The sequence below is a fragment of the Rhizobium acaciae genome (assembly GCF_025941625.1).
Classification (GTDB): domain Bacteria; phylum Pseudomonadota; class Alphaproteobacteria; order Rhizobiales; family Rhizobiaceae; genus Rhizobium; species Rhizobium acaciae.
Genome location: NZ_JAPCZO010000032.1, coordinates 1 through 57671 on the forward strand (window position 1 = coordinate 1; position 57671 = coordinate 57671).

The 57671-nt window shown below is 61.2% G+C and carries 53 protein-coding genes (1 of these 53 running past the window's edge); 28 read left to right on the forward strand and 25 right to left on the reverse strand.

Going from position 1 to position 57671, the window contains the following annotated elements; genetic code table 11:
- The first annotated feature begins 274 nt into the window (after window positions 1-274).
- The 4 genes from OLZ32_RS34190 (at window position 275) to OLZ32_RS34205 (ending at window position 5683) form a co-directional block, all read left to right on the forward strand.
- The gene (locus OLZ32_RS34190) at window positions 275-1222 is read left to right on the forward strand and encodes an ornithine cyclodeaminase family protein (RefSeq protein WP_264424757.1); all 948 of its coding nucleotides are present in this window, start codon (window positions 275-277) and stop codon (window positions 1220-1222) included.
- The gene (gene hrpB, locus OLZ32_RS34195; protein ID WP_264424758.1) at window positions 1219-3684 is read left to right on the forward strand and encodes an ATP-dependent helicase HrpB; all 2466 of its coding nucleotides are present in this window, start codon (window positions 1219-1221) and stop codon (window positions 3682-3684) included. The genes OLZ32_RS34190 and hrpB overlap by 4 nt, the downstream gene beginning before the upstream one ends.
- A 23-nt stretch (window positions 3685-3707) precedes the next feature.
- Entirely contained in the window at window positions 3708-5036 is a 1329-nt protein-coding gene (locus OLZ32_RS34200; protein ID WP_003544200.1) for an ActS/PrrB/RegB family redox-sensitive histidine kinase, read from the forward strand.
- 68 nt (window positions 5037-5104) lie between these two features.
- On the forward strand, window positions 5105-5683 hold the full coding sequence (locus OLZ32_RS34205) for an ActR/PrrA/RegA family redox response regulator transcription factor (RefSeq protein ID WP_011649881.1): 579 nt from the start codon (window positions 5105-5107) through the stop codon (window positions 5681-5683).
- Between the two features lie 23 nt (window positions 5684-5706).
- On the opposite strand, the gene OLZ32_RS34210 is transcribed toward OLZ32_RS34205, so the two are convergent.
- Window positions 5707-6201 carry an MmcB family DNA repair protein gene (locus OLZ32_RS34210; RefSeq protein WP_012759589.1) on the reverse strand — a complete coding sequence of 165 codons (495 nt, stop codon included), beginning with the start codon at window positions 6199-6201 and terminating at the stop codon, window positions 5707-5709.
- Window positions 6202-6380: 179 nt separating this feature from the next.
- On the opposite strand from OLZ32_RS34210, the gene OLZ32_RS34215 reads away from it, so the two are divergent.
- The gene (locus OLZ32_RS34215) at window positions 6381-7064 is read left to right on the forward strand and encodes a L,D-transpeptidase (RefSeq protein ID WP_264424759.1); all 684 of its coding nucleotides are present in this window, start codon (window positions 6381-6383) and stop codon (window positions 7062-7064) included.
- 70 nt (window positions 7065-7134) lie between these two features.
- Here the strand turns inward: OLZ32_RS34215 and OLZ32_RS34220 are convergent, their stop codons facing one another.
- From OLZ32_RS34220 to hslV, 6 genes are all read right to left on the reverse strand, one after another.
- Entirely contained in the window at window positions 7135-9306 is a 2172-nt protein-coding gene (locus tag OLZ32_RS34220; protein WP_264424760.1) for a malate synthase G, read from the reverse strand.
- A gap of 86 nt (window positions 9307-9392) precedes the next feature.
- Window positions 9393-10805 (reverse strand): cytochrome P450, encoded by a 1413-nt coding sequence (locus OLZ32_RS34225; protein ID WP_003544184.1) that lies wholly within the window; start codon window positions 10803-10805, stop codon window positions 9393-9395.
- A 48-nt stretch (window positions 10806-10853) separates the two neighbouring features.
- Complete coding sequence (locus OLZ32_RS34230) at window positions 10854-11801, reverse strand: DUF1402 family protein (RefSeq protein ID WP_003544182.1); 948 nt, start codon at window positions 11799-11801, stop codon at window positions 10854-10856.
- A 291-nt stretch (window positions 11802-12092) separates the two neighbouring features.
- Complete coding sequence (gene hslU / locus OLZ32_RS34235) at window positions 12093-13400, reverse strand: ATP-dependent protease ATPase subunit HslU (protein ID WP_011649875.1); 1308 nt, start codon at window positions 13398-13400, stop codon at window positions 12093-12095.
- Complete coding sequence (locus OLZ32_RS34240; RefSeq protein ID WP_003544178.1) at window positions 13397-13909, reverse strand: GNAT family N-acetyltransferase; 513 nt, start codon at window positions 13907-13909, stop codon at window positions 13397-13399. Before OLZ32_RS34240 ends, hslU begins: the two co-directional genes overlap by 4 nt.
- Entirely contained in the window at window positions 13896-14423 is a 528-nt protein-coding gene (gene hslV / locus OLZ32_RS34245) for an ATP-dependent protease subunit HslV (protein WP_003544177.1), read from the reverse strand. The genes OLZ32_RS34240 and hslV overlap by 14 nt, the downstream gene beginning before the upstream one ends.
- Window positions 14424-14579: 156 nt before the next feature.
- Between hslV and hisB the strand changes: the two genes are divergently transcribed.
- The 9 genes from hisB to coaA all read left to right on the forward strand — a co-directional run bounded on the left by hisB (window position 14580) and on the right by coaA (window position 20087).
- A complete protein-coding gene (gene hisB, locus OLZ32_RS34250) occupies window positions 14580-15188 on the forward strand; it encodes an imidazoleglycerol-phosphate dehydratase HisB (protein WP_003544176.1) in 609 nt (202 codons plus the stop codon).
- 22 nt (window positions 15189-15210) lie between these two features.
- Window positions 15211-15696: a DUF2628 domain-containing protein gene (locus OLZ32_RS34255; RefSeq protein ID WP_264424761.1), complete on the forward strand. Its 486-nt coding sequence runs from the start codon at window positions 15211-15213 to the stop codon at window positions 15694-15696.
- A gap of 2 nt (window positions 15697-15698) precedes the next feature.
- Window positions 15699-16349: an imidazole glycerol phosphate synthase subunit HisH gene (gene hisH / locus OLZ32_RS34260; protein ID WP_003544174.1), complete on the forward strand. Its 651-nt coding sequence runs from the start codon at window positions 15699-15701 to the stop codon at window positions 16347-16349.
- Between the two features lie 126 nt (window positions 16350-16475).
- The gene (locus OLZ32_RS34265) at window positions 16476-16658 is read left to right on the forward strand and encodes a hypothetical protein (protein WP_264424762.1); all 183 of its coding nucleotides are present in this window, start codon (window positions 16476-16478) and stop codon (window positions 16656-16658) included.
- Window positions 16655-17212 carry a hypothetical protein gene (locus tag OLZ32_RS34270; RefSeq protein ID WP_003544171.1) on the forward strand — a complete coding sequence of 186 codons (558 nt, stop codon included), beginning with the start codon at window positions 16655-16657 and terminating at the stop codon, window positions 17210-17212. Before OLZ32_RS34265 ends, OLZ32_RS34270 begins: the two co-directional genes overlap by 4 nt.
- Window positions 17213-17218: 6 nt before the next feature.
- On the forward strand, window positions 17219-17965 hold the full coding sequence (gene hisA, locus OLZ32_RS34275) for a 1-(5-phosphoribosyl)-5-[(5-phosphoribosylamino)methylideneamino]imidazole-4-carboxamide isomerase (RefSeq protein WP_003544169.1): 747 nt from the start codon (window positions 17219-17221) through the stop codon (window positions 17963-17965).
- Window positions 17966-18754, forward strand: a complete 789-nt coding sequence (gene hisF, locus OLZ32_RS34280; protein WP_003544168.1) for an imidazole glycerol phosphate synthase subunit HisF — start codon at window positions 17966-17968, stop codon at window positions 18752-18754.
- Between the two features lie 17 nt (window positions 18755-18771).
- The gene (locus tag OLZ32_RS34285) at window positions 18772-19095 is read left to right on the forward strand and encodes a phosphoribosyl-ATP diphosphatase (protein ID WP_264424763.1); all 324 of its coding nucleotides are present in this window, start codon (window positions 18772-18774) and stop codon (window positions 19093-19095) included.
- Window positions 19092-20087 (forward strand): type I pantothenate kinase, encoded by a 996-nt coding sequence (gene coaA / locus OLZ32_RS34290; protein WP_003544165.1) that lies wholly within the window; start codon window positions 19092-19094, stop codon window positions 20085-20087. The genes OLZ32_RS34285 and coaA overlap by 4 nt, the downstream gene beginning before the upstream one ends.
- 115 nt (window positions 20088-20202) lie before the next feature.
- Here coaA and OLZ32_RS34295 read toward each other — a convergent pair whose 3' ends face one another.
- The 3 genes from OLZ32_RS34295 to OLZ32_RS34305 all read right to left on the reverse strand — a co-directional run bounded on the left by OLZ32_RS34295 (window position 20203) and on the right by OLZ32_RS34305 (window position 23074).
- Complete coding sequence (locus OLZ32_RS34295; protein ID WP_003544164.1) at window positions 20203-20814, reverse strand: alpha-ketoglutarate-dependent dioxygenase AlkB; 612 nt, start codon at window positions 20812-20814, stop codon at window positions 20203-20205.
- Between the two features lies 1 nt (window position 20815).
- Window positions 20816-21259: an alternative ribosome rescue aminoacyl-tRNA hydrolase ArfB gene (gene arfB / locus OLZ32_RS34300; protein ID WP_003544163.1), complete on the reverse strand. Its 444-nt coding sequence runs from the start codon at window positions 21257-21259 to the stop codon at window positions 20816-20818.
- Between the two features lie 204 nt (window positions 21260-21463).
- Window positions 21464-23074 carry a phosphoenolpyruvate carboxykinase gene (locus OLZ32_RS34305; protein WP_003544161.1) on the reverse strand — a complete coding sequence of 537 codons (1611 nt, stop codon included), beginning with the start codon at window positions 23072-23074 and terminating at the stop codon, window positions 21464-21466.
- 337 nt (window positions 23075-23411) lie between these two features.
- On the opposite strand from OLZ32_RS34305, the gene OLZ32_RS34310 reads away from it, so the two are divergent.
- The 12 genes from OLZ32_RS34310 (at window position 23412) to trxA (ending at window position 41146) form a co-directional block, all read left to right on the forward strand.
- Window positions 23412-24146, forward strand: coding sequence for a response regulator transcription factor (locus tag OLZ32_RS34310; protein ID WP_003544146.1), 735 nt, complete (start codon window positions 23412-23414; stop codon window positions 24144-24146).
- Between the two features lie 185 nt (window positions 24147-24331).
- Complete coding sequence (locus tag OLZ32_RS34315) at window positions 24332-26122, forward strand: sensor histidine kinase (protein ID WP_017989882.1); 1791 nt, start codon at window positions 24332-24334, stop codon at window positions 26120-26122.
- The gene (locus OLZ32_RS34320) at window positions 26119-26571 is read left to right on the forward strand and encodes an HPr kinase/phosphorylase (RefSeq protein WP_017989881.1); all 453 of its coding nucleotides are present in this window, start codon (window positions 26119-26121) and stop codon (window positions 26569-26571) included. The genes OLZ32_RS34315 and OLZ32_RS34320 overlap by 4 nt, the downstream gene beginning before the upstream one ends.
- A gap of 148 nt (window positions 26572-26719) precedes the next feature.
- A complete protein-coding gene (locus OLZ32_RS34325) occupies window positions 26720-27121 on the forward strand; it encodes a PTS sugar transporter subunit IIA (RefSeq protein WP_003544139.1) in 402 nt (133 codons plus the stop codon).
- Window positions 27122-27130: 9 nt separating this feature from the next.
- Entirely contained in the window at window positions 27131-27406 is a 276-nt protein-coding gene (locus tag OLZ32_RS34330) for an HPr family phosphocarrier protein (RefSeq protein WP_017989880.1), read from the forward strand.
- 156 nt (window positions 27407-27562) lie between these two features.
- The gene (gene ahcY / locus OLZ32_RS34335) at window positions 27563-28963 is read left to right on the forward strand and encodes an adenosylhomocysteinase (protein ID WP_003544127.1); all 1401 of its coding nucleotides are present in this window, start codon (window positions 27563-27565) and stop codon (window positions 28961-28963) included.
- Window positions 28964-29166: 203 nt separating this feature from the next.
- The gene (locus tag OLZ32_RS34340; protein WP_017989879.1) at window positions 29167-31752 is read left to right on the forward strand and encodes a sensor histidine kinase; all 2586 of its coding nucleotides are present in this window, start codon (window positions 29167-29169) and stop codon (window positions 31750-31752) included.
- On the forward strand, window positions 31749-33266 hold the full coding sequence (gene tsaE, locus OLZ32_RS34345; protein WP_264424765.1) for a tRNA (adenosine(37)-N6)-threonylcarbamoyltransferase complex ATPase subunit type 1 TsaE: 1518 nt from the start codon (window positions 31749-31751) through the stop codon (window positions 33264-33266). Before OLZ32_RS34340 ends, tsaE begins: the two co-directional genes overlap by 4 nt.
- Window positions 33267-33279: 13 nt before the next feature.
- Window positions 33280-34011 (forward strand): nucleotidyltransferase family protein, encoded by a 732-nt coding sequence (locus OLZ32_RS34350; RefSeq protein WP_003544121.1) that lies wholly within the window; start codon window positions 33280-33282, stop codon window positions 34009-34011.
- Between the two features lie 3 nt (window positions 34012-34014).
- Window positions 34015-37206, forward strand: coding sequence for a double-strand break repair protein AddB (gene addB, locus OLZ32_RS34355; RefSeq protein ID WP_264424766.1), 3192 nt, complete (start codon window positions 34015-34017; stop codon window positions 37204-37206).
- Window positions 37199-40750 (forward strand): double-strand break repair helicase AddA, encoded by a 3552-nt coding sequence (gene addA / locus OLZ32_RS34360; RefSeq protein ID WP_264424767.1) that lies wholly within the window; start codon window positions 37199-37201, stop codon window positions 40748-40750. Before addB ends, addA begins: the two co-directional genes overlap by 8 nt.
- Window positions 40751-40825: 75 nt before the next feature.
- Window positions 40826-41146 (forward strand): thioredoxin, encoded by a 321-nt coding sequence (gene trxA / locus OLZ32_RS34365; RefSeq protein WP_003544118.1) that lies wholly within the window; start codon window positions 40826-40828, stop codon window positions 41144-41146.
- Window positions 41147-41217: 71 nt separating this feature from the next.
- On the opposite strand, the gene OLZ32_RS34370 is transcribed toward trxA, so the two are convergent.
- The 10 genes from OLZ32_RS34370 to OLZ32_RS34415 form a co-directional block, all read right to left on the reverse strand.
- On the reverse strand, window positions 41218-42570 hold the full coding sequence (locus tag OLZ32_RS34370; protein WP_011649853.1) for a bifunctional folylpolyglutamate synthase/dihydrofolate synthase: 1353 nt from the start codon (window positions 42568-42570) through the stop codon (window positions 41218-41220).
- 27 nt (window positions 42571-42597) lie between these two features.
- Window positions 42598-43503, reverse strand: coding sequence for an acetyl-CoA carboxylase, carboxyltransferase subunit beta (gene accD / locus OLZ32_RS34375; protein ID WP_003544116.1), 906 nt, complete (start codon window positions 43501-43503; stop codon window positions 42598-42600).
- Window positions 43504-43542: 39 nt separating this feature from the next.
- Window positions 43543-44382: a tryptophan synthase subunit alpha gene (gene trpA / locus OLZ32_RS34380; protein WP_003544115.1), complete on the reverse strand. Its 840-nt coding sequence runs from the start codon at window positions 44380-44382 to the stop codon at window positions 43543-43545.
- Window positions 44383-44385: 3 nt separating this feature from the next.
- Window positions 44386-45606 carry a tryptophan synthase subunit beta gene (gene trpB, locus OLZ32_RS34385; RefSeq protein ID WP_003544114.1) on the reverse strand — a complete coding sequence of 407 codons (1221 nt, stop codon included), beginning with the start codon at window positions 45604-45606 and terminating at the stop codon, window positions 44386-44388.
- Window positions 45607-45608: 2 nt separating this feature from the next.
- The gene (locus OLZ32_RS34390; protein WP_003544113.1) at window positions 45609-46277 is read right to left on the reverse strand and encodes a phosphoribosylanthranilate isomerase; all 669 of its coding nucleotides are present in this window, start codon (window positions 46275-46277) and stop codon (window positions 45609-45611) included.
- A 166-nt stretch (window positions 46278-46443) separates the two neighbouring features.
- A complete protein-coding gene (locus tag OLZ32_RS34395; RefSeq protein WP_264424769.1) occupies window positions 46444-47202 on the reverse strand; it encodes a M48 family metallopeptidase in 759 nt (252 codons plus the stop codon).
- Between the two features lie 107 nt (window positions 47203-47309).
- Window positions 47310-47744, reverse strand: a complete 435-nt coding sequence (locus OLZ32_RS34400) for a DUF2852 domain-containing protein (RefSeq protein WP_003544108.1) — start codon at window positions 47742-47744, stop codon at window positions 47310-47312.
- A 145-nt stretch (window positions 47745-47889) separates the two neighbouring features.
- Window positions 47890-49167: a polyhydroxyalkanoate depolymerase gene (locus OLZ32_RS34405; RefSeq protein ID WP_003544107.1), complete on the reverse strand. Its 1278-nt coding sequence runs from the start codon at window positions 49165-49167 to the stop codon at window positions 47890-47892.
- A gap of 205 nt (window positions 49168-49372) precedes the next feature.
- Window positions 49373-50215: a fumarylacetoacetate hydrolase family protein gene (locus OLZ32_RS34410; RefSeq protein WP_003544106.1), complete on the reverse strand. Its 843-nt coding sequence runs from the start codon at window positions 50213-50215 to the stop codon at window positions 49373-49375.
- A gap of 144 nt (window positions 50216-50359) precedes the next feature.
- Window positions 50360-51319, reverse strand: a complete 960-nt coding sequence (locus OLZ32_RS34415) for a glutathione S-transferase family protein (protein ID WP_264424770.1) — start codon at window positions 51317-51319, stop codon at window positions 50360-50362.
- Between the two features lie 172 nt (window positions 51320-51491).
- On the opposite strand from OLZ32_RS34415, the gene OLZ32_RS34420 reads away from it, so the two are divergent.
- Both OLZ32_RS34420 and OLZ32_RS34425 read left to right on the forward strand, forming a co-directional pair.
- The gene (locus OLZ32_RS34420) at window positions 51492-51776 is read left to right on the forward strand and encodes a DUF2218 domain-containing protein (RefSeq protein WP_003544100.1); all 285 of its coding nucleotides are present in this window, start codon (window positions 51492-51494) and stop codon (window positions 51774-51776) included.
- A 45-nt stretch (window positions 51777-51821) separates the two neighbouring features.
- Entirely contained in the window at window positions 51822-52421 is a 600-nt protein-coding gene (locus OLZ32_RS34425) for a nitroreductase family protein (protein ID WP_003544099.1), read from the forward strand.
- A gap of 87 nt (window positions 52422-52508) precedes the next feature.
- Here the strand turns inward: OLZ32_RS34425 and gyrB are convergent, their stop codons facing one another.
- The 5 genes from gyrB to OLZ32_RS34450 form a co-directional block, all read right to left on the reverse strand.
- Window positions 52509-54944: a DNA topoisomerase (ATP-hydrolyzing) subunit B gene (gyrB, locus tag OLZ32_RS34430; protein WP_026160061.1), complete on the reverse strand. Its 2436-nt coding sequence runs from the start codon at window positions 54942-54944 to the stop codon at window positions 52509-52511.
- A 135-nt stretch (window positions 54945-55079) separates the two neighbouring features.
- A complete protein-coding gene (locus tag OLZ32_RS34435; RefSeq protein ID WP_003544097.1) occupies window positions 55080-55457 on the reverse strand; it encodes a helix-turn-helix domain-containing protein in 378 nt (125 codons plus the stop codon).
- The gene (locus OLZ32_RS34440; protein ID WP_003544095.1) at window positions 55454-56020 is read right to left on the reverse strand and encodes a Smr/MutS family protein; all 567 of its coding nucleotides are present in this window, start codon (window positions 56018-56020) and stop codon (window positions 55454-55456) included. Before OLZ32_RS34440 ends, OLZ32_RS34435 begins: the two co-directional genes overlap by 4 nt.
- Window positions 56020-57138 carry a murein transglycosylase A gene (mltA, locus tag OLZ32_RS34445; protein WP_003544093.1) on the reverse strand — a complete coding sequence of 373 codons (1119 nt, stop codon included), beginning with the start codon at window positions 57136-57138 and terminating at the stop codon, window positions 56020-56022. The genes OLZ32_RS34440 and mltA overlap by 1 nt, the downstream gene beginning before the upstream one ends.
- Window positions 57131-57671, reverse strand: partial view of a Tim44/TimA family putative adaptor protein gene (locus OLZ32_RS34450; RefSeq protein WP_003544090.1) — the 3' portion only. 164 nt of this gene lie beyond the right edge of the window; only the last 541 of its 705 coding nucleotides appear in the window; the start codon falls outside the window, past its right edge — the gene reads right to left on this strand; its stop codon occupies window positions 57131-57133. The genes mltA and OLZ32_RS34450 overlap by 8 nt, the downstream gene beginning before the upstream one ends.

Sequence of the window (57671 nt, forward strand, 5' to 3'; positions counted from 1 at the left end):
ACCGAAACAGTCAACACACCCAACCAAAGTTTTTTGACATTTTTGTAACAGGTTGAAAATGAAGGGCTTTTATCGGCTGCCTCCAAAAACGAACAAATCCGCCGCCCGCTCGGACGGTTTTTGAGATTCGTTTTTGCCGAATCCTGAAGGATAGGCTTCGGCGAGGGAGATGAGGCTTATATATGGGGCGTCTGACGCGGAATTCCAGGGTGCTTGCCTATGCCACGCCTCACTCGCTAGTTTGGCGAGGAAGAAAGATCCGGCGGAGTGAAGAATGCTTGTCCTCGATGAAGAACAGACGCGCGCGGCCTTGCCCTGGCCGGAACTGATCGAGGCGATCGCCCGCATGTTCCAGAGCGAATGCGTGATGCCGGTGCGTCATCATCATGAGATGGAGGTGCCGGATGAGGAGAGCGCCACATTGCTCCTGATGCCGGCCTGGGTTCCCGGACGCTATGCCGGGGTAAAGACGGTCTCGGTCTTTCCAGGCAATGTGCGGCGGGGCCTGCCGGCGATCTTCGGAACCTATCTTCTGTCCTCCGGCGCTACCGGGGAAATGCTTGCCGCGATCGATGGCGGCGAGTTGACGGCGCGGCGGACGGCGGCGGCATCGGCGCTGGCGGCCCGTTATCTCGCCCGCCCCGACGCGGAAGAGCTGCTCGTCTGCGGAACCGGGCGGCTGTCGCTCAACCTGATGTTTGCCCACGGCACGACCCGGCCGATCAAGAGGTACCGGGTCTGGGGCCGCAATGGGCAAGCGGCGGAAAAGATCGCAGCCGAAGCCCGGGCGCTCGGCCTGAATGCCGAGGCGGTCGCGGATGCTGAAGCCGCAGCGCGGACAGCCGATATCATTTCCTGCGCCACGCTTTCCAGCGCGCCGCTGATATCAGGCGAATGGCTGAAGCCCGGCGCCCATCTCGATCTCGTCGGCGCCTTCAAGCCGAGCATGCGCGAAAGCGACGACGAAGCCATCCGCCGTGCCTCCATTTATGTCGACACCCGCGCCGGCGCCATCGCCGAGGCAGGCGACATCGTCCAGCCGCTGAAAAGCGGCGTGCTGAAGGAAGGCGACATCAGGGCTGAGCTTGCGGAACTCGTCAGCGGCGCCCATGGCGGACGAAGCCATGACGCAGAAATCACGCTGTTCAAGTCGGTGGGTGCGGCGTTGGAGGATCTCGCCGGCGCCATCCTTGCCTATGAGACAGTGACGGGCCAAAAGTGACAATCAGTGCATCCTTGCCGGAGCTTCCGGTTTCACATGTCCTGCCGGCCGTCGCTGCTGCGCTGGAAAAGCAAAAACGCGCCGTTCTTTCCGCCCCGCCCGGCGCCGGCAAGACGACGCTGGTGCCACTTTACCTGCTTGGCAAGGCCTGGCGCGGCGACGGCAAAATCATCCTGCTGGAGCCACGGCGGCTGGCGGCGCGAGCAGCAGCAAGCCGGATGGCATCGCTCATCGGCGAACAGGTCGGCGGGACGGTCGGTTACCGCATGCGCCTCGACAACAGGATATCGGCAGCGACACGGATCGAGGTGGTGACCGAAGGGGTTTTCGCCCGGATGATCCTCGACGATCCGGAACTGAACGGCGCCTCGGTGGTGATCTTCGACGAGTTCCACGAGCGTTCGCTGGACGCAGACTTCGGACTCGCTCTGGCGCTCGACGTCCAGTCGGCGCTGCGCGACGATCTGCGCATCCTGGTCATGTCGGCCACCCTCGACGTCGAACGCGTGGCCGCGCTGCTCGACCATCCACCTGTTATCGAAAGCCTGGGGCGCAGCTTTCCGATCGATATCCGTTACCAGGATCGGCCGGGCGGCGAGCGTATCGAGGATGTGGTCACGCGGGCGATACTCGATGCCCATGCCAATGAGACCGGCTCGATCCTCGCCTTCCTGCCCGGCCAGGCGGAAATCACCCGGACCGTCGAACGCCTGCAGGGACGATTCGGAGCCGAAACGCTGATTGCGCCGCTTTACGGCAATCTCAGCCAGAAGGAACAGGATGCGGCGATCCGACCGGCATCCCAGGGGACGCGCAAGATCGTGCTTGCGACATCGATCGCCGAAACATCGATCACCATCGACGGTGTCAGGATCGTGATCGACAGCGGGCTGCAGCGCCTGCCGGTGTTCGAGGCGTCGACCGGGATCACGCGGCTGGAGACGGTGCGCGTGTCGCGGGCTTCCGCCGATCAGCGGGCCGGCCGTGCCGGACGAACGGAGCCGGGCATCGCCGTCAGGCTGTGGCACCAGGGACAGACGGCGGCACTGCCGGCCTTCACGCCGCCGCAGATCCTTTCCAGCGATCTCTCGGGGCTGGTGCTCGACCTCGCACATTGGGGCGTTCAAGATCCGGCATCCCTTGCTTTCGTCGATCAGCCGCCGGAAACGACGCTGAGGGAAGCGCGGGTCCTGCTTGGCCAGCTTGGTGCGCTCGACAAGGACGGAGCGCTGACAGCGCGCGGCAAGGTGATGCGCGACCTCGCTTTGCCGCCGCGGCTCGCCGCCATGGTCGTCTCGGCGGGAGAAACGGGACACGCCCGGGATGCGGCTATGATCGCCGTGCTCCTCACCGAACAGGGGCTTGGCGGAACGAGTGTCGATATCGAGGAGCGGCTGCGACGCTTCAAGGCCGAGCGGGGCGAGAGAGCAGAGGCCTCGCGACGGCTGGCGGGACGGCTGGCGAGCGGCCTCGACAGGGTTGCCTCAGCGGCGCCGGCGCTTGCCGGCCAGCTGCTGCTGCATGCGTTCCCGGATCGAATCGCGCTTCAGCGCGGCGGGCGCGGCCGATTCGTGATGGCGAACGGGCGCGGAGCGGAACTGCCGGAAACCGAGAGGCTGGCCGGCAGCCAGATGCTGGTGATTGCCGACCTGACCGGGCGGGCGGCGCAGGCGCGGGTTCTGGCGGCAGCCGAGGTGGCACGCGGCGACATCGAAGCCGAGTTGCCCGGCGAGATCAAAACCGGCGACCAGATATTCTTCGACCGGCAAAGCCGGCAAATCCGGGCGCGGCGGGCAACCCGGCTCGGCGCGATCGTCTTCGAAGAGACGCCCTTGCCGCGCCCTTCCGGGGCAGCAGTCACCCAGGCGCTGGTGGAGGGAGTACGCGAGCTGGGGCTCGATCAGCTTTCCTTCTCGAAGGAGGCCGTGCAACTGCGCGAGCGGATCGGATTCCTTCACCGGACGATCGGCGAACCCTGGCCCGATGTCAGCGATGATGCCCTGCTTTCCCGGCTCGACGACTGGTTCGCACCCTTCCAGACGGAAGCCCGCGGCCTTTCGGAGATTTCCGCAGCCGGGCTTTCGAACGGACTGATGTCGCTGGTACCGCACGACTTGCAGCGCGACCTTAGCCGGCTTGCGCCGACCCATTTCGAAGCGCCGACCGGCCAAAGGCATCCGATCCAATATGAGGGCGAGGAACCGGTTCTGACGATCCGCGTGCAGGAGCTGTTTGGACTGAAGCAGCATCCGGCCATTGCCGGTGGCCGCCTGCCGCTGCTGCTCGAGCTCACCTCGCCGGCGCATCGGCCGATCCAGACGACACGCGACCTGCCGGGCTTCTGGGCCGGCTCTTGGAAGGATGTGCGTGCTGATATGCGCGGGCGTTATCCCCGGCATCCCTGGCCGGAGCGGCCGGAGGATGCGTTGCCGACGACACGGGCAAAACCGCGTGGTACATGAGGGCCATTCAAGGAGCCCTCGGCATGATCGACAAGCCTGGCATGATCGACAAGACGGAAGGCTATACGCTGGAGGACCGGCACAACAGCCGCAGGCTGCGGCTGCAGACACTGGTGCGGCTTCGCTGGCTGGCCGTCGGCGGACAGGCGCTGACGGTCTTCATCGTTGCCTTCTGGCTGAAATTTCCCTTACCGCTGGTTGCCAGTTCTTCGCTGATCGCCGCCCTTGCCTGGGTGAATTTTTACCTGACGATCCGTTATCCACCGACGCATCGGCTGGAACCGCCAGCCGCCTTTGCGCTGCTCGGCTTCGACCTTTTGCAGCTTTGCGCGCTGCTCTTCATCACCGGCGGCCTTGCCAATCCCTTCGCAGCGCTCGTCTGCGTGCCTGTTATCATCTCCTTTGCCTCGCAGCCGATTCGCTACAGCACCGCGCTGATCGGCGTTGCGATGGTCTGCATCACGGTGCTTGCCTTTTCGCCCTTTCCACTGCCCTGGTTCGACGGGGCCGAGATCAACGTACACAATGTCATGCAGTTCGGTGTCTGGTGCTCGATCGCCTCGACCATGGCATTTGCCGCTTTCTATGCCTATCGAGTCTCGATGGAAGCGAGCCAGCTTGCCGATGCGCTGGCTGCGACCGAACTGGTGCTGCAGCGGGAAAAGCACCTGTCACAGCTCGACGGGCTGGCGGCGGCGGCCGCCCATGAACTCGGCACGCCGCTTGCGACGATCAGCGTCGTCGCCAAGGAAATGGAGCGAGAACTCAAGGATGACGATCGTTTCCGCGAGGACGTGATGCTGCTGCGCAGCCAGAGCGAACGCTGCCGCGACATCCTGCGGCGGCTGACGACGCTTTCCTCCGAAGGCGAGGCGCACATGCGCCGGCTGCCGCTTTCCTCGATGATCGAGGAGATCGTCGCCCCGCACCGGGAATTCGGCATCAGATTGGAGCTCATCGAAAAGAGCCCGCGCAAGAGCGAGCCGGTCACCGACCGCAATGCCGGCATCATGTACGGGCTCGGCAATCTGATCGAAAATGCCGTCGATTATGCGCGGGAGAAAGTGACCGTCACCGTCGAGCACGATCACGACAAAGTGCTAATCGTTATCGAGGACGATGGGAACGGTTATGCGCCCGATATTCTGACGCGGATCGGCGAGCCCTATGTGACGAAGCGGCAGAAGGAGGATACGGCGGGTGGCCTCGGGCTCGGGCTTTTCATCGCCAAGACGCTGCTGGAGCGCTCCGGCGCATCGTTGATTTTCGAGAACCGCGATCCGGAAAGTGCGGGCGCGCGTATCCGAATCGAATGGCCGCGCATGCTGATCGACGCAAATTCGACAAAATGACTTTGTCGGCATAAACAGGATATAAGCGGTTGACGCAGATCGGACGTTCAACCGTCGGGACCGAGACGATGACAGAACAGAATCATGACAATTTCGCCGCGTCGGATGAGGACCATATCGGTCCCGACGCCAGCCTGCTGATCGTCGACGATGACGGGCCGTTCCTGCGCCGCCTGGCGCGGGCGATGGAGACGCGCGGCTTCCAGGTGGAGACGGCCGAATCAGTGGCGGAGGGCGTTGCGAAATCGAGAGGCAGGCCGCCGAAATATGCGGTGGTCGACCTTCGGCTCGGCGACGGCAATGGGCTCGACGTCATCGAGGCGATCCGCCAGCGGCGCGACGACACCAGGATCATCGTGCTGACCGGCTACGGCAATATCGCAACGGCGGTCACGGCCGTGAAGCTCGGCGCCGTCGACTACCTCGCAAAGCCTGCGGATGCCGATGACGTGTTTTCGGCTCTAACGCAGCGGCCGGGCGAAAAAGCCGAGCTTCCCGAAAATCCAATGTCGGCCGACCGGGTGCGCTGGGAGCACATCCAGCGGGTCTATGAAATGTGCGAGCGCAATGTTTCCGAAACGGCGCGCCGGCTCAACATGCACCGGCGGACGCTGCAGCGTATCCTTGCCAAACGCGCGCCGAAATAGACGGGCACCTCGCGCGTCTATAATTAAACATCATCCACGGTGAACGGTTTTCCGTTCGCCCATTCGGCCATCATCAGCCTTTGCGCGGCGGCACGCGAGAAGTTGAGCGTGACGGATTTGCGCGTGGCCGGCGCCATGCGGTGTTCCGGCGCCTCGCGAATCATATGGGCGCCATAACCATCCGACAGGAACAGTCCGCATTCCTCGGGAAAGATCTCCAACGGCACATCCTGGTGAGTCGCGAAGAACAGGCGGTCGCAATGCAGCCTGTATTCCGGCCATTTGCGATCCACCCTGAAATCTTCGATCGAGGTCTTGATTTCGATGATCCAGACCTCGCCCTTTTCAGAAAGAGTGATCAGATCGGCGCGGCGACCGCTGGCCAGCGGCAGTTCAGGCAGCACGGCGTGGCGCATTTCATGCAGCAAAATCTGCGTTCCGCGCCGCACCATCATGGCCCTGTCCGATTGCCGGCCATCGATTAACGGATTGTTATTGTAAACGCTCAAAATCGTCATGGATAACCATCGCGGGGGCTGGCGTGTTGTTGCAAAAAAACCATGCGCTTCTAATTTGCGCGGCAGACGAATTTGTCGCGCTGCAGTAGCCTTGCAAAGCGCAAGTTAATCGAAAATAAACCATAATCAACGATGGTCGAAAGACCGTTCTCCTTGCCCCAAAACTTCAAGAGTCATCCATGCGCATCCGCAATGCATTCCCTGTATTTGGCCTGCTGGCGACACTCGCTCTGGCCGGTTGCTCGACGACCTCAGACAGCGCATCCGTCGACAACAAGGGCGCAGGCCCGATGGTTCAGACGGCACAAATCTTCAACGACGCCTACGGCCTGACCAAGGATGCCGGATACTCCCTGCCGGCGATCCCGATCGACAGGGTCAAGCCGCAGTTCCGCCGCCAGGTCGTCAGTTACCAGACCACCGAGCGTCCCGGTACGATCATCGTCAATACGCGCGAGCGCTTCCTCTATTACATCCTGGCCAACGGCAAGGCGATGCGCTACGGCATCGGCGTCGGCAAGCAGGGCTTCGCATGGGCCGGCACCGCCTACGTCGCCTGGAAGCAGGAATGGCCGAACTGGCACCCGCCGAAGGAAATGGCCGTCCGCCGGCCTGATCTCGCCAAATACGTCGAGGACGGCATGGGTCCGGGTCTCAGCAATCCGCTCGGCGCGCGCGCCATGTATCTCTTCAACGAGGACGGCAAGGACACGCTCTTCCGCCTGCACGGCACGCCGGAATGGGCTTCGATCGGCACCGCCGCTTCCTCGGGCTGCATTCGCCTGATGAACCAGGATGTCATCGATCTCTACAGCCGCGTCCGTCCGGGCAAGGGCACGTCCAAGGTCGTCGTCATTCAGTAAGCTAATTATCGAATTCGGTATAAAAAAGGCCGCCGGAACTGACGTTCCGGCGGCCTTTTCATATTCTCCGTCACGCGGCCTGCTTCGCCTTGAGTTCGCGACGGCGGCGGTGAAGCACCGGCTCGGTATAACCGTTCGGCTGTTCCCTACCCTTCAGGACGAGGTCGAGGGCGGCCTGGAAGGCGATCGAATCGTCGAAATTGCCGGCCATCGGCTGGTAGGCGGGGTCCGACGCATTCTGCCGGTCGACGACGCCGGCCATGCGCTTCATCGTCTCGACGATCTCAGCATCGGTGACGACCTTGTGATGCAGCCAGTTCGCCATGTGCTGGGCCGAAATGCGCAGCGTCGCGCGATCTTCCATCAGCCCGACATTGTTGATGTCGGGCACCTTCGAGCAACCGACGCCCTGATCGACCCAGCGCACGACATAGCCGAGGATGCCTTGGGCATTGTTGTCGAGTTCGCGCTGAATTTCCTCCGGCGTCCAGTTCGGCCGTACCGCGACCGGCACGGAGAGAATGTCGGAGAGCTTGGCGCGGGCGCGATCCTTCAACCCCTGCTGAACACGGGCGACGTTGACCCGGTGATAATGGGTGGCATGCAGGGTTGCGGCCGTCGGCGACGGTACCCAGGCGGTGTTGGCGCCGGCCTTCGGGTGGGCGATCTTCTGTTCCAGCATCGCCGCCATCAGATCCGGCATCGCCCACATGCCCTTGCCGATCTGGGCGTGGCCGGCAAGACCGCATTCGAGGCCGATGTCGACGTTCCAGTTCTCATAGGCGGAAATCCACGCCGCCTGGCGCATGTCGCCCTTGCGAATCATCGGGCCGGCTTCCATCGAGGTGTGGATCTCGTCGCCGGTGCGATCGAGGAAGCCGGTATTGATGAAGACAACGCGCTCGCGGGCGGCACGGATGCATTCCTTGAGGTTGACGGTCGTGCGGCGCTCCTCATCCATGATGCCCATCTTGACGGTGTTGCGCGGTAGGCCAAGCGCATCTTCGACCCGCGAGAAGATTTCGACGGCGAAGGCTACCTCTTCGGGCCCATGCATCTTCGGCTTGACCACATACATGGAGCCGGTGCGGGAATTCTTCCGCCGGCCGGAGGGGCCGATATCGTAAAGCGCGATCAGGCCGGTGATCGCAGCATCCATGATGCCTTCAGGCACCTCGTTGCCGTCGCGGTCGAGGATCGCCGGGTTGGTCATGAGGTGGCCGACATTGCGCACCAGCATCAGCGAGCGGCGATGCACCTCGAAGGCGGCACCATCCGGGCCAGCATATTGCAGATCCGGGTTGAGCGTGCGGATGAAGCTCGTTCCGCCCTTTGCCACCTCTTCCTGCAGATCGCCCTTCATCAGGCCGAGCCAATTGCGATAGACGACGACCTTGTCCTCGGCATCGACGGCGGCAATCGAATCCTCGCAGTCCATGATCGTCGTGATTGCCGATTCCAGCCAGACATCGGAAATATGAGCCGGATCGGCTTTCCCGATTGTCGTCGCCGCATCGATGACGATTTCGATGTGAATGCCGTTGTTCTTCAGGAGAATATGCGTTGGAGCGGCGGGATCGCCGCGATAGCCGGCAAAATGCTTGCCGTCCGTCAGCATGGCCTGCTCGCCATCGATCGATCTGACGACCAGCGCTCCATCCTTGACGGCGAAGCTTCCGACGTCCTTCCAGCGGCAGTCCTGCAGCGGCGCTGATGTATCGAGGAAATCGCGCACCCAGGCGATGACCTTCTCGCCCCGCTTCGGATTGTAGCCCTTACCCTTCTCGGCGCCATCGCTCTCGGGAATGGCGTCCGTACCGTAGAGCGCATCATAGAGCGAGCCCCAGCGGGCATTGGCGGCGTTCAAGGCGTAACGGGCGTTCATGACGGGAACGACGAGTTGCGGACCGGCGATCGAGGCGATTTCCGGATCGACATTGTCGGTCGAAACCTGGAAGTCCGATCCCTCAGGCAGCAGATAGCCGATCTCACGGAGGAAGGACTGGTATTCGTCCATATCCGCCGGCGCGCCGTGCCGGCGGTACCAGTCGTCGATCTTTACCTGCAGTTCGTCGCGTTTTGCCAGCAGCGCACGATTTTTCGGGGCGAGATCGTGGACGATCGCCGAAAAATCGGCAAAGAACTTGTCCGCATCGACCGCCAGACCCGGGAGCACCTCCTCGACGAGGAAATCATGAAGGACGGTTTCGATGGCAAGACCGTTCTTATCAACGCGGCTCATGCGACATTCTCCCTGGCAACGATTTTTGAATGCTGCCACTTTGCCCGGCTTTCATTCACAGTCAATTCTGCAATAATTCGAAAGATTTATGCCTTCGTGGAAATTATGCGCGGCGTCACACGCATCGGCAGTCCGTTCTGCGGCTGCGTCGTCAGCTTCTGCACCGGCCAGGGGTTGGTCTGATCGGTGGAATCGAAGCGATAACGATGCATCAGGACAGCAAGGGCGATCACCGCCTCCTGAAGCGCAAAGGTTGCGCCGATGCAGACACGCGGGCCGGCGCCGAAAGGCAGGAACTGAAAGCGGCCGATAGAGCCGCGATTTTCCGGCAGGAAGCGTTCGGGCATATAGGCGCGCGGCCTGTCCCAGTGAAGTTCGTGGCGATGCAACGTCCAGGGCATGACGAGTACCGTGACACCGGCCTCAAGCTCGACCCGCTCGCCCTTGGTGCTGGTCCAGGAATCATCTGATATGGCGGCGCGATTGATGGATGGCGCTGGCGGATAAAGGCGCAAAGCCTCCTCGAAGGCGGCGCGCGTCTGCGGCATCATATCCAGCCATTCCACAGGTTCGGCCCCGGTGGCGAGCACTGCGTCGATTTCTTCTTCCATCGCCTCGCGGATATGCGGGCTGTTTGATACGCAATACAGCGTCCAGGCCAATGCCCGGGCTGTGGTTTCATGCCCCGCGCCGATGAAGGTCAGAATATTGTCTTCGATCTCTTCTTTGGTCAGCCCCTCGGGACCGGCCTGCTCCAGGAGCAGGGTCAGGAAATCTTCAGGCGCGCTGCTGCGGCCTGCCTTCATCTTTGCGAGCCGCATATCCATCGTGTTGCGCACGATGGCACGGAATTTCTCCAGCACCTTCTGGCCGCCGATGCGTGTCACACGTGGAACCCAGGACGGAGCGCGCATCAGATCCATCGGATCGACCCGGCCCATGCGATGCAGGAGTTCATTGACGTCGTCGGCGAAATGGCCGCTCGATGTGACGATTTCGCCGGAGAACAATGTGTCAGCCAGAATTGCGAAGGTCAGCTCGGTCATATCGGTGCTGATATCGAAAATTGCGCCTGCCTCGCCTGCGCCCTCATATTTGCGGGCATAATCTTCGGACTGGCGCAGCATCTGCCCGGCAAAGCCTTGGGCATGGCGGGGCGTGAAAATAGGCGCCACCGCCTTGCGCGATCTTTTCCAGACAGGACCTTCGGCGGTCAGAAGGCCGTCGCGGAGGATCGGACGCAGGACGAGCTGGCGCACATCCGACATGCGGTAATTATTGGCATTGTCGACCAGCACGTGCTTGATCAGGCCGGGATCATTGACGATCAGCGTCCTCTGGCCGAAGAAATTGGTGCGGATCCAGGGCAGCGTGTAGGATGGCTCGCCCCAGAGTTCGAGCGGATTGCGCAGGATGATGCGAATGATTTCCAGCCGGCTCGGCGGCACGGTACGCGGCAGCGGTGCTGGCGGGACGAAGGGGTCCGGACGCATGTCCATCGTAAAAGCCTTTCGGGGAAGATCGAGGCCTTCCCGGCAAGCTTGAAGCTAGAGCAGGCCCTTGAGTTCGTCCAGCTTGTCGTTGATCAGCCAGCCGTAATAATTCTCTTCCGGCCAGACGGTCGCACCGGCGCCGCGGTTCTTCGCAGCAAGTGCTGCGGCGCGCTGGCGCGAATTGCCGACATTATAAAGCGTCGCCGTCAGGCCGGGATTGCCCGAGATATCCATGCCGGCGATCTCCTTGTAATCGTCGATCGACCTGCGGATCGAGGCCGCGACGAAGGCGAGCGAGATATCGGGATCCATGATGGCCCTGTAGACGGCGCCGGCATTCTTCTCGTTCAGCTTCGGATAGCCGGACACGCGAGTCACGAGATCGGAGAGCATCAGCGCCGTCAGCGGATTGACCTGGCCGAGGCCGAAGGTCTGGCCGGCATAGAAGGGCTGGAAGAAGACCGCGCTGAAACGGTTGTTGGGAAAGCTCGTGCCACCCACCGTCTTGCCGCGGAAATCGGTTTCCCAGACATCTTCGCGGCAGGACCAGAGCGTGTAGGAATCGCTCTTGCCCTTGCATTCGGAAAATTGCGGCCGCGCCACGAATTCGTCGACGCTTTCGCCATCATAAGCGAAGCGGAAGCTTTCTCCGGCGTAGGAGGCAGCCTTGACATAATAGGCCTGCAGCCGGTCGTAGGCATCGACATTATAGGTGTGTTCGCCGACGATCGCGCCGACGACATGGATGGGATTGATGCCGTAAGCGCTGGAAATCTTGCGGATCTTGCTCATCAGCTCGCGATCGGTCGCCAGAAGCTCATGAACCTTTTCGTATTTCAGATCGAAGCTGCTCTTGGTGCCCTTGGTGCGCCGGATGGAAGCGCCCGGAATATCGGGCTGCTCGGCGTGGCGATTGCCGGCCGGCACCGTCTGCATTGCGAAGGCAGGCGCCGAATTCACCAGGGCAACGGCAATCATAAGGCTTGTCAAAAGGCGTCGCACGATCCGTTATCCCGTCCGTTCCATCGTCCTGTTTGTGATGCGGCTGCCTGGACCAGAATCTTGGCCGAATAAAGCCGAGGGGAAACAAAACGGGCCTTCACTACAGCGCCGCGCGTCTTTGTCAGACGCGCAAAGGACGCTGTAGGACTTTGAATTGCTGCATAATTTTATCCCTAAATCGATTCCGATTTAGGGAATTATGCAGTAGAAAGTAAAAGGCCCGTTGTCGAGAGTCGCGTTCGTCACAATCCGTCATTCATGCCGGGAAAGGCATGAAGCGGTGCGCCGATATCACAGAATGAAGCGCGAGAGATCGGTATTCTGTGCGAGATCGCCGACATGTTCGCGCACATAGGCGGCATCGATCGTCACGGCCGTCCCGCCCCGATCCGGCGCGTTGTAGGAAATATCGTCCAGCACCCGCTCCATCACCGTCTGCAGACGGCGTGCGCCGATATTCTCGACGGAGGAGTTCAGATGCACGGCGACATCGGCAAGTGCGTCGATCGCGTCGTCGGTGAATTCGAGGCTCAGGCTTTCCGTCTCCATCAGCGCGCGGTACTGGCGGATGAGGCTTGCTTCCGTCTCTGTCAGGATCCGGCGGAAATCATCCTTGTTCAGCGGACGCAATTCGACACGGATCGGCAGGCGGCCCTGAAGTTCCGGCAGAAGATCCGAAGGCTTGGAGACATGGAAGGCGCCGGAGGCGATGAACAGGATATGGTCGGTCTTGACCGGCCCGTATTTGGTCGAAACCGTCGTGCCTTCGACGAGCGGCAAGAGGTCGCGCTGCACGCCTTCGCGCGAAACGCCGGCGCCCATGCCGCCGTCGCGGGCTGCAATCTTGTCGATTTCGTCAAGAAAGACGATACCGTCATTCTCGGTGGAGCGAACGGCTTCACGCTGGATCACTTCGTTGTCGATCAGCTTGTCGGATTCGTCGCGGATCAGGTCACTATACGAGGCCTTGACTGTGGTGCGGACCTTCTTGGTGCGGCCGCCCATCGCCTTACCGAACATTTCCGACAGGTTCAGCACGCCGATATTGGCACCCGGCATGCCGGGAATTTCGAAGCCACCCATGCCAGAACCGGCATCGGCCACCTCGATATCGATTTCCTTGTCGTCAAGTTCGCCGTCCCGGAGCTTCTTGCGGAAGTTTTCGCGCGTGGCAGGCGATGCTGTCGTGCCGACCAGCGCATCGAGAACGCGCTCCTCGGCGCTCACATGCGCCTTGGCCTGCACTTCGGCCCGCTTCTTCTCGCGCACCAGGCCGATGCCGACCTCGACGAGGTCGCGGATGATCTGCTCGACATCGCGGCCGACATAGCCGACTTCGGTGAATTTGGTGGCTTCCACCTTGATGAAGGGCGCACCGGCGAGTTTTGCCAAGCGGCGGGAGATTTCCGTCTTGCCGACGCCGGTCGGGCCGATCATCAGGATGTTCTTCGGCATGACTTCGTCTCGCAGGCTCGGATCGAGCTGCTGGCGGCGCCAGCGGTTGCGCAGCGCAATCGCAACGGCGCGCTTGGCGTCATGCTGGCCGATGATATAGCGATCGAGCTCGGAAACGATCTCGCGGGGGGAAAAAGTGGTCATTGCGTATCATTCTCCTGGCGGTCCAGGGCCATCAACAGCGCCCGGCCGTAATTCGTCGTTGTTTCGCCAAGTCCTTGAAAGCCCGCCTTGGTATAGGCTCTGATTGCGAATGCATTGTCAGGATGCGGATCGACGAGGATCCGCTGCGCGCCCTTTGCAAAGAGCATATTGCAGAACCCTATCATAAAGGCCGGTCCGTGACCCTTGCCTGCCAGTTCCTCGATGCCGATGAACTGGTCGATGCCGTAGGTGCCCTTCGGCTGACCGGCGAGCGCTTCATCGTCCACGTCGTCGAGATCGGCCGCCTGGATAAAGGCGAAGTCCTTTCCACTCAGCGTGACCATGAAGCACGAGACGGCGGCCGCATCGATATGCTTTTCCATCGAAGCCAGCGCCTTGGCCGGATCGCTCCACCAGCGCCTGACATGCCGGCTTTCCAGCCATTCGGCGAGGAGCGGCAGGTCAACCGCGGCAAGCGGCCGGAAGGCATAGGGTTCAGCCTTCAGCATCCAGCAATTCCACCACGACGTTATGGTTCGTGTAGACGCAGATGTCGGCGGCGATATCGAGGGCGCGGCGGGCAATCTCCTCGGCCGATTTGTCGGTATCCATGAGCGCGAGGGCGGCCGCCAAGGCAAAATTGCCGCCGGAACCGATCGCCGTCGTGCCATGCTCCGGTTCCAGAACGTCGCCATTGCCGGTGATCGCCAGCGTGATCGACTTGTCGGCGACGAGCATCATGGCTTCGAGATTGCGCAGGTACTTGTCGGTGCGCCAGTCCTTGGCGAGTTCGACGGCGGCACGCATCAATTGACCGGGATATTGCTCCAGCTTCTTTTCAAGCCTTTCGAGCAGGGTGAAGGCATCGGCGGTGGCGCCGGCAAAACCGGCGATGACTTCGCCCTTGCCGATGCGGCGCACCTTGCGGGCATTGCCCTTCATGACGGTCTGGCCGAGGCTCACCTGGCCATCGCCCGCCATCACCACCTTACCGCCTTTTCGAACTGTAATGATTGTTGTCATAAAACACCTGTCTGCCGGGCCGCATGCCGGCCCCGTTGAGCCCTATGTAAGTGGACTGGCGCCGATTGCAAATGGGCCGGCTTTTCTCTTGCCCGGCTTCTGGATATTTCCCGATGCGCCTGATAAGGAACGGCCTTATTCCCGATGGAGGGCCATATGGCCGAGACCGCAGCAAGCCGCACCGGCAGCGTTTCCCGCAAGACCAACGAAACCTCGATTTCCGTTTCCGTCAATCTCGACGGCACCGGCAAATCGACGATCTCGACGGGCGTCGGCTTCTTCGACCATATGCTCGACCAGCTTTCGCGACATTCCCTCATCGACATGGAGATCGATGCCAAGGGCGACCTGCATATCGACGACCATCATACGGTCGAAGATACCGGCATCGCCATCGGCCAGGCGATCTCCAAGGCACTCGGCGACCGGCGCGGCATCACCCGCTACGCTTCGATCGATCTCGCCATGGACGAGACGATGACCAAGGCTGCGGTCGATCTTTCCGGCCGGCCGTTCCTCGTCTGGAATGTCGCCTTCAGCGCGCCGAAGATCGGCACTTTCGACACTGAGCTCGTTCGCGAATTCTTCCATGCGCTCGCTCAGAATGCCGGCATCACCTTGCATATTCTCAACCATTATGGCGCCAACAATCACCATATTGCCGAGACATGCTTCAAGGCCGTTGCCCGCGCGTTGCGCACGGCGACAGAGATCGATCCGAGACAGGCGGGCCGTGTTCCCTCGACCAAGGGCACGCTCGTCTGAGCCCTTCAAGGGAGCGGCGGCAATGACATCCAGCTATATCTTCCTGACACCGCCCGGCGGCACGAGCGCCACGGCCGATGAGACGCGAACTATCCGTGACGGCTTCACGCTGCTCGGCTTCCTGTTTCCATGGATTTGGCTGCTGGCGCATCGGCTTTGGCTGCATGCGGCCGCGGCCTTTCTGCTGCAGGGGATTGGTGGTGCGCTGATGGACGAACCAGGCCTGGGGCCGGCAGGAGCGGCAATCCTGCTGGGCGTGAATATGCTGGTCGGTCTCGAGGGCCAGAATTTCCGTGTCCGCAACCTTGCTGCCAAAGGCTGGAACGAAGACGCACTCATTGCAGCCGATACGATCGGCACTGCCGAGCAGGTCTATTTTTCGGACAGGGCGGCTATCGCAGTTGGTGACGACGCCACGGCACCGGACTGGCAGAACAAGGCCCTTCCGAACGGCCCGCACGGCGATGCAACATCGCTTGGTCTCTTTGGTTTTGGTGGAGGACGCTGACGATGCGCGTCGCGATTATCGACTATGGCTCCGGTAACCTGCGCTCGGCGACCAAGGCTTTCGAGCGTGCCGCCCACGAAGCTGGCATCGATGCCCATATCGATCTCACCGACAGGGCGGAGGATGTTGCCGCAGCCGATCGTATCGTGCTTCCCGGTGTCGGCGCCTATGCCGATTGCCGGCGCGGCCTCGATGCCGTGCCTGATATGGCCGAGGTGCTGATCGAGGCTGTCGAGAAGAAGGCGCGGCCGTTCCTCGGCATTTGCGTCGGCATGCAGCTCATGTCCTCGCGCGGCCTCGAGAAGACCGTGACGCAGGGTTTCGGCTGGATTCCCGGTAACGTCGTCGAGATGACGCCGGATGATCCGGCACTCAAGATCCCGCAGATCGGCTGGAACACACTCGACCTGAAGCGCGAACATCCGCTCTTCGAAGGAATTCCGACGGGGTCGCAGGGACTGCATGCCTATTTCGTGCATTCCTACCATCTTGCCGCCGAAAACGCCGAGGATGTTATTGCGACGGCCGATTATGGCGGTCCGATGACCGCTTTCGTCGGGCGCGACAACATGGTCGGAGCGCAGTTTCACCCGGAAAAGAGTCAGAAGCTCGGCCTGGCCCTGATCGCCAATTTTCTGCGCTGGAACCCGTAGAGCTTGTTCAAGCAATTCCCGATGCAAACCCGCTGCGCAGTTTTGCTGGAATTGCTCCAAGGGCTGGCTTTTAATACAGCCGCCTTATTTCCTCTGTAAGGAAATGGCGGAACAGGAGTGCGCTCGATGCCGGCGTCGCGGAAATCAGGCAAGGTGCTCTACACATTGCGGCCCTCCAGGGAAGGCTTGCCGCCCTTTTCTGATATCAAGCTTCCCGGCGGCACGGTCATCCGCCGTGTCGACGAAGCCATCCACAGGAAGGCGCTTTCCAACGCGGCCAAGGCGCTGAACGAAAGGCTGGACCGATGATCCATGACTCTTTCCCCGCAAACGACGGTTCGAGCCGGCGGCAAAACGGGGTCAGCGCCGGCGATATCGCCGAGGCCGTGCTGGAATTCTATATCGAAGGTGAGGACGATCTGATCGGCCTGCTCGCCTACGCACTCTACGAGCGGCAAAAGCGCGATTTCGTTCTCAGCCATCGCAAGCGAAATGCCGGCCGTTCGCCCGATGAGGCCGAGCTTGCCGCCGTCAACAGCAATTATCTCTCGACCGACCTGCGCAACACGCTGCGCGACCGCGCCTCGCAAATCCTTTCGAGTTATGCCGAAACCTATGTCGAGGCGATGGAGCCGCAGATCCGGCTGACCGCCGTCAACAGCGATGCATTGCGCCAGGTACGAAACATCGAGAAATCGATCAAGAGGCGCCTGGGCTTCTGGCGTCAGGTCCGGGCCGGCTTTGCCGTCACCCTGCTCCTCCTTCTGCTTTTCGGCGCGGCGGCCATTGCCGCTGTCTTTTTCCAATCGGATATCGTAGATGCGTGGAAAGCGCTGATGGTACCGACCAGTTTACGGACGTAAGACGACATGATCCTTTTTCCCGCGATCGACCTGAAAGGCGGCCAATGCGTCCGCTTGAAGCTCGGCGACATGCAGCAGGCGACAGTCTACAACACCAATCCGGCCGCCCAAGCGAGATCCTTCGAAGATCAGGGTTTCGAATGGCTGCATGTGGTCGATCTCGACGGCGCCTTCGCGGGACATTCGGCCAATGGCGATGCCGTCGAAGCGATCTTGAAGGCAACGGACAATCCCGTGCAGCTCGGCGGCGGCATTCGCACCCTCGATCATATCGAGGCCTGGCTGTCGCGAGGGCTGCGGCGCGTCATTCTCGGCACCGTCGCGGTTAGAAATCCGGCGCTGGTGATCGAGGCCTGCCGGAAATTTCCTGGTCATGTCGCCGTCGGCATCGATGCCAAGGGCGGCAAGGTGGCCGTCGAGGGCTGGGCGGAGGCCTCCGAACTCGGTATCATCGAGCTCGCCAGGAAATTCGAGGGCGCCGGCGTCGCCGCGATCATCTACACCGATATCGACCGTGACGGCATTCTGGCCGGCATCAACTGGAGTTCGACGCTGGAACTTGCCGACGCCGTTTCCATTCCCGTCATCGCCTCGGGCGGCCTTGCCTCTCTCGACGATATCCGCCGCATGCTGGAGCCCGATGCGCGGAAGCTGGAAGGGGCGATTTCAGGCCGTGCCCTTTATGACGGCCGTATCGATCCCAAGGAAGCGCTGGCGCTGATCAAGGCGGCCCGGGCCAAGGAGACCGCATAAATGACCCTCAAGGCCCGTGTCATTCCCTGCCTCGACGTCAAGGACGGCCGTGTCGTCAAGGGCGTCAACTTCCTCAATCTCGTCGATGCCGGCGATCCCGTCGAAGCCGCGAAGGCTTATGATGCGGCCGGCGCCGACGAACTCTGCTTCCTCGACATCACCGCTTCTTCGGACAATCGCGAGACGATCTTCGATGTCGTGTCGCGCACGGCCGACCAATGCTTCATGCCGCTGACGGTCGGCGGCGGGGTGCGTACCATCGCCGATATCCGTAAGCTGTTGCTGTGCGGTGCCGACAAGGTCTCGATCAATTCGGCAGCCGTCAGCAATCCCGACTTCGTCACCGAGGCAGCCGACAAGTTCGGCGACCAGTGCATCGTCGTCTCGATCGACGCCAAGCGCCGGCGCACGCAGGCGGTCGGCGGCGACAATCTCAGCGCCTGGGAAATCTATACCCATGGCGGCCGCAACGCGACCGGCATCGATGCCGTCGAATTCGCCCAGAAAATGGTGGCGCGCGGCGCCGGCGAGCTGCTGGTCACCTCGATGGACCGCGACGGCACAAAGGTCGGCTACGATCTGGAGCTGACGCGGGCGATCGCCGATGCGGTGCGTGTGCCCGTCATCGCGTCCGGCGGCGTCGGCGATCTCGACGATCTCGTCGCCGGGGTGAAGGATGGCCATGCCAATGCGGTGCTTGCCGCGTCGATCTTCCACTTCGGCACCTATTCCGTCAGCGAGGCGAAGCACTATATGTCGAAGTGCGGCATCGACATGCGTCTCGACTGAACTTTGAAAGCGGACCTATGAGCGGATTTTCCCTTTCCGATCTCGAAAGCATCGTCGCAGAACGATCGAATGCCTCGCCGGAGCAATCCTGGACAGCCAAGCTCGTGGCCGCCGGCCAGCCGAAAGCGGCAAAGAAGCTCGGTGAAGAGGCGATCGAAGCCGTGATGGCGGCGGTGACCGGCGACCGCGACAATCTGACCTATGAGGCCGCCGATGTGCTCTATCACCTATTGGTCGTATTGAAGATTGCTGAAATACCGTTAGAGAATGTCATGGCCGAGCTCGAGCGCAGAACCGCGCAGTCCGGCCTCAAGGAAAAGGCCAGCCGGCAGAGTTCATGAGTATCGCGACTGAGATTATCGGGGTGCCGGAAACGTTGGATCACTTCCAGTCGGAATCCTATTCGCCCTACCACTTCTTCTCTTCCGAACAATGGGCGAAATTCCGCGCCGACACGCCGTTGACGCTGACGAGCGACGAGGTCAAACGGCTGCGTTCGATGGGCGATCCGATCGATCTCGACGAGGTCCGGCGCATCTATCTGTCGCTGTCGCGGCTGCTCTCGGCACATGTCGAATCCTCGCAGATGCTGTTTGAACAGCGCAACCGCTTCCTCAGCCTGTCCGATGTGACGAAGACGCCCTTCGTCATCGGCATCGCCGGCTCGGTCGCGGTGGGAAAATCGACCACCGCCCGTATCCTCAAGGAGCTCCTGGGGCGCTGGCCTTCCAGCCCGAAGGTCGATCTCGTCACCACCGACGGCTTCCTGCATCCGAACGCCGTGCTGCAGCGGGAAAAGCTGATGCAGCGCAAGGGCTTTCCGGAAAGCTACGACACGGGTGCGATCCTGCGCTTCCTCTCGGCGATCAAGGCCGGGCGGCCGGATGTGAAGGCGCCCAGCTATTCGCACCTCGTCTACGACGTGCTGCCGGACGAATACAAGATCGTCGACCGGCCCGACATCCTGATCTTCGAGGGCATCAACGTGCTGCAATCGCGCGACCTGCCTGCCGGCGGCAAGATCGTGCCGATGGTCTCCGACTTCTTCGACTTCTCGATCTATATCGATGCCGCCGAAGACGAGATCCACAACTGGTATGTCACGCGCTTCATGCGGCTGCGCGAGACCGCCTTCCGCGATCCGAATTCCTATTTCCATCGCTATGCCTCGATCAGCGACGCGGAAGCGCTCGAAATCGCCGAAGATCTTTGGGCAAACATCAACCTGAAGAACCTGCGACAGAACATTCTACCGACGCGCCCACGCGCCGATCTCATCCTGAAAAAGGGCAAGGATCACCTGATCGAGCAGGTCGCGCTGCGAAAACTATAGCGGCGGTCGATAGAGCCTTTCCGTTTTTCTTCGAATCACGGAAACGCTCTATCGCTTTGTTTTTACGCAATTCCGGACGCAAAACCGCTGCGCACTTTTGCTGGAATTGCTCTAGTCAGGGATTGACGCGGCGGAGGGTCAGATTGATGCGGCCGCCATTCTTCAGCAGCGTCGACGTCGCCGGATGGATCCGGTCGACGCCATGGAAACACAGCCTCCCCTCGCCGCCCAGCACGACCAGATCACCGCTCGAAAGCTTGAAAGATAGCGTGCGATCATTGCGGCTGAGGCCGCCGACGCGAAAGAGGCAGCTGTTGCCGAGCGAGATCGAGACGACCGGGGCTTTGAGATCCTGTTCGTCCTTGTCCTGATGCAAGCCCATGCGCGCTTCGTCGGAGTAGAAATTGACGAGGCAGGCTTCCGGCGGCTTGTCATAACCCGAAACGTCATTCCAGATATCGAGCAATTGCTGCGGCATATCAGGCCAGGGTCTGCCGGTTGCCGGGTGTGTTGGCTGGTAGCGATAGCCGCGCTCTTTGTCCGTCACCCAGCCGAGCGGCCCGCAATTGGTCATGCGCACGGACATCGGCTTGCCGGTACCGGGCATGGCGGGCACATAAAGCGGCGCTTCGGCGACGACGGTACGGATCACCTCGACCAATGCTTCCTGACACGCTCGGTCGAGGTAACCGGGGAGATGGCGGATGCCGCTCAAGAACTCCGGCATGTCACTCACCGCTGCCGCCGCCGGGGCGGCTGCGCATTTTCTTGACTTCCGAGCGACCGGATTTTTCCTTCAGGCGGCGTTCGACCGAACCCTTGGTCGGCCTGGTCTTCTTGCGCGGCGGCGGCGGCGGCTTGGCGGCCTCGAGGATCAGTTCCTTCAGCCGGTCTCGCGCATCCTCGCGGTTGCGGTCTTGGCTGCGAAACCGGCTCGCCTCGATCATCAGCACGCCGTCCTTCGACAAACGCCGGCCGGCGAGCTTGATCGCATTGGTTTTGACACGATCATTGAGGGACGGCGAATTCGCGATGTTGAAGAACAGCTGGACAGCGGTCGAGACCTTGTTGACATTCTGCCCGCCGGGACCGCCCGCCAGAACGAACTGTTCCGTCAGCTCCCATCCCGCGATGGTGATCCTGTCATCGATATAGAGCGCGTCGCTGGCCATGCGGCGTTCTATCTCACATCGGCGACGAATTGAAAATATCGGCTGTGACATGGGAAACCCGGCGATCTTGCGATGCCGGGTTTCACGTGAGTCAGCGGCTCGAACATTCCGTTTTTCTTCGAACCACGAAATGCTCTAGTTCTTTGTTTAACGCAATTCCGGACGCAAAACCGCTGCGCACTTTTGCTGGAATTGCTCTGGGCCTTATTCGGCAGCGACCTTCACGCCGGGGGCGGCATCGCGGACGCCGCCGTCGACATGATTTTCGAACTTGGCGAAGTTCGCGATGAACATCGAGACCAGCTTTTCGGCCTGCGCGTCATAGGCTGCCTTGTCGGCCCAGGTCGAGCGTGGATCGAGAATGCTGCCGTCGACGCCGTCGACGGAGACCGGCACTGCGAAGCCGAAGTTCACATCAGCGCGGAATTCGGCCTGTCCGAGTTCGCCGGTCAGGGCGGCAGCGAGAAGCGCACGCGTCGCCTTGATCGGCATGCGCTTGCCGGTGCCATAGGCGCCGCCGGTCCAGCCGGTATTGACAAGCCAGCATTGGACGCCATGACGACCGATCAGCTCCTTGAGCAGATTGCCATATTCGGCCGGATGCCGCGGCATGAATGGAGCGCCGAAGCAGGTGGAGAAGGTCGCTTCCGGCTCGACGACACCCTTTTCGGTGCCGGCCACCTTGGCGGTGTAGCCGGAGAGGAAGTGATACATCGCCTGATCAGGCGTCAATCGCGCGATCGGCGGCATGACGCCAAAGGCATCGGCGGTCAGCATGATGATCGTCTTCGGATGCCCGGCGCGGCCCGTCTTCGAAGCGTTCGGGATGAAGTCCATCGGATAGGCGCAACGGGTGTTCTCGGTCAGCGACCCGTCGTCGAAATCCGGCTCGCGGCTTTCGTTCAGGACGACGTTTTCCAGCACGGTGCCGAAACGCTGCGTCGTCGCGTAGATTTCCGGCTCGGCTTCGGCCGAGAGGCGGATGGTCTTGGCATAGCAGCCGCCTTCGAAGTTGAAGATGCCGTTTTCGCTCCAGCCGTGTTCGTCATCGCCGATCAGCGTCCGGGCCGGATCGGCCGAAAGCGTCGTCTTGCCCGTGCCGGAAAGGCCAAAGAAGACCGCCGCGTCCCCGTCCGGGCCGACATTGGCCGAGCAGTGCATCGGCATCACGCCCTTGGCCGGCAGCAGGTAGTTGAGCACGGTGAAGACCGATTTCTTCATTTCGCCGGCATAGGAGGTGCCGCCGATGAGGACGAGACCGTTGGTGAGATCGCAGGCGATCACCGTTTCCGAACGGCAGCCGTGGCGGGCCGGATCGGCCTTGAAGCTCGGCAGATCGATGATCGTCAGCTTCGGCACGAAGCTGGACAGCGCTGCAGTGTCGGGGCGGATCAGCAGATTGCGGATGAACAGCGAATGCCAGGCGAATTCGGTCACGACGCGGGTCGGCAGGGCATGGCCTTCCTCGGCGCCGCCGACGAGATCCTGGACGAAAAGCTCCTTGCCCGCGGCATGCGCCAGCATATCGTCGCGCAGCACGGCGAAATGCTCGGGCGAGATCGGCTTGTTGTTGTCCCACCAGATTTCGCCATTGGTATTGATATCGCGAACGACGAACTTGTCGCGCGGCGAACGGCCCGTGTGCTGGCCGGTGAGAGCCCGCAATGCGCCTTGAGCGGTCAGTTCGGCTTCGCCCCGGCGGATCGCTTCTTCATAGAGCGCAGCGGCGGAAAAGTTGTAGCGAACGCAGGCTGCGCCGCCCAATCCAACCGTTGCCAGCTCTATTGCCGGGTTATGAACTCCGAACATTTCCATGGCTAGTTCCCTTCGCTCAGGCTCGTTGCCGTTATAACTAATCGCGAAAATACGGGCATAAATTTTAAAACACAAGATGGAAAATTGGAGAAAATGCAGTGATATCAAACAATTAATCGATTTAAATTTATCGCCTCAATTTTAAATCGTTTGAATAGGCCGCGTTTAAACATTCGGGCGCACCACCTAAGATTGCCGGCGAATTTTACGACAATCCTCCCCTTTATCTTTGCCACAATTTGTTCCACCTTTATCCTCCATAAGCGCATCCGGTCACTGAGACCGCCTGGGGAGAGCAAATCCGGGAGATTGCGCACTGATGACGGAGACCAACACCATGCCGACAATCGCGCTCGTTGATGACGACCGCAACATCCTCACCTCGGTGTCGATCGCACTGGAGGCCGAAGGATATAAGGTCGAGACGTATACGGACGGTGCTTCGGCGCTCGACGGCCTGCTGGCCCGACCGCCACAGCTGGCGATCTTCGACATCAAGATGCCGCGCATGGACGGCATGGAACTGCTGCGCCGCCTGCGGCAGAAGTCGGATATTCCGGTCATCTTCCTAACCTCCAAGGATGAGGAGATCGATGAACTCTTCGGCCTGAAGATGGGCGCCGACGATTTTATCACCAAACCGTTTTCTCAGCGTCTGCTGGTAGAGCGTGTGCGCGCCGTCCTGCGCCGCGCGTCAAGCCGCGAAGCCGCCGCCGCCGGCACCAGCCCCACCGGCGCGCCGAAGACCGGCGCGGTGCAGCAGGCCCGCTCGCTGGAGCGCGGGCAGCTGGTCATGGACCAGGAACGCCATACCTGCACCTGGAAGGGCGAGGCCGTGACGCTGACGGTGACCGAATTCCTGATCCTGCATTCACTGGCGCAGCGCCCCGGCGTCGTCAAAAGCCGCGACGCGCTGATGGACGCAGCCTATGACGAACAGGTCTATGTCGACGACCGGACCATCGACAGCCACATCAAGCGGCTGCGCAAGAAATTCAAGATGGTCGACACCGACTTTGATATGATTGAAACACTCTACGGAGTGGGATACCGCTTCCGCGAAGCAGCCTGAGCCCCGAGCGGCGCAGCGCGCTCCTGCATAATTTCCTAAATCGACATCGATTTAAGGATTAAATTATGCAGCAGTTCAAAATGTCGCAGCGTCCTTTGCGCGTCTGAAAAGACGCGCGGCGCTGTCGGAAATATTGAGGGCTGCGGGCCGGTCCATCCGGCCCCGCCCTTCGAAAGGGCCTGTCATTGGCACAGTTGGTGCAGGAAAGGGATCTGGACGATGCGGAGGGCGTGAGCACCCGTCGCGTCCGAGGTCGCCGTTGGTCGCATCCCTTCACGCTGATCCGCCGCATCTTCGGCAATGCCGTCTTTTCGAGCCTGACGCGGCGCATCCTGTTCTTCAATCTCGTCGCGCTGGTGGTGCTCGTCGGCGGCATCCTCTACCTTAACCAGTTCCGCGAGGGATTGATCGACGCTCGCGCCGAAAGCCTGTTGACGCAGGGCGAAATCATCGCCGGCGCCGTTTCGGCCTCAGCGTCCGTCGATACGAACTCGATTACCATCGATCCGCAAAAGCTGCTCGAGCTGCAAGCCGGCCAGAGCATCACCCCGGTGCCGAACGACGAGGACCTTGAATTCCCGATCGATCCCGAAAAGGTCGCGCCGGTCCTGCGCCGGCTGATCTCTCCGACGCGCACGCGCGCCCGCATCTTCGACGCCGATGCCAACCTGCTGCTCGATTCGCGCCATCTCTATTCGCGCGGCCAGGTGCTGCGCTTCGACCTGCCGCCGGTGGAGGAAGAGAAACAGACCTGGAGCGAGTGGTTCGCCACCCTGTTCAACAAGGCGTTGCAACCCGGCAATCTGCCGCTCTATAAGGAAGCGCCGGGCGGCGACGGCTCGATCTATCCCGAAGTGATGAACGCGCTCACCGGCGTGCGCGGCGCAGTCGTGCGCACCACCGAAAAAGGTGAACTCATCGTTTCCGTCGCCGTGCCGATCCAGCGCTTCCGCGCCGTGCTCGGCGTGCTGTTGTTGTCGACGCAGGCGGGCGACATCGACAATATCGTCCATGCCGAGCGGCTTGCCATCATGCGCGTCTTCGGCGTGGCGACACTCGTCAACGTGCTGCTTTCGCTGGTGCTGTCGTCGACCATCGCCAATCCGCTGCGCCGTCTTTCGGCAGCGGCCATCCGTGTGCGCCGCGGCGCCAAGACGCGTGAGGAAATTCCCGACTTCTCTGCCCGCCAGGATGAAATCGGCAACCTTTCGATCGCATTGCGCGAGATGACGACGGCGCTCTACGACCGCATCGATTCGATCGAGAGTTTCGCTGCCGATGTCAGCCACGAGCTCAAGAACCCGCTGACCTCGCTGCGCAGCGCCGTCGAAACGCTGCCGCTTGCCCGATCCGACGATTCCAAGAAGCGGCTGATGGACGTCATCCAGCACGATGTCCGCCGCCTCGACCGGCTGATCAGCGATATCTCCGACGCCTCCCGTCTCGACGCCGAACTCGCACGCGTCGATGCCGGCTCCGTCGATATGGAGGTGCTGCTACGCGACCTCATCGAGGTTTCGCGCCAGGTCAGGAGCACCAAGAAGCAGGTGGAAATCGAATATGCGATCGAACGCAAGCCGAACGTCAAGACGCGCTTCGTCGTCAACGGCCACGATCTACGCATCGGCCAGATCATCGCCAATCTGATCGAGAATGCCCGCTCTTTCGTGCCGGAAAAGGGCGGCAAGATTACCGTGCGGCTGGTGCGGACACGCTCGCGCTGCGTCACCACGATCGAAGACAACGGCCCCGGCATCCAGGCGGAAAATATCGACCGTATCTTCGAGCGCTTCTATACGGACCGGCCGGAGGCGGAAGGCTTCGGCCAGAATTCGGGGCTCGGCCTGTCGATCAGCCGGCAGATCGCCGAAGCGCATGGCGGTTCGCTGAGAGCCGAAAACATCACCGATGCCGAGAGCGGGCATATACTCGGCGCGCGCTTCATCCTCTCTTTGCCGATCGGCGCCGCAGCATGACCGAGGCAGGTTTCAACGTGCATGCGACGGCGATCGTCGTCGGCAAGACGGGGCTGCTGTTCAGCGGCCCCTCCGGCTGGGGAAAGTCGATGCTGGCCTTCACCTGCATGACCGAGGCGCGCCGCCTCGGGCTTTTCACGGCGCTGGTCGCCGACGACCAGGTTCTTCTCTCAAGTGAGGCCGGCGCGGTGATCGCCACGTGCCCGCCGTCGATCACCGGGCTGATCGAACTTCGCGGCACCGGCATCGTTCGTCAGGACCATATTCCAAGGGCGGCCATGCATTATGCCGTGCTTCCGGGCAGCGCTACCGGTGAAGACCGGGTGCCTCCCGAGGGCGAAATGGTGGGCCTTGCCGCCGGTTTTTCACTTCCCGCATTGCGGTTGCTCACAGGCGTTTGCTCACCCCTTGCGATCCTGATGGCAAAAGTGCCGGATATCGGGCGCTGAGGCCTTCCGGATTGGTCAATCTGCCTTATATATTCGCATTTTTATCTTGCACTTCGGCTTTTCATAGCCAAGATGTGCCCCCACCGGTGGACGTAATTGCTGCATTGCGATATTGGGGCCACCGTTTGTATATGGGAGCAGTAATATCATGATCGGACTTGTGCTTGTCACTCATGGCAAGCTGGCTGAAGAGTTTCGTCATGCTGTCGAGCACGTCGTCGGTCCTCAGAAATTCATCGAGACGGTCTGTATTGGCCCCGAAGACGACATGGACCAGAGACGGCAGGACATTCTGGAAGCCGTTTCCGGTGCCGATGATGGCCATGGCGTCGTCATCCTGACCGACATGTTCGGCGGCACGCCGTCCAATCTCGCCATATCAGTCATGAGCAGCGGCCATACCGAAGTCATTGCCGGCGTCAACCTGCCGATGTTGATCAAACTTGCCGGGGTGCGCGGCGAGAACAACATGGAGAAGGCGCTGGTGGAGGCCTCCGAAGCCGGGCGGAAATATATCAATGTCGCGAGCCGTGTGCTCAGCGGAAAATAACGGGCATTCATGACATCGCTCTCCCGGGAACTCCTCATCATCAACAAGCGCGGTCTTCATGCGCGCGCTTCCGCCAAATTCGTGCAGATGGTCGAGACCTTCGATGCCGCCATCACCGTTTCCAAGGATGGAATGACGGTCGGTGGAACCTCCATCATGGGCCTGATGATGCTTGCGGCAAGCCCCGGCTCAAGCGTCGTCGTTTCGGCGAGCGGCAGCCAGGCCAAGGAAGCGCTGGAGGCCCTGGACCTGCTGATCCAGAACAGGTTCGGCGAGGAGATGTGAGCTCCGGCGAGCTCATATAAACATATAAAGACTTCTTTATATCCTTATTGCCATCACCGGCGAAGCCTGCTAAACGGCGGACATGCCGTGCGCTTGCACGTGGGTCATCTTCGCGCCTGCGCCAATTTTGAGACGTTTTTCAGCCTGGAGGCCTCTATGAGCACTGAAAAAGATTATGTCGTCGCCGATATCGGGCTTGCGGATTTCGGCCGCAAGGAAATTACGATCGCCGAAACCGAAATGCCGGGGCTGATGTCCTGCCGCACCGAATTCGGCCAGACAAAGCCGCTGAAGGGCGCGCGCATCACCGGCTCGCTGCACATGACTATCCAGACTGCCGTGCTCATCGAGACGCTGGTCGCGCTCGGCGCCGAAGTCCGCTGGGCCTCGTGCAACATCTTCTCGACGCAGGATCATGCCGCTGCCGCGATCGCCGCTTCCGGCGTGCCTGTCTTCGCCATCAAGGGCGAATCGCTCGAAGATTACTGGGTCTACACCGACAAGATCTTCCAGTGGGCCGATGGCGGCCTTTCCAACATGATCCTCGATGACGGCGGCGACGCCACCATGTACATCCTGCTTGGCGCCCGCGCCGAAGCCGGCGAGGACGTGCTGTCTCACCCGCATTCCGAAGAAGAGGAAATCCTCTTCGCACAGATCAAGAAGCGTCTTGCCGCTTCGCCGGGCTGGTTCACCAAGCAGCGCGACGCGATCAAGGGCGTCACCGAGGAAACGACGACCGGCGTCAACCGCCTTTACCAGCTCAGCCAGAAGGGCCTGCTGCCCTTCCCGGCGATCAACGTCAACGACTCGGTCACCAAGTCGAAGTTCGACAACAAGTATGGCTGCAAGGAATCGCTGGTCGACGGCATCCGCCGCGGCACCGACGTCATGATGGCCGGCAAGGTTGCCGTCGTCTGCGGCTACGGCGACGTCGGCAAGGGTTCTGCCGCTTCGCTCTCCGGTGCCGGCGCCCGCGTCAAGGTGACCGAAGCCGATCCGATCTGCGCATTGCAGGCTGCGATGGACGGTTATGAAGTCGTTCTGCTCGAGGACGTCGTTTCCTCGGCCGATATCTTCATCACCACCACCGGCAACAAGGACGTCATCCGCATCGACCATATGCGAGCGATGAAGGATATGGCGATCGTCGGCAATATCGGTCACTTCGACAACGAAATCGAAGTCGCTGCATTGCGCAATCTCAAGTGGACCAACGTCAAGCCGCAGGTTGACCTGATCGAATTCCCCAAGGGCAACCGCATCATCCTTCTTTCCGAAGGTCGTCTGCTCAACCTCGGCAACGCTACAGGCCATCCGTCCTTCGTGATGTCGGCTTCGTTCACCAACCAGACGCTGGCGCAGATCGAGCTCTTCACCAAGCCCGACCAGTATTCCAACCAGGTCTATATCCTGCCGAAGCATCTCGATGAAAAGGTCGCACGCCTGCATCTCGACAAGCTCGGCGTGAAGCTGACTGAGCTTTCTGCGGAACAGGCTGCCTATATCGGCGTCTCGCCGAAGGGACCGTTCAAGTCCGACCACTACAGATATTGATCTGATCGTTAATATCCACAAGATGTAGAAGCCGCGGCATTGACAAATGCCGCGGCTTATTTTTTGGACGCTCCCTTCCCGCCGATTCCCTTCCGAAGTATTGTTTTAAGACTTGATTCGTGGCGCCGGACCCTGTCCGACCGCTGCGAAAATGGGATGTCTTGTCGTAATGCGGCACATTGAAGGACGGAGACATACCGCGGATGTCGGAAATGAAAAGCAGCCTGCCCAGTCAGGCGGATGATGGCGTTCGCGCCGATCGCCGCCCGCTCATGGCAGGCCAAGGATATCAATCTGCAACGGCACACGAGGCCGTAAAGCAAGAGCACGGACCATTGGCGCGCTTCCTGAAAAGCTGCGCGGCCGGCACGGCGCTTGCCGCTCTCGCGCGCCCGGCTCTGGCACAGGCCGAGCAGCAGGCGGCGGCCACGGCCCACCTCTTCACATCCTCGCAGGTCGTCGGTGTTTCCGTCGTCATCGGCGTCATATCGGCAGCCCTGCTGTCGACGCTGTGGCTCGTGCGCCAGCGCGGCAACCTGGAAAACGAGAGCCGGGAAATCCGCTCGGCGCTCTCCGATGCCCAGCAGCGCATTTCGCAATACCAAGCTCTGATCGCCGACAAGAACCGGCGGATCGTCATCTGGGACGGCAATGCACGCCCCGAACTGCTCGGCCAGCTTCCGCCCGAGACCGGCGCGCCGCAGGACGGCGAATTCCTGGCCTTCGGCCTGTGGCTGAAGTCACGTTCGGCTTCCGAGCTGGAAAAGGCGATCGACCGGCTGCGCGACGAGGCGCAGAGCTTCGACATGGTGGTCGAAACCATCCGCGACGAAATCCTCGAGGCGCAGGGCCGGGTTTCCGGCGGGCGCGCCTTCGTCCGTTTCGTGGCGCTCAACAATCTGCGCGCCGAACTCGCAGAGCTCAGGATCGAACGCGACCGGCTGATGACCTCGATCTCCGCCTTCCAGACCATGCTCGACGCGATCGACATGCCGGCCTGGCAGCGCGATCCGGTGGGCCGCCTCACCTGGGTCAACCAGGCTTATGGCGAGGCGGTCGAGGCGCGATCGCCGCAGCAGGCGATCAATGAAGGCCGCGAGATGTTGACGACCGTCGCGCGCGAACGCATTCGCGCCACGACGACGCCGGAATCGCCCTTCCACGACAAGATCTCGACGGTCGTGCACGGCAACCGCACATTCTTCGACGTCGTCGACGTCAGGGTTCCCGGCGGCTCGGCCGGCATCGCCATCGATGTGTCCGACATAGAGGCAGTGCGCGCCGAGCTGGAACGGACGCTGAAGAGCCATGCCGAAACGCTCGACCATCTCGCCACGCCGGTTGCCATCTTCGACGGCGACCGCCGGCTGCAATTCTACAACCAGGCCTTCGTTGCGCTCTGGGAACTGGATATCGCCTTCCTCGAAGGCCGGCCTGATAATAGCGAGCTGCTCGAGCGGCTGCGGGCGGCCAAGAAGCTGCCGGACCAGCTCAACTGGAAAAGCTGGAAGGAAGCCGCGCTTTCCGTCTATCGCGCGCTCGACACGCAATCCGATCTCTGGCACCTGCCGAACGGGCAGACGCTGCGGGTCTTTGCAACCGCCCATCCGCAGGGCGGCGCCACCTGGGTATTCGAAAACCTGACTGAGCAGGTCGATCTCGAAACGCGCTACAACACGCTGGTCAAGGTGCAGGGCGAAACGATCGACCATCTTTCGGAGGGTGTGGCGGTGTTCGGTCCTGATGGACGCATCCGCCTTTCCAACCCCGCCTTCCGCGCGCTCTGGGGGATCACCGAAACCGAAGCCAAGCCCGGCACCCATATCCGTGCGCTGGGCGAGGCCTGCGCCCCGTCTTATGATCGGCCGGACGGCTGGAAGACATTCGCGGAACTGATCACCAGCTTCGACGACGAACGCCGCTCGGGCCAGGGAACGCTGGAACTCTTCTCCGGCCTGGTGCTCGACTATGCCGTCATCCCGCTGCCGAACGCGCAGACCATGCTGACCTTCGTCAACATGACGGACAGCGTGCGTGCCGAGCGCGCGCTGACCGAGAAGAACGAAGCGTTGCGCAAGGCCGACGAGCTGAAAAACGACTTTGTCCAGCACGTTTCCTATGAACTGCGTTCGCCACTGACCAACATCATCGGCTTCACCGATCTCCTGCGCACGCCGGGCGTCGGGCCGCTTACCGAACGGCAGGCCGAATATATCGACCACATTTCGACCTCGTCCTCGGTTCTGTTGACGCTCGTCAACGATATTCTCGATCTTGCGACCGTCGATGCCGGCATCATGCGTCTCAATTATGCGGATATCGATCTCAACGATCTGCTCGACGACGTCTCGATGCAGATCGCCGACCGCCTCCACGAAAGCGGTGTCGCGCTTGAAATCACCGCACCCGCCTATCTCGGCTCGATCGTTGCAGATCCGCAGCGGCTGAAGCAGATCCTTCTGAAGCTTCTGTCCAATGCGGCGAATTTCTCGCCCGAAGGCACCTCGATCTCGCTGGAATGCCATCGCGAAGGCACGGATTTCGTCTTCGCCGTCAGCGATCGCGGCCCCGGCATCTCGCCTGACATGATCGCGACCGTCTTCGACCGTTTTGCCACGGGAGCGAAAAGCGGCAAACGCGGCGGCGCCGGCCTCGGCCTCTCGATCGTCGACAGTTTCGTCAGTCTGCATCATGGCGATGTGACGATCGACAGCGAGCCCGGCAAGGGCACGACCGTCGTCTGCCGCATCCCCTCGGTCGATGTCCCGCATTCCGCCGCCGCCGAATGACGACCAATGATGCGATCTCGCTTTTCCTGAAAGACGAGGCGGCCACCATCCGCCTCGGTGAAGACCTGGCGCTGGCGCTGAAAGCCGGCGATTGCCTTGCCCTTTCCGGCGATCTCGGCGCGGGGAAATCCTCGCTCGCCCGGGCGATCCTGCGCGCCATCGCCGATGACGAGGGGCTCGAGGTCCCGAGCCCGACCTTCACGTTGGTGCAATCCTACGATCTGCGCATCGCCGTTTCGCATTTCGATCTCTACCGGCTCGGCGATCCGGCCGAACTGACGGAGCTTGGCTTCGACGAGGCCCTGCAGAACGGCATCTGTCTCGTCGAATGGCCGGAGATGGCGGGGAGCGAATTGCCCGCGGAGCGCATCGCGCTGACACTTGAACATGAGGTCAATGGCCGTCGGGCAACGATCGAAGCCGCTGGCGCGCAGAATACACGCATCCGCCGCGTGCTGGCGATCCGCGATTTCCTTGATGCCGCCGGATACCCCGCAGCGAAACGCCGATTCCTGACCGGTGATGCCTCGCTGCGCGCCTATGAGGCGATCTATCCGCAAGCCGGGAACCAACGCATCATCCTGATGGACTGGCCGCCGCTTGCTGAAGGTCCGCCGGTTCTCGACGGCAAACCCTATCCCAAAGTCGCGCATCTTGCCGAAAACGCTTATCCCTTCGTGGCGATCGCCGATACGCTGCGCAAGGACGGTTTTGCGGCGCCCGAAGTCTACAAGGTGGATTATAACAAGGGTATCCTGCTGATCGAAGATCTCGGCAACGAAGGCGTGCTGGATGCCCACGGGCAGCCGGTTATAGAACGCTATCGCGAAAGCGTTGCCTGCCTGGCCAGGCTGCACGCCCTGAAATTTCCGCAGGACATCCCCGTTGGAAAGGGCCATATCCACCATATTCCTGATTTCGACCGCACGGCGATGAAGATGGAGGTGCGGCTGGTGCTCGACTGGCACCTACCCTGGAAGCGTCAGGGCGCAGCCGCAACGGAAGCCGAACGGGCGGAATATCTGGCGATCTGGGACGCGCTCATCGATGAGCTCGCAACGGCCGAGAAGAACCTGCTGCTGCGCGACTTCCATTCGCCGAACATCATCTGGCGCGAACATGAAAGCGGTATTCGCAAGATCGGCCTCATCGATTTCCAGGACGCCATGATCGGCCCCACGGCTTATGACCTTGCCTCGATCGTCCAGGATGCGCGCGTGACGATCGAGCCGGACCTCTTCCGGCAGCTGATGGATGATTATCTGACGCTTCGTCGCGCGGAGCGCGGTTTCGACGAAGCCGGATTTATGAAGACCTGGGCGATCATGTCTGCCCAGCGCAATTGCAAGCTTGCCGGCCTCTGGGTGCGCCTGTTGCAGCGCGACGGCAAGCCGGGCTATCTGAAACATATGCCGCGCACGCTCACCTATCTGAACGTTGCGCTTGAGCATGAAACGCTTGCCCCCTTGCGCGATTGGTGCGCAAGGGCTGGAATAGGCCAGAGCGAATCATAAGTTCCGGATCAAAATGACCATCAGACAAGCCATGGTACTGGCCGCGGGTCTCGGAACCCGCATGCGCCCGATCACCGATAAGATCCCGAAGCCGCTGGTGAAGATCGACGGCAAGCCGATGATCGACTACGCGCTGGATTCGCTGGCGGCGGCCGGCATCGAACGCGCCGTCGTCAACGTTCACCACCACGCCGACCAGATGCTCGACCATCTCGGCAATTATCACGGCCTCGACATCGTCATATCCGACGAGCGGGACGCACTGATGAATTCCGGCGGCGGCTTGGCGAAGGGACTGAGGCTGCTTACCCGCGACAATATCTTCGTCATGAATGCCGATCTCTTCTGGATCGGCGAACAGCCGGGGCGGCCGACGAATCTACAACGCTTAGCCGGATTCTTCGATGCCGAACGCATGGATATGGCGCTGCTTTGTGTTGCGATCGAGGATACGACGGGTCACAACGGCAAGAACGACTTCAGCCTCGCAACCGATGGCCGGCTGACGCGTTATCGTGACGATCCGTCCAATCCCGTCGTCTATGCCGGAGCGATCGTCATGAACCCGTCGTTGCTCGACGATGCACCGAAGGATGCTTTCAACCTCAATATCTATTTCGACAAGGCGATCGCGCGCGGACGGCTTTTCGGCATCGTGCTCGAAGGCCACTGGCTAACGGTCGGAACGCCTGAGGCGATCGGCGAGGCGGAGGAAACGATCCGGCGATTACGGACGTTTGCGTAAGCCATGGCGGAGCGGCACCAGCCACGCATCCTGACGATCCCGGCAGGCCTCTCCTTCCTGAAAACGCTGGCGACGACACTTTGCGACGGCCGATTGACGCCGATTTTCCGGCACGACACCGATGATCCGCTATCGCTTGCCAAAGTAACGATCTACCTGCCGACCCGGCGCGCCGTGCGTGTGCTACGGTCCGAATTCGTCGACCTGCTCGGCGGCCACTCGGCGATTCTCCCCGTCATCCGTCCGCTCGGCGAAACCGATGACGATAGCGGCTATTTCGACGAGGCGCTGCCGGCAACGATCGATCTCGCCCAGCCGCTGTCGAATACCGCCCGTCTGCTGGAGCTTGCGCGTCTGATCCTCGCCTGGCGAAACAAGCTGCCGGAGATCGTCCGCCACATTCACTCGGACTCGCCGCTGGTTGCGCCCGCAAGTCCGGCGGATGCGATCTGGCTCGCCCGCAATCTTGCCGAGCTGATCGATTCCATCGAGACCGAGGATCTCGATTGGTCGGAGCTGTCGAAACTCGATACCGGCGATTATGCCGCCTGGTGGCAGTTGACGGCGGAATTCCTGCAGATCGCCAGCGCCTTCTGGCCGGAGCGGCTGTCCGAACTCGGCAAATCCTCGCTGGCGCGGCACAGAAACGCCATTCTCCGAGCCGAAGCAAGCCGGCTTTCGGCAACGAAACCCGCCGGGCCGATCATCATCGCCGGTTCGACGGGTTCCGTTCCCGCCACCGCCGATCTCATTGCCGCCGTCGCCCATCTGCCGGAAGGCGTGATCGTGCTTCCGGGCCTCGATCTCTCCATGCCCGAGAAGCACTGGCAGATGGTCGCGCCAGAACCGGCGCCAGGCCAACATGCCAATCCGGCAAGCCGGAGCCATCCGCAATATGGTCTGTCGTCTCTGCTCAAGCGGCTGAAGCTGACGCGGGCCGACGTCACGCTCCTCGACAGACCGGAGGCCGATCTTGAGCGGCGTGCCGAAATCCTGTCGCGGGCACTTGCCCCGGCGGAGGCGACCAGCGACTGGGGAGCTTGGAAAAACGACCTGCCGGCAGGCGCGCTGTCTTCGGCCTTCTCTGATGTCTCGCTGATTGAAGCCGCCAATGAGCGCGAGGAAGCAACCGCGATTGCCATCGCGCTCCGGCTGGCGCTGGAAAGACCGGGACAGGACAGCGAGAGCCGGGCAGCACTCATCACTCCGGACCGCAATCTCGCGCGGCGGGTGATGGCCGAGCTTTCCCGCTTCGGCATTCTCGCCGACGATTCGGCGGGCACACCGCTTTCGGCCATGCCGCAGGGCACCTTGCTGCAATTGCTGCTGGAAGCAGCGCTGCGGCCGGGCGATCCGGTGGGGATCGTCTCGCTGCTCAAACATCCGCTTGCCCGCTTCGGCCTGGAGCGCGGTGCATTGATTTCCGCTACCGAGGCGCTCGAGCTGCTGGCACTGCGCGGCGGCGTGGCAGAGGTGGATATCAGCACGCTGGAACCGCTGCTCACGCACCAACTTGCCGAACAGGCCCTGGACAGGCACGCACCGCAATGGCGAAAAGCGCTTTCGCCTGAGGCCGCCGACGCCGCATACGACCTTGCCCGCCGGGTCGCACAAGCGACCGAGCCGCTGGCTTCGGCGCTGATGCGGCATCGGCCGGAAGATCGTGGAAGAACCGCGCGCTTCACATTGTCCGAATGGGCGGAGCGCACCGGCCGTTCGCTTGAAGCGGTCGCAGTCGATCCGCAAGGCAATCTCGCTGATCTCTGGTCGAACGAAGCGGGAGATGCCCTCGCCGCCCTGCTCGGTGAAGTGATCGACACGGACGGCCAGATGGAGGCCGACGGACCGCAATGGATCGACATCATGGCAGCCCTTGCCGCCGGTCATGCGGTGAAGCCACGGGCGCTCAGCCATCCCCGCCTCTTCATCTTCGGCACGTTGGAAGCCCGCCTGCAGAGCGTCGATACGTTGATCCTCGGCGGCCTGAACGAAGGCACTTGGCCGGGACAGACCGCCAACAATCCCTTCATTCCGCGAATGATGAAGACGGAAATCGGCCTCGAGCCGCCGGAGCGGCGCATCGGCCAGCTGGCACATGATTTCGAGATGGCAAACGGCACACGCCATCTGATCTATTCGCGCGCGCTGCGCCAGGGCTCGACGCCAACCGTTGCCTCGCGTTGGCTGCAGCGACTGCTGGCGCTCGGCGGAGAGGCGTTCGAAGCGGAATTGAGGGCTCGCGGTGATCGGTTTCTCCAATGGGCCGCTCTCATCGATCGAGGCGAGGCCCAAGCGCCGGCGCAGCGACCCTCGCCTAAACCGCCGCTGGCGCTGCAGCCGAAATCCTATTCCTTCAGCGAAGTCGGCCGGCTGCGCCGAGATCCCTATGCCATCTATGCCCGTCGCATCCTGCGGCTCGACCCCGTCGACCCGTTCAATCGCGATCCGGGTGCGGCCGAACGCGGAACGCTCTACCACAAGATCATCGACCGGTTCATCCGCGAAGCCCATATCGCCGGCACGCCGGATGCGGCAGCGGCGATGGAACACGTCCTTTCCGAGCTTTTCGACATGGAAAAACTGCCACCGCATATCGATGCCGTGTGGCGGCCGCGTTTTCGCGCGGTGGCCCGCGCCTTCCTCGAATGGGAGGCCGGACGGCGGCATGGCATCCTGAAAACGCTGACGGAGGTTCGGGGCGGCATGGAGCTGGAGCCGATCAATATCCGGCTCACCGGCGTCGCAGACCGGATCGACATAACAGGACCACACTCGGCCGACATCATCGACTACAAGACTGGCTACAATCCCTCGCCGGCGCAGGCACGCGTGCTTCTCGATCCGCAGCTGGCACTCGAAGCGGCGGCGTTGAGCGCCGGCGCTTTTCGCGATGCCGGCAGCCTCGTGCCGCAGGACCTTCTCTATGTGCGTCTGCGTCCGGGAAGCCGCTTTCAAGTCGATACCGTCAACAACGAGAGCTCGGCCCGCAGCGACAAGGCGAAATCGGCGATGGATCTGGCCGCCGAATCGATCGACCAGCTGGTCAAATTCGTGGGGTTGCTGCAATCCAGCGAAAGAGGCTTTACCTCGCGGCTGATCCCGGCCCAGCAATTCGATTTCGGCGGCGACTATGATCATCTCGCCCGCGTCTCCGAATGGTCGACGGCCGAAACCGAAGAGGGCGGCGATGAGTGATGTGACCGCCCTTCCCAACGATGACGATCCGGGCGCCTGGATCGGGTGGACGACGATCCAGCAGGCGATTGCCTCCGATCCGCTGCGTTCAGCATGGGTCTCGGCCAATGCCGGTTCCGGCAAGACGCATGTGCTGACACAGCGCGTCATCCGGCTGCTGCTATCAGGCGCGCGGCCTTCCGCCATTTTATGCCTCACCTATACCAAGGCTGCGGCGTCGGAAATGTCGAACCGCGTCTTCGAACGGCTGGCGGAATGGGTGGTGCTTGACGATGAGGACCTCGGCCGGCGCATCACACAGATCGAAGGCACGGCTCCCGACGGACTGAAGCTTGCCGAGGCACGCCGGCTGTTTGCCAAGGCGCTGGAGACACCCGGCGGACTGAAGATCCAGACGATCCATGCCTTTTGCGAGGCACTGCTGCATCAGTTCCCGCTGGAAGCCAACGTTGCCGGGCATTTCTCGGTTCTCGACGATCGCGCGGCGGTGGCGCTGCTTTCCGATGCGCGCCGGGCGCTGCTGACGGCAACGGCGCCTGACGAAGACAGCGCCCTTGCCGAGGCATTCGCCTACGTGCTCAATCTCGGCGACGAATCCGGGCTGGAGAACCTGCTCGGCGACATCGTCGCCAACCGCAACGCCATTCGTCGTTTTACGGCGACGGCCGAACAGCAGGGCGGTGTGGAGAAGGTCCTGCGCAAAAGGCTCGGCCTTGCCATCGGCGACACGGAAGACAGGATCGCAGCGCAATATTGGCCTTTGCCGGAGCTTTCAGGCAGCGCGCTGGAGCTTTATCTCTCGCTTGCCGACCAGAAGGGCGGTGCGAAGGCGCAGGAGGTTGCCTATGGCCTCAGGCTTGCCGGGCGGGAGCGCGATGACGCAAGGCGCGCTGAGATCCTCGAAAAAATCTTTCTGACCGTGAAGGGCGAGCCCAAGGCGGACTCGCAATTCTTCGTCAAGGCCATGCTTGCCGAGGCACCGCAGCTGGCGGAGGCCATCGCCATTGCCCGCGCGCATGTCGCAGCAAGCCGCGACCGACTGAAACTGATGCGGATGTACGGCGCCACGCATGCAGCGCTCGTGCTCGCCGATCGGCTGAATCACGACTATGAGGAGTTGAAGAAGCAGCGCAGCCAGCTCGACTTCGAGGATCTGATCACCCGCACCGCCGACCTGCTGACAAAAAGTGGCGTCGGCCCCTGGATCCACTACAAGCTCGATCGCGGCATCGATCATATCCTCGTCGACGAGGCGCAGGATACCAGCCCGATCCAGTGGAGCGTCATCCAGTCGCTCGCCGAAGATTTCTTCTCCGGCGAAAGCGCCCGGCCGATGGTGCGCACGCTGTTTGCCGTCGGCGATGAAAAGCAGTCGATCTATTCCTTCCAGGGGGCGCGGCCCGAGCGTTTTTCCGAGGAGAGCGACCGGACGCGGCGGCGCGTTTCCGATAGCGGGCAGAGTTTTTCCTCCGTGCGGCTGCCGCTGTCGTTCCGCTCGACTGCCGACGTGCTCGAGGCGGTCGACCACATTTTCAAGGCGCCCGAAAACGCGCGCGGCCTCAGCGCGCTCGGCGAACCGGTCGTGCATCGTTCCAGCCGCATCGGACATCCCGGCGCCGTCGATCTCTGGGAGATGATTGCGCCGGAAGCGGTGGTGAAGGAGGAGGACTGGACGGCGCCCTTCGACGCGACGCCGGAAAGCGCGCCGGCCGCAATCCTCGCGCGGCGGATCGCCCATTCGATCGGCACGCTTGTCGGCCGCGAAACGATCGTCGACAAAGGCAAGGAGCGCCTGATCGAGGCCGGCGACATTCTGGTGCTGGTGCGCAAGCGCGACGCCTTCGTCAATGCGTTGACGCGGGCGTTGAAGCGCCGCGGCGATGTTCCCGTCGCCGGCGCGGACAGGCTGGTGCTGACCAGCCATATCGCCGTGCAGGATCTGCTGGCGCTCGGCCGTTTCCTGCTTCTGCCGGAAGACGATCTTTCGCTCGCCGCCGTGCTCAAGAGCCCGCTTTTCGATCTCTCCGAGGACGACATCTTTGCGATCGCCGCGTTGCGCGGCGACAATGAAAGCTTCTGGAGCCATCTCCGAAGCTTCGCCGCCGACGGCACCGAACGTTTCCGCGCTGCCGTCGAGAGGCTGGAGCTATTTCTCCGGCAGTCCAGGAGCCTGTCGGTTCACGATTTCTATGCACGCGTGCTGGGTAGCTATGGCGGGCGGCGGCAATTCCTTGCCCGTCTCGGCACCGAGGTCAGCGATATCCTCGACGAATTCCTGACCTTCACGCTCGACCATGAGAGCTCCGGCCTTCCCGGGCTGCAATCCTTCATCTCGACGCTGGAGCTCGAAGCCCCCGTGATGAAGCGCGAGCAGGACAAGGGGCGCAACGAGGTGCGGATCATGACGGTGCATGCCTCCAAGGGCCTTGAGGCACCGATCGTTTTTCTCGTCGACGGCGGTTCGAAGGCCTTCACCCATACCCATCTGCCAAAGCTTCGCCTGATCGAGACCGGCCCCGACGAGCCGCCGATGCCCGTCTGGGTTCCTGTCTCCGATCTCGCCAATTCGATGACCCAGGATGATGCCGCGCGTATCCAGATGCTGGCGGAGGAAGAATATCGTCGGTTGCTCTATGTCGCCATGACGCGTGCCGCCGACCGGCTGATCGTCTGCGGCTATCGTGGCGTGCGTGTGAATAACGACACCTGGCATATGATGATTTCGACGGCACTGCGCGACGACCATCCGCATGTGGAGGCGACCACATTCTCCGGTCCCGATGGGGAATGGCCAGGCATCAGATGGCGGGTGCCACAGGTGGAACGAAGCTTCGAGCGTATCGATCGCAAGGAAGAGCGCGACAGCGAGGAGACCCTGCCGGACGGCCTGTTGCGGCCATTGCCGCCGCAGGCTGAGCTGCCTCGGCCGCTCAGCCCTTCCGGCGCCGGGACGATCATCGATGAAGACGAGGGCGGTCTGCTGGTCGTCTCGCCGCTGTTCGGCGAAAAGCAGCGCAGTGATCGTTCGCTGGAGAAAGGCAGGCTGATCCATCGCATGCTGCAGGCGCTTCCCGAAATTCCACTTGGCGAACGGCCTGATGCGGCGAGCCGCTATGCCGAAAGGGCGGCGCGATTCTGGCCGGAAGGCGAACGGCGCAAGCTTGTCGATTCGGTTCTGAAACTATTGGACGAGGAAGGTCTGCAGGCCGTCCTCGGTGCGCAGGCCCAGCCAGAGGTCTCGATCATGGGAACATTGACGCTCGAAGACCGACGCTATGCTGTCTCCGGCCGTATCGACCGGCTTGCCGTCCTTGCCGATCGCGTCGTCATTCTCGACTACAAGACCAATCGGGTGCCGCCGGCAACAGAAGAAGCTATCCCCTTCGCGCACCGGGCACAGCTTGCGATCTATCGCGAGATCCTGGCGCCGCTCTATCCTGATAGGCGTATCGATTGCATGCTTGTCTATACCGAGAACGCTTCGCTCTACACGCTGAGCGAAAAGGCGCTCGGTTTGGCGCTTGCAGCGGTCAAGACAAAGTGAAATACCGGACATTGAAAATTCGGCACCGCACCATCACATGTGGTTCAACACCCAATTCCGTTAAAGGAGCAGCCCATGGCTACCGTGAAAGTCGATATCAATAACTTCCAGTCGGAAGTTCTGGAATCCGCAGAACCCGTCGTCGTCGATTTCTGGGCCGAATGGTGCGGCCCGTGCAAGATGATTGCTCCGAGCCTCGAAGAAATCGCCGTCGAGATGGAAGGCAAGGTCAAGGTCGCCAAGCTGAATATCGATGAGAATCCGGAACTCGCCGCACAGTTTGGTGTGCGCTCCATTCCGACCCTTGCAATCTTCAAGGGCGGCGAAGTTGCCGATATCTCGGTCGGCGCAAAGCCGAAGACGGCTCTTTCGAACTGGATTTCGAGCGCTGCCTGATTGATATCGACGAATTTATATCACATTGACGAAAAAGCCCGGCTCGACCGGGCTTTTTCATTTCGCAGCCTTCATTTCGGGGGCGTGCCGTTGTCGGCGAGCACGTCGCCGACGAGATAGAGAGAGCCGCCGACCAGGATGCGCGGCGGCAATGCCTCCGGATCGGCGACGGCTTTTATCGCTTCCAGCGCATCGCCGACGGTCGACATCGGTTCGGCAACCAAACCGGCATCATAAGCGGCATTCGACAATATCACCGGGTCGATCATCGCTTCGCTGCCGCGGATCGGCACGCAGAAAACCTTCTCGACCAGACCGGCAAAGGCCTTGAAATAACCGACCGGATCCTTGGTGTTGATCATGCCGATAATCAGGAAAAGCGGCCGAGACTGGCGCTCCTCGAAATTGGCCATGGCTTCGGCGATCACTTCGCCGGCACCGGGATTATGCCCGCCATCGATCCAGATCTCGGCGCCGGCGGGCGCATGCGACAGCAGCCGGCCCTCGCTCAGACGCTGCAGCCGGCCCGGCCATTCGACCGAACTCATCGCCTTTTCCATCATTGTCTCGGTAACGGTGAAACCCGCTGCCTTGACGGCACGAATGGCGGCGGCGGCATTGGCATATTGATGCCGGCCGGGGAGGCGCGGCAGCGGCAGGTCGGCAAGACCGAATTCGTCCTGGTAGACGAGCCGGCCATATTCCTCATGCGCCATAAAGTCTTGGCCGAAGACGGCGCTCGGGCAATGCAGCCGCTCAGCCGTCGACATCAGCACGTCGAGTGCTGCGTCATATTCCTGATGACCGATGACAACGGGAAATCCCGGCTTCATGATACCGGCCTTTTCGGCCGCGATCAGCTCGACCCTGTCGCCGAGATAGGGCTGGTGATCCAGCGAAATCGGCATGATGACCGAGACAGCCGGATCGGAAATGACATTGGTCGCGTCGAACCGGCCGCCGAGACCGACTTCGATGATCGCGGCATCGGCCGGATGTTCGGAAAACAGGATGAAGGTGACCGCCGTCAGGATTTCGAAGACGGTAATGTGCTGTCCTGCATTGGCATCGGCCACGCGACGCACGGCCTCGGCAAAGACGGCGTCATCCACAAGCTGTCCGCGTCCGCCTTTGACGCCAATGCGGTACCGCTCGTGCCAATTGACGAGATGCGGCGAGGTGTGGACGTGAGCGCTGTAGCCACCGGCTTCGAGCAGGGCGCGGCAAAAGGCGGTGACCGACCCCTTGCCATTGGTGCCGGCGACATGGATCACGGGCGGCAGTTTCCTGTGCGGATTGCCGAGCACATCGAGAAGACGGGTGATGCGATCGAGAGACAGATCAAAACCCTTGGGATGCAATCCCATGAGCTTGTCGATCTCCTGTGCTGCCTCGCTCACCGCGGTTTGGCCTCTGGGTATCAATTCGGCACCCCGCCTGCTTGTCGGTTATCAGGCGCTCGCCGCCAGAGCGATCGCGCCGCCGTTCATGTCGTTTGCCGCCGATACCGGCTTCTTCGTCAGGATCTTCAAGAGGCGCGCCAGCGTTTCCGGAATATCGTGACGTTTGACGACCATATCGACCATACCATGTTCCAGCAGGTATTCGGCGGTCTGGAAGCCTTCGGGCAGTTTTTCACGCAGAGTCTGTTCGATCACTCGCTTGCCGGCAAAGCCGATTTCGGCGCCGGGCTCGGCCAGATGAATATCGCCAAGCATGGCATAGGAGGCCGTGACGCCACCGGTCGTCGGATTGGTCAGCACGACGATATAGGGCTGGCCGGATTCTTTCAGCATGTCGACGGCAACCGTCGTGCGCGGCAGCTGCATCAGCGACAGGATGCCTTCCTGCATGCGCGCACCGCCGGAAGCGGGGAACATCACCAGAGGGCACTTTTCAGCCGTCGCGCGCTCGAAAGCCTTGACGATCGCCTCGCCGGCGGCCATGCCGAGCGAACCGCCGATAAAGTTGAATTCGTGCACAACGGCCACCAGTTTCAGTCCCTGCACCTTTCCGACACCGGCGAGGATCGTATCCTCCTGTTCGGTCTTCAGGCGGCTGTCGCGCAAGCGATCGCTATATTTCTTCGAATCGCGGAACTTCAGCGGGTCCTGCGCGACCTTCGGCTGCGGCAGCGATTCGAACTCGCCATTGTCGAAAAGATCGGCCAGGCGCGCCTTGGCCGGCATCTTCATGTGATAACCGGACGCCGGAATGACCCATTTGTTGCCTTCCAGGTCCTTGTGGAAGACCATCTCGCCCGTTTCCGGGCACTTGATCCAGAGGTTCTCCGGCACTTCGCGACGGCCCAGCATGGAATTGATCCGCGGGCGAACGTAGTTGGTGATCCAGTTCAACTCGAATACTCCTGATAAATTTTTTCCAGTGTGCGCAAACTATTCGGCAGCAACAAGGCGCGCCGAACGTGTTCCCGTGGAAAGGCCGCGCACCAGCGTGGCAACGGCCTGAACGGTGTCCGCTGTTGCCTTTCCGTCATGCGTCAAGCTGGTCGCGACCTGATTGACGATCGCGGTGCCGACGACGACGCCGTCGGCCGAACCGCCGATGACCTTTGCGTGTTCCGCCGTCTTGACGCCGAAGCCGACACAGACGGGCAGGCTGGTGTGCTGCTTGATGCGCTCGACCGCGCCGGACACCAGCGACGGATCGGGCAGCGCCGAACCGGTGATGCCGTTCATCGAGACGTAGTAGACGAAGCCCGAAGTGTTCTTCAGGACCTTCGGCAGGCGCTTCTCATCCGTCGTCGGCGTCGCCAGGCGGATGAAATTGATGCCTTTGCGGATGGCCGGAATGCAGAGTTCGTCATCCATCTCGGGCGGCAGGTCGACAACGATCAGGCCGTCGATGCCGGCTAAGAGCGCGTCGTCGAGGAATTTCTCGACGCCGTAAATATAGATCGGGTTGTAGTAACCCATCATCACGATCGGCGTCGCATCATTGGTCTTGCGGAAATCGGCCGCCAGTTGCAGCGTCTTCTTCAGCGTCTGGCCGCCTTTCAGCGCGCGCTGGCCGGCCAGCTGGATCGCCGGGCCGTCGGCCATCGGATCGGAAAAGGGCATACCGAGCTCGATAATGTCGGAGCCCGCCTCCGGCAGCGCCTTCATGATGCCGAGCGAGGTGTCGTAGTCAGGATCGCCGCCCATGAAATAGGTCACAAGCGCCGGACGGCCCTCGGCCTTCAGCTCGGCAAAGCGTTTGTCCATGCGTGCGGTCATGTCTTACAGTCCCATTCCCAGAATCTTGCCGACGGTGAAGATATCCTTGTCGCCGCGGCCGGAGAGGTTCATCAGGATGATCTCGTCCTTGCCCATCGTCGGTGCGCGTTTGATCACCTCGGCAATCGCATGCGAGGGCTCGAGCGCCGGGATGATGCCTTCGAGGCGGGTCAGGGTCTGGAAAGCCTCAAGCGCTTCGTGATCCATGATCGGCACATAGTCGACACGGCCGGTATCGTTCAGCCAGGAATGTTCGGGGCCGATGCCGGGATAATCGAGACCGGCCGAAATCGAATGGCCTTCCTTGATCTGACCGTCGCCGTCCTGCAGCAGGTAGGTGCGGTTGCCGTGTAGCACGCCCGGCGAACCGGCAGTGATCGAGGCGCAATGTTCGTCGCCCTGCAGGCCCTTGCCGCCGGCTTCGACGCCGACGATCTTGACAGAGGGATCATCCAGGAAAGGATGGAAAATGCCGATGGCGTTCGAACCGCCGCCGACGGCAGCGATGACCAGATCCGGAAGACGGCCTTCGGCTGCCAGCATCTGCTCCTTCGCTTCGATGCCGATCACCGACTGGAAATCGCGGACCATCTCCGGATAGGGATGCGGACCGGCTGCCGTTCCGATCAGGTAATAGGTATCCTCGACATTGGTGACCCAGTCGCGAAGCGCCTCGTTCATGGCGTCCTTCAGCGTGCCGCTGCCTGCCGTGACCGGCTTTACTTCCGCGCCGAGCAGCTTCATGCGGAAAACATTCGGTGCCTGACGCTCGACGTCGGTGGCACCCATATAGACGACGCAGGGAAGGCCAAAGCGGGCGGCAACGGTCGCGGAGGCGACGCCGTGCTGCCCGGCACCGGTTTCGGCGATGATGCGGGTCTTGCCCATGCGCTTGGCGAGCAGGATCTGGCCGATGCAATTGTTGATCTTGTGCGAGCCGGTATGGTTCAGCTCCTCGCGCTTGAAATAGATCTTCGCGCCGCCGAGTTCGGCCGTCAGCCGCTCGGCGAAATAGAGCGGGCTCGGGCGGCCGATATAATGGGCGCCGAGATGCTTCAATTCGGCCTGGAATGCCGGATCGTTCTTTGCCCTGTTCCACTCGTCCTGCAGGTCGAGTATCAGCGGCATCAGCGTTTCGGCCACGAAACGACCGCCATAAATGCCGAAACGGCCATCTTCATCGGGGCCGGAACGGAAGGAATTCGGTTTAGGCGTCTCGTTCACTCTCAACTCCCTGAGGCCATGATCGGCGCATTCGCCTTTTCGACCGCGTCAAAAAATTCATCGATCTTCGCGACGCTCTTCACGCCAGGCGCAGTTTCGACTCCCGAGGAGACGTCGATACCCGGTGCCTTGGTGATGAAAAGCGCCTCGGCGACGTTGTCCTTGTTCAGCCCGCCGGAAAGCATGTAGTCGACGCTGCCGTCAAGCCAGCTGAGAAGGCTCCAATCGAAGGAAATACCGTTGCCGCCAGGCAGTTCCGAACCCTTCGGCGCTTTGGCGTCGAAGAGGAAACGGTCGGCGATGCCGATATAGGCCTCGACGCGCTTCAGGTCGTCTGCCGTGCGGACCGAAAAGACCTTCATCACAGGCAGACCATAGAGCGCTTTTATGGTCAGCACATGTTCAGGGCTCTCGTTGCCGTGAAGCTGCAGCATATCCGGCTTCAACAACGACACGATCTCGTCGAGTTCGTCATTGGTCGGATCGACGACGACAGCGACGATTTTCGCCTTGCCACGCGCAGGTTCGGCCAGCTTTGCCGCTAGGTCCGGCTCGATATAACGCGGGCTCTTTTCGAAGAAGATAAAACCGATATGGGTCGCACCGCGCTTCAGCGCGCGATCGACAGCCTCAGGCGTCTTCAAACCACAGATCTTGATATCCGGTCTCATGGCAGCGAAGTGACACGAAATGCGGAAAGAGTCGAGCCAATTTGCGACGGACACTGAATTTAGCACGGCTCTCGGCCAGAGCGCCGTACGTCCAAAGGACGCGCTATCACTTTAAATCTGCGCATAATCCTTTCCGAAAAACCGATTCGATTTTCGAGGTTATGCGCTAGTCGAAATCGATGGCATGCAACTGGCTGCCATGCCGCTTGAGCCAGGATTTCGCCTCCTCCATGCCGGGGCAAAGCTTACGACAGAGGGCCCAGAAGTGCGGGCCGTGGTTCATTTCCTTGAGGTGGGCGACCTCATGGGCGGCGAGATAATCGATCACCGACGGCGGCGCCATGACGATACGCCAGGAAAAGCTCAGATTTCCCTCCGACGAACAGGAGCCCCAGCGGCTGCGGGTATCCTTCATCGAGATCGAGCGGATCGGCGCCCGGATGGTTGCGGCATGCATCGTCGCCAGTCTTGCGAGATCGGCACGCGCCTCTTTCTTGAGAAAGGCCGCAATGCGCCGTCCGACATGCTCCGGCATGCCGCTGATGCGCAACACCGGGATGCCGTCTATGGACACCGCCTCCGTCAGCCCGCGCAAGCTACCGCTATGCTGGATACGATGGGAAACGCCGCGAAGGAGAATTTCGCCGCCGTCACGCAGGCCGGTATCGGTCGAAAACTTGGCAAGCTTGGTGAGCAGCCAACCCTGGTGACGATCGAGGAAGGCATTGACCTCGCGCGCGGCAAGGCCTTTCGGCACCGTCATCTTCAAGGCGCGGCCACCCGGTTCGATGCGCAGCGTGATGCGTGTCGCCCGGTCATGCTGCTTGATCGTCAGCGGCATGAGCCGGCCGGCCACGTCGAGCGTCCGCATTTCGGGCGGAGCCGGCTTTCGCGCCTTCGACCTTGTTTTCAGAAGCGAGAACATGCGTGTTTTCTATACGATTCGCCGGCAAATCGAAATGATCGGCGGAAGGGCAGACATGGAAAAACCGGCATCGCGAGATGCCGGTCATCAATTCATCGTTCAGGCGTTTACGGCGTCTGATATTCAGCGACCGGGCCATTGTCATCGCGCTTGGCGTTCCTGCGGTCACGCATGAAGCGGTCGAACTCTTCCTGATCCTTGGCGCGGCGGAGCTCGCGCAGATAGGAGTCGAATTCCTCGCGCATTTCGTCAAGCTTGCGGCGCTCTTCCTCCATCCGGTCGAGTTCGGTCTTGCGCCAGTCGTCGAAGGCGACGTTGCCGGTCGAAAAATGCGGGCGGTGACGGCCATGCGGGCGGCGGCAGGAGGCAAAGAAGCCATCGGTCGCCTGGTTGACGTCACGCTTGAAGCCGCGCAGACGGTCGCCGAAGATGATGTAGGCAAGCATGGCAAGACCCAGAGGCCAGAAAACCATGAAGCCGAGAATCATCAGGGCAATGGTAGCCGGAGTCCAATCCGGTCGAAGCAATGCTGACTGGTTCATCGTGCGGGTATCCCTCGCTTTCCGCGCCCGGCAGAATACCGAACGCTGAAATCGATGTGGTTACCGCAATAACCGCCTTCAAGACGATTGCCCGCGAAATCGGATAAGGCCTTGAATCCGTTTTGCTAATTCAGCTGTCTCTGATTCAGCCCGCCCGGCCGCCCTTGATGACACGCGGAATCGGAGGCTTGATGGCGGAACGGGAATGCTGTCGGACGAAATCGATGATGCGCGGCGCAATCTCGCGGCGGAAACGCGAGCCGTTGAAAACACCATAATGGCCGACATCCGGCTGAAGATAATGCATGCGCATATCTTCGGGAATGTTCACGCAGATGGTCTGCGCCGCCATTGTCTGGCCGACCCCTGAGATATCGTCATTCTCACCTTCGACGGTCAGCAGCGCCACGTTGCGAATTGCTGATGGATCGACGCGTTTACCGCGATGCATCAGTTCGCCCTTCGGCAGCGAATGCTTGATGAAGACCTCCTCCACCGTCTGCAAATAGAATTCGGCGGTCAGATCCATGACGGCGAGATATTCGTCGTAGAAATCGCGATGTCTTTCCGGCTCGCCGTCGTTCTTCACGAGATGCATGAAGAACTCCTTGTGCGCGACGAGGTGGCGATCAAGATTCATCGACATGAAGCCCGAAAGCTGCAGGAACCCTGGGTAGACCGGGCGCATGAAGCCCGGCTGCGGCCAAGGCACGTTCATGATGACATTGTCGGAGAACCACTGCAGCGACCGCTCCTGGGCGAGCTTGTTGACCGCCGTCGGGTTGATGCGCGTATCGATCGGGCCGCCCATCAGCGTCATCGACGCCGGCGATAGCGGATCCCTGGCTTCTTCCATCACGGCAGCGGCTGCCAGCACCGGAACGGAAGGCTGACAGACGGCGACGACATGCGTATCGTGACCAAGGAAATGCAGCATCTCGATGACGTAGTCGACGTAATCGTCGAAATCGAACGTGCCTTCCGTCATCGGCACCATGCGGGCGTCGATCCAGTCGGTGATGTAGATATCGGCACTCGGCAGCAGCGCCTCGACCGTGCCGCGCAGCAGCGTGGCATAGTGGCCGGACATCGGCGCGACGATCAGAATGCGTGGATCATTGCCGCGGACGGCTGGAACACTGCGGGCGAAATGCAGAAGATTGCAGAAGGGTCGCGACCAGACGACCTCTTCGCGGACGGACACCGTCTTGTCACCGATCGTCGTCTGCTTCAGTCCGAATTCCGGTTTCCCGTAGCGGCGCGTCGTGCGTTCGAACATTTCGAGACTTGCCGCCATCGTCCGGCCGAACGGCGTGTGGGAGAACGGATTCAGCGGATTGGCATAGGCAAATCGCATGATATCGGCCGCGGCGCGAAACGGCGCCATGGCGGCATGGTTCAATTCATAAAGCTGATAAAACATTGGAAGGCGCCACCTTTCTCTATCGAAAAGATGACACCGATTGAGAGGCATCGACTCTTTTCGTAACGCGGGCACGTCGCGCAGACTAACAGGTTTTTGTTGCACAGCAACATTGACGAACCAGACCCACACAACAAATGCCGCAGAATTGACCTGCGGCATCATAATCGACCTGAAAACTTAAGTTTCTCAACAGGAAGCGTCGTTAACGATCCGCTACAAAGGTCTGCTTCTGCGTGCCGAGACCTTCGATGCCGAGTTCGACCACGTCGCCGGCCTTGAGATAACGCGGCGGCTTGAGGCCCATGCCGACGCCCGGAGGCGTGCCGGTCGAGATCACGTCACCGGGATGCAGCGACATGAACTGGCTGAGGTAGGAGACGAGGAAGGCAACCCCGTAAACCATCGTCTTCGACGAGCCGTTCTGCATCTTCTGGCCGTTAACCGTCAGCCACATGCCGAGGTTCTGCGGTTCGGCAATTTCATCCTTGGTCACGAGCCAGGGGCCGATCGGGCCAAAGGTGTCGCAGGATTTGCCCTTGGTCCACTGACCGGACCGCTCGGTCTGGAAAGCGCGCTCGGAAACGTCATTGGAAACGCAATAACCGGCGACATAATCCAGCGCTTCGGCTTCCGTCACATATTTGGCGGTTTTGCCGATGACGACGCCGAGCTCGACTTCCCAATCGGTCTTTTCCGAACCGCGCGGAATGATGACATTGTCGTTCGGTCCGACGATTGCGGATGTTGCTTTCATGAAGATGATCGGCTCGGGCGGCACGGTCGCACCGGTTTCGGCAGCGTGATCCGAATAATTCAAGCCGATGCAGATGAACTTGCCAGTGCCCGCGACGCAGGCGCCGATGCGGCCGGGGACAAGTTCCGGAAGGCTCTTCGGATCGATGGTCGCTATCTTTGCAAGGCCTGCCGGTCCGATCGCTTCACCGCCGATATCGGCGACATGACCGGAGAGATCGCGGATCTTGCCATCGGCATCGAGAAGTGCTGGTTTTTCACTGCCTGCTTCGCCAACACGCATCAGCTTCATGGAATTTCCTCCTCAACGAAAACGGATTTGCAGCCACCTATGAACGAATTATTCATCGGTGTCATTACGGCTTTGCCGGGAAGCGGTACGGCTTTGCCGCGATTCGGATGATTTTCTGCCGAAAACCGCCCGTGCCTGCCGGCATCATGCTCTAAAAATTTCCACCAGATCCGGGCCGACGGGAACGATCTTCGTCGGATTAAGACTTTCGATCGAATAGTAGCCGCGCTTGATGTGATCGAGGTTCACCGTCTCACCGATGCCCGGCCAATCCAGCATGCGGCGGCAGAAGGCGCGCAGATTGGCATAGTCGGAAAGCCGGCGCAGATTGCATTTGAAGATGCCGTGATAGGCGACGTCGAAGCGCACCAGCGTTGCAAAAAGCCGGATATCGCTCTCGGTGGGATGATCGGCGAAGAGAAAAGACCGGCCCTCGAACTGCTGCTCGACCCAGTCGAGGCAGGCAAAGACATCGGCAAAGGCTTCTTCGTAGGCGATCTGCGTGGTGGCGAAACCGGCTCTGTAGACACCGTTGTTGAGATCAGGATAGATGCGATCGTTGAAAGCATCGATCTCGGTGCGCCTCTCCGCCGGGTAAAGATCGATCGGATTTTTTGCCAGACCGCCGAAGCCGCTGTTCAGCATACGCAGAATATCGGCGGATTCATTGTTGACGATGGTCTCTTTCTGCTTGTCCCAGAGAACCGGCACGGTGGCCCGGCCGGTGAAATCGGGTGCTGCCCTTGTATAGATTTCATGCATATAGGTTACGCCGTTGACGTGATCCTCCGTCGCGCCGGGATAATCCCCGAAGCGCCAGCCCTGCTTGCCCAGCAGCGGCTCGACGACCGAGACCGAGATGATATCTTCCAGGCCCTTGAGCTTGCGGCCGATCAGGGTGCGCGAGGCCCAGGGGCAGATATAGGCGACATAGAGATGGTAACGGCCGGCGCTGGCTGCAAAGCTGCCTTCGCCCGTCGGCCCGGCGCTACCATCCGGGGTGACCCAGTTGCGGAAACTCGAGGTCTGCCTGATGAAGCCGCCCTTTTCGTCCTTTGCCTGCACGGGCTGCCAGTCTTCCGTCCATTTTCCGTTCACCAGCATGCGCAACTCCCGCAATCGATTGACCAAAGCGGTTGATTATCCTGCTTCGACGCCGGCGTCAGGCCGCTTTTATGAAGACAATCTGTACACCCGAGCTGCGACGATGCTGCGCTTGCCAAGCCGGTGAAGCAGGAAATATGTCTCTGCTATACAAAATGACGTGGAGTTCGAAATGCATCTCTCGAAGGCCGTCGTGCAGACCGAACATGGGAGCCGCTACCTGCAGCAGCTCTGCAAACACTGGAGCCACAAATTCGACGTCGAATTCGATCCTCTGAAGGGCCGGGTGCCGTTCAGCGATACGGCCGAGGTGACGTTTGCGGCCGACGATGCGGCACTGACCATGACACTGTCCGTTGCCGATCCCTCGCAACAGGAAAGGATGCAGCACGTCATCGACGATCATCTGAAGCGCTTCGCCTTCCGCGAAGAACTCGACATCGTCTGGACGGCCTAAGCCCAGCCCCGATCCAAATTTTTTTCCCCAAACCATGGAACAAGCATGACGAAGAGCAATAGTCGCGAATCGGAATATTCGATCGATCCGATGTTTCTTGACCGCTGGTCGCCGCGCGCCTTCACCGGCGAAATCATCGAGGAAGCGCAGCTGCTCGGTCTGCTCGACGCCGCCCATTGGGCGCCGTCCTCGGCCAACCAGCAGCCCTGGCGCTTCATCTATGGCCTCAAGGGTTCGGAGCATTGGGAGAAATTCGTCGCATTGCTCGTCGACGCCAACCAGGAATGGGCCAGGCATGCATCGGCGCTGATCTTCGTCGTGTCGCGTGCGTTCACCGGGGCCGTCGGCTCGGCTGAGGAAAAGCCGAGCTACACCCATTCCTTCGATGCCGGTGCGGCATGGGGGCATCTGGCGATCCAGGCGCGCCTCTCCGGCCTTTACGCCCATGGCATGGGCGGCATCAAGCATGAGGAGATCAGGCAGGCTTTCGCCATTCCCGAGGGATACCGGGTCGAAGCAGGCGTCGCCATCGGCCGCCTGGCCGACAAGAGCGTTCTTTCCGAACGCAATCAGGCACGCGAATTCCCCAGCCAGCGCAAGCCGCTCTCCGAGGTCGCCTTCAACGGGCGCTTCGTCGCGAATTGAGCGGAGCCAAAGGCCAAGCAGATATCGGGCAAACTAAAGCCCCGCCATCCTCAAGGATAGCGGGGCCATTTATTTCTGAAATATCAATTAGATATCGAGGTTTGCAACGCTCAGCGCATTGTCCTGGATGAATTCGCGCCGCGGCTCGACTTCGTCACCCATCAGACGGGCGAAGAGACCGTCGGCGTCGGTGGCGTCGTTGACCCTGACCTGCAGCAGCGAGCGCACATTCGGATCGAGCGTCGTTTCCCAGAGCTGCTCGGCATTCATCTCGCCAAGACCTTTGTAGCGCTGCATGGTGAGGCCCTTGCGGCCGCTTGCGAAGATCGCGTCGAGCAGGGCACGCGGGCCGGAGATTTCGATGTCGCCTTCGCGGCGATGCAGCGACGGCGGCGTCTGATAGATTTCCTTGAGGCGTGCCGTCAGCTGGTCGATATGACGGGCATCCGAGGAGCCGATTAGCGCCATGTCGAGCACCACGAGTTCCCTGACGCCGCGGACCATGCGCTCGAGGCGCAGTCCGCCATCGCTGGTCAGATCGCCCTGCCAGCCGCGTTCGGTTTCCTCGGCGATGATGTCGAGGCGTCCAGCCACTTCGTTTGCCAGCGCCAGCGCTCTCGCCGGGTCGCTGGCGAGCTCGGCATTGAGCGCGCCGGCAATCGCCGCTTGTTCGACGGCGGAACGATTATAGCGAGAATGGAGATTGTCGAGCAGCGCGCGCATACGCAGGGCATCGAGGATGACCTCGCGCAGATCCTGGCCGGCGCGAACCTCGCCGCTACCGAGCCTCAGCGAAGCATCTTCCAGGCCCTGGCTGATGAGATATTCTTCGAGCGCCTTCTCATCCTTCAGATACTGCACCGACTTGCCGCGCGAGACCTTATAGAGCGGCGGCTGGGCGATATAGAGATGACCGCGCTCGATCAGTTGCGGCATCTGGCGGAAGAAGAAGGTCAGCAGCAGGGTGCGGATATGGGCGCCGTCGACATCGGCGTCCGTCATGATGATGATCTTGTGGTAGCGCAGCTTTTCGACATTGAACTCGTCCTTGCCGATGCCGGTACCGAGCGCGGTGATCAATGTGCCGATTTCCTGGCTCGACAGCATCTTGTCGAAACGAGCACGTTCGACGTTCAGGATCTTGCCGCGCAGCGGCAGGATCGCCTGGTTCTCGCGCGAGCGGCCCTGCTTGGCCGAGCCGCCGGCAGAATCGCCCTCGACAAGGAAGACTTCGGATTTTGTCGGATCACGCTCGGAGCAGTCGGCGAGCTTGCCCGGCAGCGAAGCGATATCGAGTGCGCCCTTGCGGCGGGTCAATTCGCGGGCCTTGCGGGCCGCTTCGCGTGCGGCGGCGGCCTCGACGACCTTGCCGACGAGGATTTTGGCTTCGCTTGGGTGTTCTTCGAACCAGGTGTTCAGCGCCTCGTTGACGAGACTTTCGACAACAGGACGGACTTCCGAGGAGACGAGCTTATCCTTGGTCTGCGAGGAAAATTTCGGATCCGGCACCTTGACCGACAGAACCGCCGTCAGGCCTTCGCGGCAATCTTCGCCCTGCAGCGTCACCTTTTCCCTTTTGGTGATGCCGGAACTGTCGGCATAGGAAACGACCTGGCGCGTCAGCGCCGCTCGGAAGCCGGCCATATGCGTGCCGCCGTCGCGCTGGGGAATGTTGTTGGTGAAGCACAGCACGTTCTCATGATAGCTGTCGTTCCACCACATCGCGACTTCGACGGTGATGCCGTCCTTTTCGCCGCGGATGGCAACCGGCTTGTCGACGAGCGACTTCTTGGCGCGGTCCAGATAGGCAACGAAAGCCTCGAGGCCGCCGTCATAACGCAGCTCTTCCTGCTTGATATCGGAATGACGCTTGTCGGTCAGCAGGATGCGGACGCCTGAATTCAAGAAGGCGAGCTCGCGAAGGCGATGCTCCAGCGTGCCGTAGTCGAACTCCGTCATGGTGAAGGTGTCGGTGCTCGGCATGAAGCTCACTTCCGTGCCGGTTTCATTCGGCGCGTCGCCCGTAACCTTCAGCGGAGCATCGGCCACGCCATGGGTGAAGCTCATTTCATGGATCTTGTCGTGACGGCGGATCTTCAGCTTCAACCAGACGGACAGCGCGTTGACGACGGAGACGCCGACGCCGTGCAGGCCGCCGGAAACCTTGTAGGAATTCTGGTCGAACTTACCGCCGGCATGAAGCTGCGTCATGATGACTTCGGCCGCCGACACGCCTTCACCGGTGTGAATGTCCGTCGGGATGCCGCGACCATTGTCGGTGACGGTCACCGAGCCATCCGGATTGAGGGTGACGGTGACGATGTCGGCATGGCCGGCAAGCGCTTCGTCGATCGCGTTGTCGACGACTTCATAGACCATGTGATGCAGGCCGGAGCCGTCGTCGGTATCGCCGATATACATGCCGGGGCGTTTGCGCACGGCATCGAGGCCCTTCAGAACCTTGATGGAATCTGCGCCATATTCGGTGCTTACGCCGTTTTCCGTCGCGGATGTATCGCTCATTCTGTCGAGATTTTCCCTGTTGTCGTAAAGCTGCGGCGCGCCTTGCGAATCACCGGCTTTCTTCACTCTCGTATATAGGTTTTTTGAACCCACTTCCCAATGGCAAGTCCCTAAAACAAGGCATAAAACAGGGGATTATGACGCTTTTCCGTCGCCTTTTCCGCCATTTTCGAGAAGAGCCGATAGCCGGCCTATCTCAGCGCTGTCAAGGTTGCGAATCCGACGGGCCAGCCGGTTGGCAAATTCGGTATATTCGGGGGGCAGGCCGGAGGTGTCGATCACGACACGCGGGTCGGACGAGCGGGCGAGCAGGAACAGTTCCTCGGCCTCATCCCAGATGATGTTGAAGTAGCCGGCGATGCGCTGCAGCAGATCGAATGTCGGCAAACCACGCTTTCCATGTTCGAGCGCCGAGAGATAGGCAGGGGAGACATTCAGCGCTTCCGCCATCTCCTTCTGCGAGACGCCCTTGCGCGCCCGCAACCTGCGAACCGCCTCTCCGAAGGGTGTCATGGCCTTTCCCCATGCCGCCGCGACAGGCGAATGTAGAGCGCGCCCTCACCGCCATGATGCTGTGCGGCCGGTTCATAGGAGGAGATCAGGTAGCGGAATTCCGGCTTCGAGAACCAGAGAGGCACGGCCCGCTTCAGCGCGCCCTCGCTGCCCATCGAGCTGCCCTTGCCCGTAATGACCAGCACATGGCGCATGCCGCGCTCATGGGCGCGGATCAGGAAATCGAGAAGGATGGCATGGGCCTCGCTCTGCACCAACCCGTGCAGGTCGATCCGCGCTTCGAGCGCCAGACGACCCTTGGCGATCTTCCGCTTGACCGGCTTTTCCAGCGGATGATGCACCCCGGCCGATGGCTTCACCGTGGACGGTACTGCCGGCTGCGGCGCCGTGGGTGTGGCGGGCGTCTGCTTTTCCTGCTCCCGTTCGGCCGCCGCTTCGGCTTCGGCAAGAAAGGCATCGAGTTCGGTCAACGCCCCCGCCTTGCCGGGCATCGGCCGCGTGCTGCGGGCGACCTTGCCCCAGAGGATCCTCTCATCCGCACTCAGCTTGCGATCCCCGGCCATCAGTCGAATCTTCCGGCGGCGGCATTGGGAATGAGGATGGCGAAATCGGCCTCGTTGCGGACCGTGCCGGCACTTTCCCCGGCGATATCCCCCGAGCCGGTGAAGATATCACCCCTCGCCGGCCCGACGATCGCCGAACCGGTATCGAGCGCCAGCATCAGCCTGCGGAACGGTCGGCCCTGGTCGAGATGGGTGAGGCTTTCGGCGCGAATGAAAAAGGGAAAGCCGAAGGTATGGATCATCCGGTCGACCGCAAGCGCGCGGCCGGCGAGAAGCGGCACCTTAGCGGCCGCGATCGGACCGGCCTGCGGATCGGTAACCGGCGCTTCACGGAAGAAAATATAAGAGCGGTTATGCCATAGTACTTCGTCGACGCGCTCGGGATTGCGCGCCAGCCAGGCACGGATCGCCTGCATCGAAATCTCCGCCCGATCGATCTCGCCGCGCTCGATCAGCAGCTTGCCGATCGCCGAGAAAGCATGGCCGGCCTTCGCGGCATAGGTGATGCGGCCGATACGACCATCCTCATAACGCAGGCGGGCGGCACCTTGTACATGCACGAAGAAGACATCGACCTTCGACTTCGCCCAGGCGATTTCGAGGCCGCGGCCCTCGAGAAATCCCTGATCGATGGCGCAACGGTCCGGATAGGCAGTGACGTGGCCCTTCTGCAGACGGCCGAAAGCATAGGCCTTGTCGAACCCGGCGGGGCGATTGGCGTCATCGAGATCGATCAGATCGTCCGGACGCCGGTAGAAAGGAAAACGGAAAATTTCGTCCGGACGCTCAGACACGTCGATATCAGGTTCGTAGAAGGCGGTGACGAAGCCGGAATTGCCGTCGTTGCGGCGAATCAGAAAGGGCCGACAGTGCATCTCGAAAAAAGCGCGCGCCGATTCCGGAGAGGACGGAGTGAAATCTTCGGCGGCGGCGAGAAGCGGAAGCAGGTCTTCCGAGCTCAGGCCAAGCGATCCGGTGCGGTACGGTTTGACATCGGTGATTTGCCGCCGACAGCTTTGCATGACTTCAAAAAGGCCGGAGGGATCATCATCCTTCCAGCCTTCCAGAGTGTCGAAGCTTATGGCCTGCAGGACGAAGTCCGATGCGTGGTCACTCATGTTCCGATTCGGTCGCCACAAGTTTCCAGTTCGGATCGCGCGAGCGGGTGTCGCGGGCGAAGGTCCAGACGTCATTGACCTCGGCGACGTTTTCAGCGTCGCCCTCGATCAGAACGTCGGCCTTGTCGTAAGTGGCCGATATCAGCTGGCTGGCAATGCGCACGGTGATCTGTGCTTCGCTGCCCTTGGTCTCCGCATGGGTGATCTCAGCCTTGTCGATGCCGACGAAAGTGGACTTCACCTTCTCGCCCCGGGCTTCGCGCTCGCCGATCGCCGCATCGAAGCCGTCATAGACTTCGCGGGACAGCAAGTTTTTCAGTGTTTTCCGGTCGCCATCGGCATAGGCCATGACGATCATCTCGTAAGCCATGCGGGCGCCGTTCAGAAACTCCTTCGGGCTGAAGGCGGGATCGGCCTTGTTCAGCGCACGCAGCGATTCGTTGAGCGGCGTTCCGGGCGCCGCGAAAGCATCGATGGCGGCGAAGCGATCCTCATCCTCCGTCGTCGCATCACGCCGCGGCAGCGTCACGACC

Coding starts and splice junctions, on each gene's coding strand:
- OLZ32_RS34270 (WP_003544171.1), top strand. CDS start 16,655: ATGATCCATGACTCTTTCCCCGCAAACGACGGTTCGAGCCGGCGGCAA.
- hisF (WP_003544168.1), top strand. CDS start 17,966: ATGACCCTCAAGGCCCGTGTCATTCCCTGCCTCGACGTCAAGGACGGC.
- OLZ32_RS34205 (WP_011649881.1), top strand. CDS start 5,105: ATGACAGAACAGAATCATGACAATTTCGCCGCGTCGGATGAGGACCAT.
- hisB (WP_003544176.1), top strand. CDS start 14,580: ATGGCCGAGACCGCAGCAAGCCGCACCGGCAGCGTTTCCCGCAAGACC.
- OLZ32_RS34425 (WP_003544099.1), top strand. CDS start 51,822: ATGACGAAGAGCAATAGTCGCGAATCGGAATATTCGATCGATCCGATG.
- OLZ32_RS34295 (WP_003544164.1), bottom strand. CDS start 20,814: ATGCCGGAGTTCTTGAGCGGCATCCGCCATCTCCCCGGTTACCTCGAC.
- OLZ32_RS34325 (WP_003544139.1), top strand. CDS start 26,720: ATGATCGGACTTGTGCTTGTCACTCATGGCAAGCTGGCTGAAGAGTTT.
- hisH (WP_003544174.1), top strand. CDS start 15,699: ATGCGCGTCGCGATTATCGACTATGGCTCCGGTAACCTGCGCTCGGCG.
- OLZ32_RS34255 (WP_264424761.1), top strand. CDS start 15,211: ATGACATCCAGCTATATCTTCCTGACACCGCCCGGCGGCACGAGCGCC.
- ahcY (WP_003544127.1), top strand. CDS start 27,563: ATGAGCACTGAAAAAGATTATGTCGTCGCCGATATCGGGCTTGCGGAT.
- OLZ32_RS34390 (WP_003544113.1), bottom strand. CDS start 46,277: ATGAGACCGGATATCAAGATCTGTGGTTTGAAGACGCCTGAGGCTGTC.
- OLZ32_RS34220 (WP_264424760.1), bottom strand. CDS start 9,306: ATGAGCCGCGTTGATAAGAACGGTCTTGCCATCGAAACCGTCCTTCAT.
- coaA (WP_003544165.1), top strand. CDS start 19,092: ATGAGTATCGCGACTGAGATTATCGGGGTGCCGGAAACGTTGGATCAC.
- arfB (WP_003544163.1), bottom strand. CDS start 21,259: ATGGCCAGCGACGCGCTCTATATCGATGACAGGATCACCATCGCGGGA.
- OLZ32_RS34410 (WP_003544106.1), bottom strand. CDS start 50,215: ATGAAGCTGATGCGTGTTGGCGAAGCAGGCAGTGAAAAACCAGCACTT.
- OLZ32_RS34420 (WP_003544100.1), top strand. CDS start 51,492: ATGCATCTCTCGAAGGCCGTCGTGCAGACCGAACATGGGAGCCGCTAC.
- hisA (WP_003544169.1), top strand. CDS start 17,219: ATGATCCTTTTTCCCGCGATCGACCTGAAAGGCGGCCAATGCGTCCGC.
- tsaE (WP_264424765.1), top strand. CDS start 31,749: ATGACGACCAATGATGCGATCTCGCTTTTCCTGAAAGACGAGGCGGCC.
- OLZ32_RS34395 (WP_264424769.1), bottom strand. CDS start 47,202: ATGTTCTCGCTTCTGAAAACAAGGTCGAAGGCGCGAAAGCCGGCTCCG.
- mltA (WP_003544093.1), bottom strand. CDS start 57,138: ATGAGTGACCACGCATCGGACTTCGTCCTGCAGGCCATAAGCTTCGAC.
- trxA (WP_003544118.1), top strand. CDS start 40,826: ATGGCTACCGTGAAAGTCGATATCAATAACTTCCAGTCGGAAGTTCTG.
- OLZ32_RS34310 (WP_003544146.1), top strand. CDS start 23,412: ATGCCGACAATCGCGCTCGTTGATGACGACCGCAACATCCTCACCTCG.
- OLZ32_RS34210 (WP_012759589.1), bottom strand. CDS start 6,201: ATGACGATTTTGAGCGTTTACAATAACAATCCGTTAATCGATGGCCGG.
- OLZ32_RS34330 (WP_017989880.1), top strand. CDS start 27,131: ATGACATCGCTCTCCCGGGAACTCCTCATCATCAACAAGCGCGGTCTT.
- OLZ32_RS34240 (WP_003544178.1), bottom strand. CDS start 13,909: ATGCTGAAGGCTGAACCCTATGCCTTCCGGCCGCTTGCCGCGGTTGAC.
- OLZ32_RS34435 (WP_003544097.1), bottom strand. CDS start 55,457: ATGACACCCTTCGGAGAGGCGGTTCGCAGGTTGCGGGCGCGCAAGGGC.
- OLZ32_RS34225 (WP_003544184.1), bottom strand. CDS start 10,805: ATGGACATGCGTCCGGACCCCTTCGTCCCGCCAGCACCGCTGCCGCGT.
- OLZ32_RS34405 (WP_003544107.1), bottom strand. CDS start 49,167: ATGTTTTATCAGCTTTATGAATTGAACCATGCCGCCATGGCGCCGTTT.
- OLZ32_RS34265 (WP_264424762.1), top strand. CDS start 16,476: ATGCCGGCGTCGCGGAAATCAGGCAAGGTGCTCTACACATTGCGGCCC.
- OLZ32_RS34215 (WP_264424759.1), top strand. CDS start 6,381: ATGCGCATCCGCAATGCATTCCCTGTATTTGGCCTGCTGGCGACACTC.
- trpA (WP_003544115.1), bottom strand. CDS start 44,382: ATGACCGCACGCATGGACAAACGCTTTGCCGAGCTGAAGGCCGAGGGC.
- hslV (WP_003544177.1), bottom strand. CDS start 14,423: ATGACAACAATCATTACAGTTCGAAAAGGCGGTAAGGTGGTGATGGCG.
- OLZ32_RS34190 (WP_264424757.1), top strand. CDS start 275: ATGCTTGTCCTCGATGAAGAACAGACGCGCGCGGCCTTGCCCTGGCCG.
- OLZ32_RS34440 (WP_003544095.1), bottom strand. CDS start 56,020: ATGGCCGGGGATCGCAAGCTGAGTGCGGATGAGAGGATCCTCTGGGGC.
- OLZ32_RS34285 (WP_264424763.1), top strand. CDS start 18,772: ATGAGCGGATTTTCCCTTTCCGATCTCGAAAGCATCGTCGCAGAACGA.
- OLZ32_RS34340 (WP_017989879.1), top strand. CDS start 29,167: ATGTCGGAAATGAAAAGCAGCCTGCCCAGTCAGGCGGATGATGGCGTT.
- OLZ32_RS34200 (WP_003544200.1), top strand. CDS start 3,708: ATGATCGACAAGCCTGGCATGATCGACAAGACGGAAGGCTATACGCTG.
- addA (WP_264424767.1), top strand. CDS start 37,199: ATGAGTGATGTGACCGCCCTTCCCAACGATGACGATCCGGGCGCCTGG.
- hslU (WP_011649875.1), bottom strand. CDS start 13,400: ATGACCACTTTTTCCCCCCGCGAGATCGTTTCCGAGCTCGATCGCTAT.
- addB (WP_264424766.1), top strand. CDS start 34,015: ATGGCGGAGCGGCACCAGCCACGCATCCTGACGATCCCGGCAGGCCTC.
- OLZ32_RS34415 (WP_264424770.1), bottom strand. CDS start 51,319: ATGCTGGTGAACGGAAAATGGACGGAAGACTGGCAGCCCGTGCAGGCA.
- gyrB (WP_026160061.1), bottom strand. CDS start 54,944: ATGAGCGATACATCCGCGACGGAAAACGGCGTAAGCACCGAATATGGC.
- OLZ32_RS34350 (WP_003544121.1), top strand. CDS start 33,280: ATGACCATCAGACAAGCCATGGTACTGGCCGCGGGTCTCGGAACCCGC.
- OLZ32_RS34320 (WP_017989881.1), top strand. CDS start 26,119: ATGACCGAGGCAGGTTTCAACGTGCATGCGACGGCGATCGTCGTCGGC.
- OLZ32_RS34400 (WP_003544108.1), bottom strand. CDS start 47,744: ATGAACCAGTCAGCATTGCTTCGACCGGATTGGACTCCGGCTACCATT.
- OLZ32_RS34305 (WP_003544161.1), bottom strand. CDS start 23,074: ATGGAAATGTTCGGAGTTCATAACCCGGCAATAGAGCTGGCAACGGTT.